This window comes from Microbispora sp. NPDC088329 (assembly GCF_040685655.1).
In the GTDB taxonomy this organism is placed as follows: domain Bacteria; phylum Actinomycetota; class Actinomycetes; order Streptosporangiales; family Streptosporangiaceae; genus Microbispora.
In genome coordinates, this window is the sequence record NZ_JBFBIP010000009.1 from 206158 (window position 1) to 261528 (window position 55371).

The following is a 55371-nucleotide window of genomic DNA, read 5'->3' on the forward strand; positions in this document are numbered from 1 at the left end:
GGTGGGAAGACACAGCGGGGAACGTCGGGCAGCGCACCCGGGCACGCTCATGACCGCTTGCGCCAGTCGAGGCGGGGCGGCGGGGGTCCGAGGTTGGGGGGAACGTCGGGCAGCGCGGTCTCCTCCGGCTCCGGCTCCGGCTCGGGCCTCCTGGGCGCCAGGGCGGCCCGGCGGATCTCCTCGAACTCCCCCAGCGTCGTCTTGGGGAAGGTGAGTATCGCGGGGTTCGCGTCCGCGAGGCGCACCTGGCGTCCCTCCGCCGTGGAGTAGGTGATGATCACGGAGGTCGTGGGAAGCTGCTGGAGCTGGTGCGGCTCGACCAGGAACTCCCGTGACCGCTGCAGGACCCCGTCGGCGACGGTGGGCGCGCGCCGCCCCCACTCGGTCGACTCGGTGATGTCCTCCCGCAGGTCGCCCTCGCCCTTCTCCTCCCCCTCCGTACGGCTCTCGCCGACGGTGGAGGTGTAGAAGCCGCTGGGTCCGTTGACCGCCGAGCTGAACGTCTCGGTGAGCTGGGCGAGCTCCAGACGGTGCTCGGTGCCGACATGCTCGCTGGCCACCCGGGCGTCCTCGGCGTTGCCCAGGCGCATGAACGCCACCGCCGCGTGCCCCCGGCCGAGCCGCTCCCGCACGGTCGGGGTGAGGCTGCGGTAGGTCAGCACGAGCCCGGTGCGCGAGGTCTCGCAGGCGTCCATGAGCCGGTCGAGCACGTCGCCGCGCAGCTTGTCCGCGCCCGCCACGATGATCGTGTGATACCAGGGCCGCTCGCTCGCCGGCGACTGGCGCAGGATGTGCGTGAGCGCGGTCGCGACGTACGTCCCGAGCACCCGGTTGCCGAAGACCCCGGCCTGCCGGTCCATGCTGACCACCCGCAGCCGCGCGGGCGGCAGCCGTACGGCCTCGGAGCCGAGCGTCTCCAGCTTGCGCAGCTGGGATTCCAGCGCCCATGCCCGCTCGATGACCACACGGTCGGCCACGCCCCGGCCGAACAGCGTGCCGATGCGTTCGAGCTGCGACGCCGTGAGCAGGCCGCACCTCATGTCGTCGCGCGGGTCGCCCACCTGCGCGAGCGCCCGCAGGGCGGCGGTGACCTGGCTGATCGTCGCGTTCTCGCCGAGGACCTCCAGCACGCGCTCCAGGATCGCGTTGTCGAAGCCGATGTCCCTGCTGGTCTCCTCGCTGACGCTCACCACGTGGGCGAGCACGTCGGCGAACGCCTCGGGCTTGAGCGTGGCGCCCAGGTCGAGCCGGGGCAGGTCCACCGGGAGCACCCAGACGAGCGGGTCGTCCCCGCCCCGGCGCGCCAGCTCGATCAGGTCCTTGGCGATCGCGCCCTCCGACAGGTCGAGCACGGTCAGGTGGCCGCCGCTGTAGAGGCGGGTCGCGCCGATCAGCGTCACCAGCGCCGACCAGCCGGTCAGCGTGCCCCCCGCCACGTCGACCCGGTCGATCTCGTCGGGCACCGCCACGGCGTACCAGGTGATCTGCTGGTCGAAGCGGCTCTTCTTCTCGGCCCAGTCGCGATATTTCGCGGCGTGCTCCTCCTGGGCCGTGACGATCTCCCGCTGGCGGCGCTCCTGCTCCCGCAGCGCCTTGCGGCGGCGCTCGTCGAGCCGCTCGTTGACCGTACGGTCGCCCTGCCGGATGGCGTAGGTGCAGATGGCGGCCACGCCGCCCGCCGCGACCAGGCCGAGCATCACGAACGACCAGGTGAGCAGGCCGGTCACACCCAGGACCAGGATCCCCGCGGCCACCACGGCCATGAACGTACGGAAGATCTTGACCGGGCGGTTGAGCAGGTCCTTCTGCAGCCGCTCCCGGTGGACCCACTCGGTGTCCACCGCGGGCTCTGTGACGTCCTCCCTGGCCGGTCGCTTCGGCGGCGGCCCGGGATCCGGGTACAGCAGCGCGTACTGCCAGCCCAGGTAGATCCGGTCCGCCTGCAACTGGGCATGCTCGGGGTGCGGGTCGCCCACGGGCCCTCCATGTCCGCCTCCGTCACAGCGTAGGAGCTGGAAGCCCTGTCAGCGCGGGCTTCTCGCCATTCGGACGCATTTCCGCACGGGCGACGAACCATTGCGACCAATGGGGCAAGTGAGGTCGTACTACCATCGCTTGCCATGACGTCATCCCCCAATGGCGCCCGCCGACGACGCCCGGTCCTCGTCCCGGTCGCCTCCGCGCTGGCTGTGGTGGGCATCGGCGTCACCGCCGCGTTCGGCGGTTTCACGGAAGCACCGGAGAAGCCCCCGCCCACGGCCTCGCCGGGGGAGACGATCGACCAGGGGCAGTTCCGCACTCAGTTCATCAAGGCGATCGACACCACCGAGCAGGGCGACTTCGGCACCACGAAGCGCTACCTGGAGCTCGTCCTCAAGGTCACCAACATGGGCAAGGAGACCGCCTCGGTCGGCATCGTGCCCGAGCCGGGCAAGGGCTTCCGCCAGAGCACGACCTTCGCCAGCTCCCTGCTGCGGACGCGCCCGGAGATCAAGACCAAGTACGGCCCCCAGGTCTCGGTGTTCAGTCTCGGCGTCGAGAGCCGGCAGCTGCATCCCGGGATCACCACCACGGTCGTGGTGAAGTACGAGCTCGAGCCCACCGCGGCCGCGCCGCCGGAGATCAGTCTCGATGTGGGCTCGTTCGAGTACCAGAAGATCGGCTTGCGCGACCAGACCCACTACTGGATGCTCGCGGGCGAGCGCGAGGACGACAAGGGCGCCTTCGAGCCTGAGGTGGCCGCGCGGATCACCCTTCCCGTACGGAAGGAGAGCGCCTGATGGCGGTCACTCAGGCGGAGAGCCGCACGGCGCGGCGCGCTGCGCGGGAGAAGCGGCCACGACGCGGCGTAGGGCGGCGTATCGCGGCCGGTGCGGCGGGGATCGTGCTCGCGGCGGCAGCGGTCTACGTACAGCAGAACTTCTCGATGTCCTTCGAGCAGCGCACCTCCTACCTGACCTACAAGGGCCGGCTCGGCGAGACGGTGGAGACCAAACGCTTCGCCGTGAAGGTTCTGTCGGTCGCGGCGGCCCATGCCGTGGACACCACGGACTACTCCAACAAGGTGACCAAGGTGGCCACGGGCAATCTGTTCCTGCTGGTCGACGTCTCGGCGACGAGCACGCGCGAGCCCATGCGGCTGAGCGAGTCGAGCCCTCCCCTGCTCCTGACGGCGGACGGCCGGCGCTACAGCCCGACGGACAAGGTCAACGCCGCGCTGACGCTGTTCAACAAGTACATCCAGCCGGGATTCTGGTCCAGCGGACTACTCGTCTTCGAGGTGCCGAAAGACGCGGTGCCGGGCGCCGGCCTCGTCTTCATCCCTCCCAACAACGCGTTCGTCAACGACGCCTACGCGCCCGAGGCGCAGATCGACCTGGGCCTGTCCGGCACCGCCGCCGACCGGCTGGTCTCGCAGGCGGAGGACTACCACTCACTCGTGAGCGTGAGCCGATGACCGAGACGCCCATGGACGGAACCCCGCCGAGGAACGACCCGGACGCCCGTGACTGGTTCGCTCCCCCGGCCGAGCAGCCCCCCGACTTCACCGACATCACCTACAGCGGGCCGGTTCCCCCGCCCATGCCGACGGCGCCGCCGTCGGTGCCCATCCCCGGCACGCTGGCGCCGCCGAGGGACCTGCGCGTGTGGCCTCCCCTGGAGCCGGAGGAGCAGGACAGGTCCACCCAGCCGTTCCCCGCCCTCCGGACGAACCGGCAACCCCCGCCCGCGGCGCCGGCGCTCCCTTCCCTGCCGCGGGAGGCGGCCCCGGAGCCGCCCGCCGACGTGCCCGCGGCGCCCACACGGCGGACGGGCCTGCTGGTGGGCGGAGCCGTGCTGTCCGTGGTGCTCGCCGTCGGCGCCCCCACGCTGTTCGGTTATCAGGCGTTCAGGTACGGCAGGCCGGACTACACGGTGCACATCGTGCCGCGTGGCCAGGCGGGCGTCTGGCAGCACGTGTCGTGGCGGGTCACCGTGGAGAAGACCGAAGACCCCAGCGGCAAGCCGGAGCGGTCCGACCGTCAATGGCTGAAGGTCGTGGCCACCAGAACCGCCCTCGACGCCGAAGGCGCCATGCGCCACGGGCAGCCGGCAGAGGTCAAGTTCACCGACCGGGACGGGCGCACGTGGCAGGTGGAGAGGGTGAGCGACGAAACGCCGCCCGACGCCAAGGACAACAAGATCGGCACGCCGTACCGGATCGAGATGATGGGGGTGGTCCCGCCTCCCGTGGCCGACGAGGTCGAGGTCACCCTCCGTCCGAGCGGCTACCGGGACGTGCCCGATCAGTCCGCCGAGGACTTCATGAAGGACGTCTTCACCTCGACGGAGAAAGACGATCACGTTCTCCGGTTCCGCCGGTGAGCCTGCGACGAGTCGCGGCGATGTCGAAGGTGGCGGCGATCAGGCACATCGTCACCAGGGTCACGACCAGGTCCACCACGTAGACGACCGGCTCACCGGTCGCGAACCACAGGTAGGGCTCCTCGCTCGCGGTGAGATAGCGGCCCGCCCTGAGCAGGTAGTCGCCGCCGATGTGCAGGCCGACGTAGCAGAGGGCGAACAGCCCGAACAGCGGGGCGCCCCCGTGCACCGTCAGGCGCAGGGAGTTGAGCAGCGGGATCCAGCGGGCGGTCCAGCCGGCGCTCAGCTTGGCGAGCGCGAGGCGCGTCCAGTTGTGGGTGCGCTCCAGGTGGACCGTCGCCTGCTCCAGGGGGGTTCCCCTGATCGTGGTGCGGGTGTCCTCCGCGTACGCGCCGTAGACGAGGATGCCGACGGTCAGCCAGACGAGCGGGACGGCGAGGGCGTCGATCACGTGCGGCCAGACCTCACCCAGCCACTCCGAGACCTGTTTCCATCCCGGGACGCTCTCCTCGGCACCGGCCGCGAAGTCGTGCCAGGCGGCGACGGCCGACCGGTGGCCGATCCAGTCGGAACGCGCTCCCACGGCGGCGGCGACCGCGTTGAGCCCGTAGAACGCGAACGCGAGCTCCCCGAATGTGGCCAGCATGCCGGTGAAACGGCCCTCTCTCTCCTCGTGGCGGCGGCCGAAGTACCACTTCACCACGTAGGCGACCACCATCGCCGCCAGGGAGACCTTCGGGTCGAGGTCGAGCAGCCCGCGCGCGACCCCGCTGTCGTCGCCGCTGCCGACGTCCAGCACGAACCGGTCCGGCTGCCGCATCATGTCGATGCCGGCGAACTCCCGGGCGTCGTCGGCGACGAAGCCCCAGGTCGTGTAGATGCCCGCGAAGACGAGCGCGGTCCGGTTGAGGGCGTTGGGCAGGCTCTCCTTGGCCTCGCCGCCCGCGCGTCTGGCCCGGGTCTCCAGCAGCGCCTCGCGGACGACGTACAGCATGCCCACGGTCGTGGCGAGGGACGTCATCACGACGAGTGTGAACAGGAACATCACCAGGACCAGCCGGGCCTGATACCACGAGCCGTGCGAGACGGTCGCGGCCAGCAGGAGCAGCGCCCAGCGCACCAGCCGTCCGGCCGAGAACCAGAGGATCAGCGGGAGGGCGCACTTCGCGAGGATCCGCAGGGCGTTCAGCGGCAGCGCGTACGGCGACAGCGTCCAGGAGGCCCGGCGCGGCGCGGCATCCTGGCGGGGGGCGGCAAGTGCGGGCGTTCCGGACACCTGCCGCATGTTATCGGCTCCCGCTCCGGCTCATGGAGCCGTGGGAAGAGTCCCGCCACCATCAAGCGTCTCGGCAGAGCTCTCCCGCTCATCGCGCGACATGCTCATGATCTCGTCTGTCGTCATGAATACCACCGCGCTTCCCAGCAGCCGGCGGACGGCGATCCGCCCTCGGCTGGTCGCCTCGCCGAAGTCGGTGGGTTCGCCCGTCACCGAGTGATCGTTCTCATGGCCGGCTCTGCCGTATCAGGCCACATGAAGCCACGCGCGCAGTGCTCGGCGAATGACTTCGCTGGCGCTGGTTTGATCGCGCTTGGCCCTTGTGATCAAAGCGGAGCGCAACTCGGGATCGAGCCTCACCGGAACCACATCGGCAGGCGCGGAACCGATGGGACGCCTGCCTCCCCGGCGGCGAAGAGTCTCCACGTCGTATCCCTCTTCGGCTTCTTCCGCCAGGGCGGTTATGAGCTCGTCCGTTACCGGCACGCCACTCGAGGTCGGAACGTCTTCGTCCATCCTAGACATGCTCCCTCCTCGATCCCCCTCGCAAGAGATCCCGGTACTTCCGCCTCATGGGCATCGCGTGTATGGCCAGTTCCCGGCCGTCATCGAGGTGAAGCACGATCGTTTCCAGTAGGTTCCCCGCACGATCCGGCCCGAGTCGCAGCTCCCGTCGCGGCCCCTCTTCATCCTCGTGAGCGAGGGGATAGGCAATGAGGAACCCCCTTGTCGCGTGAACGACGTCCTCGTAGGCGATGCCGTGCTTGAGCGCGGCTTTGTGCACCTCCACGGTAGCAAACGTAATACGAAACGTTCAGTCACGTAGAGTAAACGAAACATCACCTTTCACGCAGAAGGCCGGTGCGTTCGCGGAACGCGCCGGCCTTCTGGTGGAGCGACTGGATCAGACGGCGACCGAGATCTGGGCGACCTCGCCGAGCTTGGCCTCGACGGGGACGTCCTTGGTGACGCCGCCGCCGGCGATGATGCGGACGGTCCACTGACCGGGAGCGGCGAAGAAGCGGAAGATGCCCTCGTCTGAGACGACGACCTCACCGGTGAACTCGCCGCTGTGGTCCAGCAGACGGGCGTACGCCGTGCCGGCGCCGGAGACGACGCCCTGGATCACGGCCTGGTTGGACAGGTCGATGCCGGCCGGCAGCGCGACGGTCTGCTCAGGAGCAGCGCAACCCTGGATGGTCATCAGCGGGCCTCCCCCAGCTCGATCGGCACGCCCACGAGCGAGCCGTACTCGGTCCACGAACCGTCGTAGTTCTTGACGTTGGGCTGGTCGAGCAGCTCGTGCAGCACGAACCAGGTGTGCGCGGAGCGCTCGCCGATGCGGCAGTAGGCGATGGTGTCCTTGCCGAAGTCCACGCCGGCACCGGCGTAGAGCTCCTTCAGCTCGTCGTCCGAACGGAAGGTGCCGTCGTCGTTGGCCGCCTTCGACCACGGGATGTTGCGGGCGGTGGGCACGTGGCCGCCGCGCTGCGCCTGCTCCTGCGGCAGGTGGGCCGGGGCGAGCAGCTTGCCGGTGAACTCGTCGGGCGAGCGCACGTCGACCAGGTTCTGCTTGCCGATCGCGCTGACCACGTCGTCGCGGAAGGCGCGGATGTCGTTGTTCGGCTCCGAGGCCACGTACTGCGTGGCCGGGCGCTCGACGACGTCCTTGACCAGCTCGCGGGACTCCAGCTCCCACTTCTTGCGCCCGCCGTCGAGCAGCTTGACGTTGTCGTGGCCGTAGACCTTGAAGTACCAGTAGGCGTAGGAGGCGAACCAGTTGTTGTTGCCGCCGTAGAGGACCACGGTGTCGTCGTTGGCGATGCCCTTGGCCGACAGCAGGGCCTCGAAGCCGGCCTTGTCGACGAAGTCGCGGCGGACCGGGTCCTGCAGGTCGGTCCTCCAGTCGATCTTCACGGCACCGCGGATGTGACCCTTGTCGTAAGCGCTGGTGTCCTCGTCGACCTCGACGAGCACGACACCGGGCGTGTCGAGGTTGGCCTCGACCCAGTCGGCGTCCACCAGGACGGCGGAGCGGCTCATTGGATTCTCCCAGGTTGTAGACGGCGAATGAGCAGGTACGTTTCGCAGCCCAGGCAGAAGCCGAACGCTGCGTTGAGGAAGGCGGCCAGCAGTGCCGCTGCTGTCGCACCCAAGGCCAGTGGGGTGATCCCCGCCGCGAATCCGATCAGTCCCACCACCGCGAACCCCAGCCCGGCGGTCTGCGCGAACCGCGGCGCCGCCGCGTCCTCCGTCTCCGCCGGCGGGCCCAGCCTCGGCCGTACCAACCGGCGGAAGACCAGCCCGTACGGCGACGCGTCGGCGGCGCCGAGCGCGAAGACGATCGCCTGTGCGGCGAGCAACCAGGGGCTTTGCGTGACCAGCGCAACCGCGAGGACCACAGTGGTCACCGCCGCGCCGAAACGCGGGCCACGAGGGTCGATCTGCATCGTGGGGATGCTCCTGAAGGATTCTTGGAACGCGGCACGAAGCCGCAGGAATCACCCTCAGGCCATGCGACAGAGCGAGGTCGCGACGCGGCAGAAGTCCACCGCGCGCCGCTTCGTGAGCAGCTCTGTCGTGGGAGTCATGACCATGACAGTACCTTCCGTCTCGGCATCTGTCACACCTTGTCCGCTGGGTGAGACGGCCCGTGAGACGCGCCGTCCACGGCCGCGCCGAGGGCGGCGATGACGTCCACCTTGCGCGGCTGGCCGGACGCCCGCTTCACCACGTTGCCCGCCCCGTCGAGGACGAGCACGGTGGGCGTGCGCAGCACGTCGAAACGTCTGACCAGGTCCAGGCGCGACTCCGCGTCGATCTCCACGTGCCGCACACCGGGGACCAGGCCGGCCACCTCGTCCAGGATGCGGCGGGTCGCCCGGCACGGCTGGCAGAACGCGGTGGAGAACTGGACCAGCGTGGCGCGCTCGCCGAGGTCCGCGCCGAGATCCCCGCTCGTCACCGGGGCCTGTTCCACGGCCCGTATCCTTCCGTCGCGCCGTTTCAGGAGCAGCCCGAGGACCACGCCCGCAACGAGCGTGGCCACGAGGGTTGCGATCCCTGCCATCACCGACTGCAACCGTACGCCGGGCACGGCCGATTCCCGCGCCGGCTAACGACGACGTCACAGCCGGGTCACAGCGTGGCGGTCACCAGGATGCGGCCGCCCGAGTCGGCGAGCTCGAACCGGTCGATCTGGCCGAGGCGCAGCTTGGTGGAGCCTTCGAGGACCATCTTCTGCCCGCGATACTCCCCCCTCCCCACGGTCCAGCTGCCGATGGTCGAGGCCGTGCCGTTCTTGGCGACGGCGCGCAGCGTGCAGACCGTGCCGGCGGGGACTCCGGCGACCCTGGCGACGATCTGCGTCCGTCCGCCGTGCGGATCGAGCCGTACGGCCATGGTCACGTCGCCGTGGCGCCCGCGTGCCTCAGGCGCCGCCGTGACGGTCGTGTCGGCGGGCGGCGGCTGGACCTTCCTCGCCACCGCTCCCTTCGACGGCGCGGGCGAGGCCGGTGCGACGAGGGGCGCCACGGGTGCGTCCGTGCCCGCCGGCTCGGCCTGACCCGCCTGAACCTGGTCCGCCCGGTCTTCGGCCGTCCGGCCTTGACCGGCCTCGTCCCGCATGGCACGGCTCGCCTGGTCGGGGGCCGCGGCGGCGCCCGCCACCGTCGTCTCACCTCCCGGCGCGTTCTGCGCCGCCGACAGCCACGCCGTACCGCCCACCGCCGCGACGACCACGGACGCGGCGAGCGCCAGCAGCACGCGGGAGCGGCGTCCGCGCCCGGCGGGCGTCACGGCCGGACCCGCGGTCGATCCACCGGCTGAGCCACCGGCTGAGCCGCCGGTCGATCCACCGATTGATCCCCCGGCTGATCCGCCGATTGATCCCCCGGCGACATCCGCGACGACACCGTCGAGCACGGCCCGCGGCGGCGCGGCGGCGCGCTCGATGTCCTCGGCGGACACGAGGGCCAGCAGCGGCGGCAGACCGGACAGCTCGTCCAGCTCCTTCCGGCACGCCGCGCAGGTTTCCAGGTGGGCCTCGACCTCGGCGGTCTCCACGGCGTCGAGCGCCCCCAGCACGTGCGCGCCGAGCGAGATCCGCACCTCCTCGCAGGTCATGGTGCCAGCCCCCGTTCCTCCAGGGCGAGTTTCAGTGCCCGGAGGGCGTAGTAGGTCCGCGACTTCACCGTTCCCGGCGGAATGCCGAGGATCTCCGACGCCTCCTTCACCGATCTCCCCCGGTAGTACGTCTCCAGGAGCACCTCGCGGTGCTCCGCCCTGAGCGAGGCCAGCGCCTCCGCCACCCCCCATGACTCGACGGCCCGTTCCAGCTCGTCGTCGGCGGGCAGCACGGCGAGCGCCTCGTCCCCCATCTCCTGCGGCCTGGACTTGCGGGCCCGATGCTGGTCGACGACGAGATTGCGGGCGACGGTGAACAGCCACGCGCGAACCGGGCGTCCTTGCAGCCCGGAGGGGTGCCGCCAGGCCCGGAGCAGCGTCTCCTGCACCACGTCCTCCGCCCTGCCCGGATCACCGGTCAACCGCAGTACGTAGCCGTACAGCGGCCCTCCGTGATCCTCCCAAAGTGCGCGTATGAGCTCCTCGTCGGCGGTTCCGGCTGGACTCACACCCTCATCACGTACGCCGCGGCGCGACGGTTCATCGGAGGGGGACATCGGACGCGGTGCCCTGGACCGCGAGCCCTTCACTCGTCGACTTCACCCGGGTGATCCTGAGGTTGAGCGGCAGGTTCTTCACCGGCACCGTGAACGAGATGAGCCGTTCGGGGTTGGGCACCGGGATGGCGCCGGCGAGCTTCACGCTCTTGGGCGTGAGACGGATCCCGCCTTGCACCACCTGGATCTTCATGTCGGCGGTGACCGGCACCTGGTTGCCGAGCACGGTCACGTTGCCCGAGACGCGCAGCGCGTCGTCGCCCGCGCCCTCGACCTTGATGCCGCGCGGTGCACGGGCCGACAGGGTCTCCCGGGAGATGACCACGGTCCCCGTCACGCGCTCCGCCCTGATGTCGGTGGCCGCGGCGTTCTGGATCAGGTCGGAGAGCGGGGCGGTGACGCCGTACAACGTGGCGTCGATGCGTTCGAGCCGGATGCCCTCCCGCTCCACCTGCCCGATGCCGATGGCGATCTCCCCGTACCGGCCGGAGACGGCCTGGGTGAGGAACGGTATGCCCTTCACCTGCACCGACGGCGTCTGCGACAGGTCGTACTTCGCCTCGATCTGCCGGGCGATCTCACGCTGCACCCCGACCACGGCCACCCGGTCGAGCACGACGAGCAGGATGGCCAGCAAGGCCACGGCCACGACCAACTTGCGCATCCGACCCCTCCGAAGGCGCCTTTGCGATCAGGGTAGTGCCTTGACCGGCAAGATATGCCTGATTGACGGGAGAGGCACTTGGGCCTCATCCCCCGGCGAAGGGGGGTAAAACCTCGACAACGGCGCCCTCGGGAAGGTCGATCGTCGCCGGGTCGCGCGTGCCCACCGGGGCGCCGTCGACGAGGAAGGAGCACCGGCGGAGCACACGCTCGACGGCCGGGTTCCGCGAGACCCGCGCGAGCAGGTCTCCCAGCGTCTCGGCGTCGAACGCCTCCTCCGGCACACCGGCGGCCTCCTTGGCCGCCGCCCAGTAGCGGATCGTTCCCCTGGCCATGCGCGCCGCTCCCTCGATCTTCCGTCACCCTTGGACAGCTCTCCGTCACCGTCACGTTACGGTGCCAAACCACGTGACGTGTTGTTCACACGGGTGACGCACATTGGACGCAAATCTCGTGTGGGCTACCCTACGAATCAATGGACTCGGGCGATGTGGCCCCCGGGTCCTTACGTGTTTGTACGGCTGTCGCGGTTTCCAGTGCTGCAAACGGCGCCGAGCCGACATGGTGCGAGGAGGCTCACATGAGCAATCTGCTCCTGTTGACCAACGCTCTGGAACCGTCGGCTGAAGTGCTCCCGGCACTCGGACTCCTGCTGCACTCGGTGCGTGTCGCTCCCGCGGAGGCCTCCGCGCTGATCGACACGCCCCCCGCGGACGCCATCCTGGTGGACGCGCGCCGCGAGCTCGTGCAGGCCAAGAGCCTGTGCCGGCTGCTGCGCACGACCGGCGTCACCTGCCCCCTCATGGCGATCGTCACCGAGGGCGGTCTGGCGGCGATGACGGCCGAGTGGGGCGTGGACGACGTGCTCCTCGACAGCGCGGGCCCGGCCGAGGTCGAGGCCCGGCTGCGGATGGCGGTCGGGCGGCTGTCGCTTGCCGCCGTGGAGGAGGTTCCGGACGAGATCCGCAGCGGCGACCTGTCGATCGACGAGGCGACTTACACGGCCCGGCTGCGCGGGCGCACGCTGGACCTCACGTTCAAGGAGTTCGAGCTGCTGAAGTATCTCGCGCAGCACCCGGGCCGGGTCTTCACCCGGGCCCAGCTGCTGCAGGAGGTCTGGGGCTACGACTACTTCGGCGGCACGCGGACCGTGGACGTGCACGTACGGCGCCTGCGCGCCAAGCTGGGCGCCGAATACGAGGCGCTCATCGGAACGGTCCGCAACGTCGGCTACCGCTTCGTCCCCGACCGGGGCGGCGAGCAGCAGAACGAGGCCGAACCCGCCAGACACTAGTGGCCCGTCCCCGAGGGGGCGGGCCACTGCTTTTCGCATGATCACCTGATGAGGTTGATCCGGCCGGTGGCCGGCGGCTCGATCGGCGAGTGCGCGCCCATATAGGCGACGAACGCGTCGATGTCCAGCGGGCCGCTCCACAGGTCGGTGCCCTGGGTGAAGACGGTGAAGCCGTCGCCGCCGCCGACGAGGAAGTTGTTGGCGGCCACCCGGATCTGCTGGGTGTCGGTCACCGCGGCGCCCTTGATCTTGATGTCGGAGACGCGTGAGCCCTCCGGCTTCGTCGTGTCGAAGGTGTAGGTGAGCGACGAGGACGGCTGGAGGATCCGCTGGGTGATGCCGCCGGTCACCGGGTCGACCTTCCAGATCTGCTGCTCGAGCAGCGCCTTGAGCTGGGCCCCGGTGAGCGTGACGACCTGCATGAGGTTGTTGAACGGCTGCACCTGGAAGGCCTCGCCGTACGTCACGACGCCGTCGCCCTCCGAGCCGCTCTGCGGGTAGGTCAGGTCGGTGCGGACACCGCCCGGGTTCATCAGGGCGATCTCCGCGTCGCCGCTGTCCTCGGTCGCCTCGAGCTGCGCGTCGGCGATCAGGTCCCCGAGTGGGGTCTCCCCGACGTTGCCGCCACGTCCGATGCCGGCCGTGATCTTGCCGATCGGCCTGTTCGCGACGGTCGAGACCCGCTCCTGCCAGGTCTTGATGTACGCCTCGGTGTCGGCGTCCGGGGTGACGGTGCGGGTCACCACGTTGTTCCTGGCCGCGACGCTGGAGCGGATGACGTCCTTCGTCTTGAGGTCGACCCGGAAGTCGATCTGCGTGATCGCCCGGCCGAACGACGAGCCCTGGGTGTAGACGCGGTCCTGACCTGCCGGGTCCTTCACCTTGCAGACGTACGCCTGGTGGCTGTGGCCGCTGACGACCAGGTCGACCTGCGGGTCGAGGTTCGTGGCGATCCGCGAGCCGTTGCCGGGGACGACCGGGCACGAGCTGGGGTCCTGGTTCGGGGTGATGTTGTCGCCCTCGTGGACCAGCACGACCTGGGCCTTGACGCCCTGCCTGGCGAGTTGCTTGGACACCTTGTTGGCCGCCGCGACCTCCTCGGTGAACTGCAGGCCCTTGATGCCGGCGGCGGTGACGATGCTCGGGGTGGTCTGGGTGACCAGGCCGATGAAGCCGATCTTCACCCCGTGGATCTCTTTGACGAAGAAGGGCGGCAGAGCGTAGTCGCCGGTGCCCTCCTTGATCACGTTGGCCCCGAGGTAGTCGAACTTCGTGCCCTTCCACTTACCCGCCGGGGAGCAGCCGTCGACCGGGTGGCAGCCGCCGTTCATGATGCGGTTGAGCTCGTCGATGCCCTCGTCGAACTCGTGGTTGCCGGCCGAGGAGGCGACCAGGCCGAGCTTGTCCAGCAGGGCGGCGGTCGGCTCGTCGTGGTAGGCGGCGGACAGCAGCGGCGAGGCGCCGATGAGATCGCCCGCGGCCACCAGGAGGGTGTTGGGGTCGCGCAGCCGCTTGAGGTGGGCGGCCAGATAGGACGCGCCGCCCGCGATCGAGTATCTCGCTCCGGCGATGCCGGTCAGCGAGCCGTCGGTGTCGGTGTTCGCGCCGTTCGGGTCGAGGATTCGCGAGCTGGACCCGGTCGGGGGCTCGAGGTTGCCGTGGAGGTCGTTGATGGTCAGCAACCGGACGGGGACGGAGGGGCCGGGCTTCTTGTCGTGCTTGCCGGGCTGGGGCTTGCCGGGCTGGGGCTCGCCGGGACGGTGCTCGCCCGGCTGGGGCGTGCCGGATTGGGGAGCGGGAGATGCGGCGGCCGTGCCCATCGTGAGGGCCGCGGCGCCCACCACGGCGGCGCCGGCGACGGCCAGTCGCGTCAGAGATGCTCGGGTCATGACCTCCGACAGTAGAGCGGGGATCTGAGCGGGAAATGGCGCAAAGATAACGATTCAGGGAGCGCACCCCTGGCGTGTATTGCCGAAGCCCGGTGCGGGAGACCGCCGGATGCTCACCTATCGTGCCAGACATGGACGTACGCGCGGAGATCACGGAACGGCTCGATGACGAGCAGGTGGCGGCGGTGCTCGCCCTGGTGGAGGCGGCCGCCGAGGCCGACGGTGTCGGCCCGGTCAACGAGCACGTGATGCTCCAGGTGCGCCACGGCGCCGAGCCGGGCGCGAGAGCCGTACTGCTGTACGAGGACGGGCACGTCGCGGGCTTCGCGCATCTGGATCCGGCGGACCCGGAGGAGGGACCGAGCGGCGAACTCGTGGTGCATCCCGCCTTCCGCCGGCGCGGGCTGGGCCGGCGGCTGCTCGGCGACGCGCTGGAGGCGAGCGGAGGCGGGCTGCGCCTGTGGGCGCACGGCGACCTGCCCGGCGCCGCGCGTCTCGCCGCGAGCGCCGGCCTGACCCGGGTGCGGTCGCTGTGGCAGATGCACCGCCCGCTGTCCGAGCCCGTGCCCGCCGCCGTCCTCCCCGACGGCGTACGGCTGCGCACGTTCGAACCGGGACGTGACGAGAAGGCGTGGCTCGCGCTCAACGCCCTGGCCTTCGCCACCCACCCCGAGCAGGGATCCTGGACGATGGACGACCTCGAACTGCGGGAGCGCGAGTCGTGGTTCGACCCCGCCGGCTTCTTCCTCGCCGTACGGGGAGACGCGCTGGCGGGGTTCCACTGGACCAAGGTGCACGACGGCGACGAGCCGATCGGGGAGGTCTACGTGGTGGGGGTCGCGCCCGGCGAGCGCGGCACGGGCCTCGGCCGGGCACTGACGCTCGCCGGCCTGGAACACCTGCGCGCGCTCGGCCTCGCCCAGGTCATGCTTTACGTGGACGAAGAGAACGCCGCGGCGGTCCGGCTCTACGAGTCGCTCGGGTTCACCCGGTGGAACACCGACGTGATGTACCGGCACTGAAACGCCGACGGGCCGGTCCCCATGGGGGTCGGCCCGTTTTCGTATCAGGGCGTCCTCTATCCGAGGATGAGGTTGAGGATGTAGTAGCCGATCGCGGCGGCGATGGCCGCGGCCGGGATCGTCAGGACCCACGCGGTCACGATGTTGCCGGCGATGCCCCACCGCACCGCCGACAGGCGCCGCGTGGCGCCCACGCCCATGATCGCGGAGGTCATGGTGTGCGTGGTCGAGATCGGGGCGCCGAACCCGATGGCGGCGGTGTAGAGGACCGACGAGGCCGCCGTCTCGGCCGCGAATCCGCGCGGCGGGTCCAGGTGGATGATCCGCCTGCCCATCGTCCGCATGATGCGCCAGCCGCCGGAGTACGTGCCGAGGGAGATTGCCGTGGCCGAGGCCGTGATGACCCACTCGGGGATGTCGCCCTGCGGGGAGGCGTATCCGCCCACGACGAGCGCCAGGAAGATCACGCCCATCGTCTTCTGCGCGTCCTGCAGTCCGTGGCCGAGCGCGATGGCGGCCGCCGAGATGGGCTGCACGTAACGGAACCCGCGGCTGGTGCGGTGCGGGTTGGACTTACGGAAGATCCACAGGAGAATCGTCATGATGATGCCGCCCAGGACGAACCCGATGACAGGCGACAGGACCATGGGGATGACGACCTTCTCCACCACCCCGGACCAGTGCACGGTCGCGCTGGCGGCCAGGGCGGAGCCGACCAGCCCGCCGATCAGGGCGTGACTGCTCGACGACGGCAGACCGAAGTACCAGGTGATGAGATTCCAGACGATCGCCCCGATGAGAGCGCCGCCCACGATGATGAGCCCGTGGGCGCCGTCCGGAGCGTCGATGATCCCCTTGCCCACCGTGTGGGCCACCGCGGTGCCGAGATGGGCGCCGATGAAGTTCATGACCGCGGCGAGGAGCAGCGCGATCCGCGGCGTCAGCGCGCGGGTGGAGACGGAGGTGGCGATGGCGTTCGCCGCGTCATGGAAACCGTTCGTGTAGTCGAACACCAGCGCGATGACGATCACGCCGATGACAAGCGCGAGCTCCACTTAGCTTTCCTTGACCGCGATCGTCTCGATCGTGTTGGCCACGTGCTCGAAGGCATCGGCGGCGAGCTCGAGCTGCTCGATCACCTCTCGCATCTTCATGACGGTCAGCGCGTCGTACTCGCCGCTGAACAGCTTCGCCAGCAGCCTGCGGTAGACCTGGTCGGCCTGGTTCTCGAGCCGGTTGATCTCGATCCAGTACTCGTTGAGATGCTGCATCGAGCGCAGGCGCGGCATCGCGTCCGCGGTGAGCTCGGCGGCCCGTTCGAGGACCTCCACCTGGCGTACGACCTCCTTGGGCAGGTGGTCGATCTGGTAGAGGACGATCAGGTCGGCCGCGGCCTCCATGTAGTCCATCACGTCGTCGAGATTCGACGCGAGACGGTAGATGTCCTCGCGGTCGAAGGGCGTGATGAAGCTCTCATTGAGCCGGTTCATGATCGCGTGAGTGCGCTCGTCGCCCGCATGTTCGCAGGCACGCATCTTCTCGGCCAGACCCTCCCGGTCCGAACCGTCGCTGATGATCTCGACCAGCAGCCGCGATGCGGTGACGAGGTTGTTCGCCGAGTCGGCGAACAAGTCGTAGTAGCTGTCCTCACGGGGCGTGAGACGCAGGCGCACGTCGTTTCTCCAGATGTGCGGGGACGGTCCGCAGAGAAGAGTACGGGTTACCAGTGGAAATGCGAAGTTCAGGCCACGCAGGCCCGCTTGTAACCCACTCTTCCCCTTCCAGCTGCCCAGAACGTCTCCCGTGACACACTTGTTGCCTGAGCCGCTTCAGATCTTGGTGCGGTGGAAGTTCAGGAACGACCTACTCGGAGTCGGCCCCCGCTGGCCCTGATAGCGCGAGCCGTACCGGTCCGAACCGTACGGGAACTCGGCGGGCGAGCTGAGCCGGAACATACAGAGCTGGCCGATCTTCATCCCCGGCCACAGCTTGATCGGCAGCGTGGCGACGTTGGACAGTTCGAGCGTGACGTGCCCCTCGAAGCCGGGGTCGATGAAACCGGCCGTCGAGTGCGTCAGCAGGCCCAGCCGGCCTAGGCTCGACTTGCCCTCCAGCCGCGAGGCGATGTCATCGGGCAGGCTGATCACCTCGTACGTGCTGGCCAGCACGAACTCCCCCGGATGCAGGATGAACGGCTCGTCTCCGTCCGGTTCGACCTGCCGGGTGAGGTCGGGCTGCTCCGTCGCCGGGTCGATGTGCGGGTAGCGGTGGTTCTCGAATACCCGGAAATAGCGGTCCAGGCGCACGTCGACACTGGACGGCTGGATCATCGCCGGGTCATAGGGGTCGAGCTTCACCCTGCCCGACTCGATCTCGGCGCGGAGGTCACGATCGGAAAGCAGCACGGGTGCAAGGCTAGTAGGCCATTTCAGCGGCGGGTGTCCCGGATCTTCGCGTCGGGGCTGCAGGACCACCCCCCGGATCCGCTACAGTAGGGGCAGCGACGGGCACCACAGCCGGTCACGCGGGTGTAGTTCAATGGCAGAACATCAGCTTCCCAAGCTGACAGCGCGGGTTCGATTCCCGTCACCCGCTCCACCCACGAAGGCCCAGGTCAGGACATGAATCCAGACCCGGGCCCTGATTGTTTCCGGCACCTGGTCGATCTTCCGTGCAATCAACGTGCAATTAGGAGGATCCGCTCCGGCCAGCCAGCCAGCGCAGGAAGCGCGAGGCCAGCCATGCCTGGAACCAGCCCGCGCCCATGAGGAGCAGGGTGAGCACGATCGGATTCGTCAGCTCGCCCGGCAGAAGGTCCCATGCCTGCCAGATCAACCAGCCGAGGGGGAACGTGAGGAACATGAGCGCTACCCCGGACAGCAGGATCGGATCCCGGACCGTCAGCAGGACCACGATCGAGTAGACGCCCAGGGCTAGCACAAGGCCGGAGTAGGCGAGAGCAAGGCACCCAACAGGACCGACCTTACGAGGCTTCGTCATGACGGCTCCGTGGCTGACGGGAGCGCATTTCTCCGTATCGTACTCCGTGAGTGGGTCAAGACCGCACTCGTCCAGCTCTAGGGAGAAGCTGACCAGGAGCCAAGCGAAGAAAGCAGCAACCCACGACAGCACCGCGGCAATCAGAGACCACCCGACGAATGTCACTCGTAACGGGAACCGTGTAGGCGACGTTGCCGATCTGACCAGATCATCTGTCACGGCTCCGAACCTAGGGTTTCGCTATAGAGGGATCAATTCAAACCCAGCATCCGGCGGGGGCGCTCCGGTTCGGTCGGGTCGACGGCAAACGGGGTGATCAGGCAGGCGGAGTGTGCGCGCCGCGGAATTCGAAGGTGAAGCGCTCGCGCCAGTTGCATTCCGCGTCCTGTGCCTGAACGCACGTCAGAGTCCTGCAGATCTTGTCGAAGACCTCGGTCCCCAGGTTCGCCCTGCTTTCCTCCCAAAGGGTCCACACCAGCTCCACCGGCCGTTCTACGGCGGTGCTCAACCTGTCCCGAAGCGCGGCGAGGTTGTGCCCGTAGTAGAGACCGAAGTCCAACGGCCCCGCCAGTATCCGGTGGAAACCAGCTTCCGACCTGACCTGCCGGCCATCAACGACCACGCGCATCCTGCCGCCCTTCACATACGGGGTTCTGCTGGAGGAAGCTCCGGGCAGGGGTTCGGCATGGTGCCGCCGTGACGGCGAGCGATGTGGGCCTCAAGCAACCGGACCGCCAGTCCGTGACCATAGTGGAAGGCGAAGAGTCGCGGGATTGTTCCATCGGGACCCGGCCGTTCGGGATCGGCCCCATAGGCCAAGAGCACAGCGGTGCATGCAGCGTCCAGTGGTTCTCCGGTCTGGATTGCTCCGTCCGCCTCCACGTCGATCGCATGCACGAGCAGGGTCATGTCGGACCACACCTCATTCGGGTCGGCACCGGCGTCGAGCAATCGGGTCAGTTCCCTCAGGTCGCCGTGCTCCACCGCGAAATGTGCCGGAGTCATCGGCTCGTGGGCTGTCGCCTTATGTTCCATGACGGTGATCAAACCAGAAGGTCTCTGCATTGGGATCGACTAGCCCTTCGCTGCAGAACAAAGTGGGAGTGCGCATCTCATACACCGAGGTCCTGCGCCTGGCCGCCGAGCCATTAGCGGGCCATTGAGCAGGGTGATTAGGGAGCAACCGCGGTTACTCATGACCGGCCCGACGCCCAGGTTAGCCGCCCCACGGGCCGTGATCCAGGCAATTCCCAAGCTGACAGCGCGGGTTCAATTCCCGTCACCCGCTCCACACACGAAGGCCCAGGTCAGGGACAAATTCCCGACCGGGACCTTAATTGTTTGCGGGGTTATCTCGAACTTCTTTGCTCGTTACGTGCCCGATCCGTCTGGATCTTGCTTGCCCAGCGCCTCCTCGGCGAGCTTCCCGAGCGCGTCGGCGACGGCCCGGTCCCGCTCCATCGCGGTGTGCTGATAGATCAGCGCGGCCCGCGTGGTCGAGTGCCCCATGCGGTTCATCAGCTCCCGCAGAGTCGCGCCGGACCGCGAGGCGAACGTGTTCCCTGTGTGACGGAGATCGTGGAAGTGGAAGCTGTCGTCGCCGCTTCCAAGTGCGGTTCTTCGACGAGAGTGCCGCCGGCTCGCCCCACCGTAGGCTCGTTCACGCGGTGCCGCGCCCACTCACCGACCGGAGGCGCCGGCGCTCCTACGTTGAGCCATGACGTAGCCACCATGTCTCAGAGGTCCCCGAGGGAGCGTCTGGCGTTGTCGATGAGCTCCTTGTATGTGACGACCTCGACCCGGTTCACGTGCGTGTTGAACGTCCGAAGCGCTTCATTGATCTCCCGTTCCGGCACGCTCGGCTGGACGGCTGGATGGCCGATCAGAACGACAGCGCTTGCTCGGCGTGTCTCGATGCCGAAGTCCTCGAAGATCTGCTGACGGTTCTCATCCAGTCCGACAAGGTAGTTGACGGCTTGGCCGACCGCATCGTGCACCTCAGCAGTAGGCACCCAGGCTCCGCGATGTCGTTTCACCAGAGAGCCCTTCATGCTCATGGCCCGCTTCAACTCGACGATGTGAAGACTTCCATCGCCGCGGATCAGAGGAATGTCTACCTCGTCACCCGATACCAACCTGCGCTGAGCGGCTTCCCCCACGAAACGCCCACCGAAGATCCAGTGCTGCCCTTCAAGCGCCCGCTGTAAGTCCAGCTCCGTGGCGGTCCTGTCCTCCACCACTTCGCGCAGGCTCTCCAGGCGGGCCGAGCGCTGCTGAAGCTGGGATGCCCGAAGGATCATCTGACCATCCGAATCAGCGGCTAGGAGAGCCCATGCCTCTGGTGACGCAGCAATCCGCTGAGCGGCTTCCTCCGGGTCTTCGATATCAACCCGCTCCTGGAGCACACGCTCCAGCCATACCATCGTCTCCCTCCGGCCGCGGAAGAGCGAGTATCGCCCTGGCCGACCTTCCGGTGCTACGAGATACCGGGCGTCATGGCTGAGCGAGTTGATATAGGCCAGCAGATCGTCCACACCCGCACCGGGGTGTTCATTCAGGAACTCGCGCCCCGCCTCGGCGACGTACTTGAATTTGATCTCAAGCATTTTCGCCACAGATCGCCGCAAGCTTTGATTGCGTATGCCGTCTTGAAAAAGCCGGTATCTCTCGTTGAACTCCGGTTGCAGGATACGCTCCTCGGCGTAATCCAGAGAGTCCTGCAGCAGCCGCACAACCTCCCACTCGCCGACCGCGGCTGCGTGGCCGCGCGCCTGTGTCAGGAGTTGCACGAGCGCCTTCCCACCCCTGCGGTGGCCGCCGCGTCCAGTTCGCATGTGCTGGAGCACGGAGGTGACGGCTCGCTTCACCTCGTCGCTGGCCGCCTGCTTGTGAACGTACTCAAGCTGCAGGTCCAATGAGAAGTCTGATCTGACACCCATGGACTGAAGTGTGACCGGCAGGTGCGACAGTTCCTTCAAGGGTGCGGGAGCCTGATCATCCCGCCCGCCATCGTCCCGGGCAAAGTCGAGCAGATCAAGGCCATAGGGGCAAGGTTGTTCGTCCAGTAGGGCGCTCCACCTGGACCCGGCGGCCTTGGCCCGCAACCCCTTCGGGCGACTCGACGGCAGACGGGTGATCAGGAAGGCGGAGGTGTGCACGGGCGCGAGGGGAGACTCCCCGTGAGTATGCCTAGGTCGGAGTGACGCTCCAGGCCTGGGCACTAGCCATGCCAGGACATGATCTTTCTGCCTTAGTTCGCGTTAGCGGGTTGGGACCGCTCGGACGGTGTGCTGTCTGGTAGCTGTGGTCCGAAGTTCGTCAGATTCAGCACCCCGACCGTCTGCCCCCCGCTCTCCTCACCTGTGAGCTGGAACCCAAGCTTCCGGTAGAAGCCCTCTGGCCCACCCTCTCCCGGCTCCCACGTGACATACATCTGCGTGCCGCCACGGCGCCTTACTTCGGCGGCCACCGATTCGACGGCAAAGCGACCGACTCCGCGCCCCTGTGCGTCAGGCACCACGTTCAGCCGCCACAAGCCGGATCGGAAGTCAACTCCCTTGCCGTCCCAGTCGATGTCCAGGAAGGCCATGAGGAAGCCCACCGGACGGTCACCGTCGAAGATGAGGCGTGGCCAAGCCACCTCCCGATGCACATAGGCCTCGGCCAGCGACTTCACCACAGGCGAGACGAAGCGCTCTTGGTCGGAGCGGACCTTTACAGCAATGGCCGTCTCGACGTTGGCAGGAGTAATAGGTGCAAGGCGGAATTTTTTAGTCACAAAAGAACCTTAAGCGTTATTCAGGTATGGCCCCGCGCAGACAGCGCCCCCGGCGCGATCAACATCGCTCCTGATGATCCTGACGAGGAACGACAGCGGCCTGGCCCGCGCGCCCGTAGCGTGCCCGTGCGGTCGGCTACCCGTAGGGAATCACGGGGGCTCACGGTGACTCGCCCGCCATAGATCCAGGTCAGCGTTCACCCGCTCAGATTGCGTGATCTTGAAAGACTTGCCAAGCTGACAGCGCGGGTTCGATTCCCGTCACCCGTTCCACGTACGAACGCCCACGTCAGGGACACATTCCTGACCTGGGTCTTGATTGTTTCCGAGGCTCTTTGACCTTCTCGGGCCATTGGGCTCCGTCCCCAGAGGTCCTCTCTGACGGGTCCTCTCGGAGGACCAGTAAACGATCGGTAGACAGCAGACTGTGAAGAGGGGTCTCGCCCCCAATCAGCCTCACTGGCATCAGCGCGCCGGCCATGCCGCCCCCTCGTCGTCATCACGGCGTTCAAGGCGGCGGCGCGGGCGCCGCCGGAAGACGCCGCAATCCAACGCACCCGCCGACCAGCAGCGCCACGCTGCCGTACCCGGCTCTACGTGGGATTCCTCGTACTGCGCATGGTCCGTCCGCCGAATCAGATCCATCGCGCCAGGACAGACGCCTGTCGCGATCGCGCGATAGCGTCTCGTCCATGGTTGAGGACAGCAGGATCAAAGAAGCCGAGCAAACAGCAGGACCAGCGAAAGACCTGGGGCGCTCCTCACGCGTGACTTTGCGCCGGATCACCAGTTTCGATCAGGATGAGTTTCTTGAACGGGTCCATGCCAGCGTCGACCTGCACCAGCCGATGATGTCCCTGCCCGCGACGCCGGAGGCGTTCCAAACGTTCCTTGGCCGATTCGATGAGGGAGAATCCGCCGAAGGCTTACTGCTCTGTCTGCGCGACACGGGTGCCATCGCGGGCAACGTCAACATCAACAGCATCATTCGCGGACGTTTCCAAGGCGGCTCGCTGGGCTATGCGGCCTTCGCGCCCTACGCTGGTCAGGGCTACATGTCAGAAGGCCTTGGCCTGGTACTGCGTCATGCGTTTGAGGAGCTACGGTTGCACCGGCTGGAAGCGCAGATCCGGCCCGATAACCAGGCGTCCATCAAACTGGTCCAACGCCACGGCTTCCGCTACGAGGGTTACTCACCGAACCTGCTGTTCATTGACGGCGCCTGGCGAGGTCACGAACGATGGGCCATCAGCAACGACATGATCGGAATCGTTCCCAGCACCCCGCATCCAACACTGCCCAACCGTTGAGACCTTCCGCTGGCCGGTTCAGAGGCTGCAACGAGTGGGCTCCCAAGCCGACAGCGCGGGTTCGATTCCCGTCACCTGCTCCACGAACGAAGGCCCAAGTCAACGAATGTTCTTGCCATGGTCGAGCCTCATACGTCTCAGTTCGACCGGTGAGAATGCCTTTGGCGAGAACTCGGGCCTAGGTCACCGATGGCAGCCGCAGTGTGCAGGCCGGTGCCCGCACATTGCCATACAGCAGTTCCCTCCACCATGGCGGCATGTAAGCCGAGCCGGTGCTCGGGACAGGTAGGCCACACTCCCCAGATGTGTTCCATGACGACGTCCTGAACCGCGTCTGCGATCTCCACAAGCGCGACGCCGGCGTCTCTACCGCTGCTCGGCCAGACGGGAGGGCCGCCACAACCGCCGCAGCACCCCACCCTCGCGCAGCCGCTGTCATCCCAGTCCGGGATCGTTATCTCCAGCACTGCATCGATACCCGAGGCACGGACATCGCCTTCCACGACCTTCACTGCTGTCTCCAATGTGGCCCACAGTCGATCGAAGCCTGTCAGCGTAAGCAGGTCCCGTCCGAGCTGGGCCACTTCCTCAGATGTCAGCTCCGCTGCCGGGCGTTCCAGGATCTCCCTTACCGGAGAGCAGCCTGAATCGAGTTCCCCTATCAGACATGCGAGCTCGACCACCGGCTCGGTGCCGAGGTCGCCCTCGCGCAGTCCCCGGTAGATCTGGGCGGCGAACCGCCCGGCGTCGCTTCCGTCCCGGAAGATGGAGTACACATCAGGAATTGTCTCCCTGCCCGGCTCGAACGACCAACGCGAGCCCAGATAGGGCAGCGGCCAGGACACGACCTTGATCACGTGCCAGTGGTGTCATCGCGGGCAGGCGGTACGAGGAGGCGCGCCTGGCTTGAGAACCAGGCCCCAGGCCATGTACAGGCGAGCGGGCACGGGAGGCACTCACAGCCGTCAAAGTGGGCACCCGGACCCCAATCGGCGACGGCCACCATGAAATGCACCACCCCCTGAGCGGCGATATTCAGGCAGGCGAGGCCTTTACCCTCCGCTCCGATAAGCCCAATGGAGTGAGTCAGGCAGTCACCGAACCCAACACGGCCCCGTAGTCCCACCCGTCCAGGAGACAGACCGAACCGCAGTCCTCCACCTCCATCCGCTTGATGTGCACGACAGGGGTCTCATCGCTGCTCATAGACGCGACGCATAGAGTTCGTCCGCGACAATTTCGGCTACTCGGCAGGTCGGTCGTTACCGGGCACGGGACGCGCTTGATCCCCGAGAAGACCCACTTGTCGTCACGGATCACTTATCCGCGGCTTACGGGGACGATGTCCTTGCCCAGCGGCATCAGTGAGATCGGGATCATTTTGAGGTTCGCGATCCCCAGCGGGATGCCGATGATCGAGATGAACAGCGGGATCGCGGTGACAATGTGCCCGATCGCTAACCAGATCCCGGCGACGAGCAGCCAGATGACGTTGCCGAGCACCGACCACGCGCCGGCGGACGGCTTGTCGGCGACGGTCCGGCCGAACGGCCACAGCGCGTAGCCCGCGATCCGGAACGACGCGATGCCGAACGGGATGGTGACGATGAGGACGCAGCAGATGATCCCCGCCACGACGTAACCTAATGCGAGCCACAGGCCAGCGAAGATCAGCCAGATGACATTAAGGACGGTGTTCATAGTGCTCACTGTCCCATCCGGCCGGCTCAGCAGGTAGTGGACCGTCCTTGAACCTCGATAGCGACCGCCTGGCGGTCAAGGGGCACGCGACGCGCGATTAGCGAACTCAGCCTCCGGTGGGGGCGCTCCGGCTCCGGGGTGATCACTGGGGCGTGCTCACCGTGGCCCGGCCGTCGATGGCTGAGGTAGGGGTCTGATCACCCGCCCGTCATCGGGTCGGGACAAGCCGGGCAGACCAAGGCCGCTACCCTTCGGGCGGGCCGACGGCACACGGGGTGATCAGCCAGGCGTAAGCGCGCGCGACGCGCACACTGGCGGGCTACGAGCACTGGCCGCCTGGAACGAGCTCGCCTCGCATGAGCTCGTTGTACGCCTCAATCGCGGACCAGGGCGTTGAAAGTCGGAACCCCCGATGCCCTGTAAACAACCGTCAACAGTCGACACAGCACTTACGATCGCCTGTCGGTGACTGGCCGCAGCAACTCCGCCGTGAGTCTCCGCTCAGATGATCAAATCACGGCATGGGCGAGCCGACGCGATGCAGCGTGCCGTCAGGGTCGACGTAGCCGAACTCTCGGAGCCCATATGGGGTGTCGTGGGGCGCGCCGAGGCGGCCGGTGACGCCCGCTGCGACCCATTCGGCGTACAAGGCATCGGCGTCTGAGACATAGATATAGACGGCCGCAGCAGTGCGGGCAGGATCGTGCTCGTGCCACTCGGTGAGATGGAGCGAAACCGACGCCCGGGCGACGAACCCATATCCAGGGTCCTCTTCGGATCGCCGTACCGAAAACCCCAGCTGACGGTAACGATCGAGTGCGGCGGCCAGATTTCGGACGGGGATCACGGGCGCCGCCGTCTCGAAAACAACCTCGCTGTCCATGGGCTCTCCTACGGCTGCCGGCATGGGGAGGACGATGCGAGGCTATGCGGTGGCCCTGACAGTTTCACGGATGACCGCGACATTTCTCACCGCCTCCAGCGCGGCCCCGGCTCCGGGACGATCGCCGCAAGTCAGCCGAGGCCGTAGCAGTTGGCTGAGACGAAAGCCTGGTCGTCCCGTCGCCATCGAGCCGGGACAGGCCGAGCGACCCAGGCCGCAGGGTCCACGGCGAACGCAGCGATCAGGCAGGGCGAGATGTGCGCGTCCGCGCCGGGCCATGTATGGGTCTGTGGAAAACGCCCACCGGCCGGTAGGGTCGGCCGCGTGGATCTTGACGACATCGCCGCCCGGCTCGGGGTACCCGTCGAGGACGTCGATCGCGTGCACCGGCTCGCCGGCGACCTGCCGTCGGCTCCGCTGCCGGCCAAGGCCGACGCGCCCGCGATCCTCGACCGGCTCGCGGTGCGGCCGGACGACGCCGCCGAGATCATGGAGGGCTGGCCCGACCCCGACTCTCACCTGTGGACTGCGGAGCTGCGCTGGCTGCTCGACCGCTCGATCGCCATGGTCCGCGCCGATCTTGGGGGCTATGACTGGCTGCCGCCCGGGCCGGAACTGCCGCGCGAACGGGGCCCCGCCTGGCGGCATCTCTACGTGTACGCGTATCTCGCCTTGGTCGACGTCGTCACGACGTACCACCGCGACCATGGAATCGCCGATGCCGTGTCGTGGGCGACCCTCGCGGACCTGGGCCGCAACCTCGCGATCGACCGGCGGATGCACCGCGAGGGCTGGCCGGTCATGCAGAGCTGGCTGACGCTGCACGCGCGCGGCGGCCTTTACGAGCTGGGCCGGCTGCAGCACCAGCGCGGCGACGACGCCATCGGCCTGCACATCCCCGATACGGGGCCGTTGACCCCTGAGGCGGTCGCGGCGTCGCTCGACGAGGCCCGCGCGTTCTTCCCGCGCCACTTTCCCGACGAGCGTTACACGGCGTTCTCCTGCGGCTCGTGGCTGCTCGACCCGCAGTTGCTGGAGTACCTGCCCGAGGACTCCAACATCGTCCGGTTCCAGCAGAGGTTCGAGCTGGAGCCCTACGAAGAGCCTGAAGGGATCGACGCCGACGTCGAGGTGCTGCGGTTCGTGTTCCGCACCCTGACCACGCCGCTCGACCGGTTACCGCGCCGCACCGTACTCCAACGCGCGATCGTCGACCATCTGAAGGCCGGCCGCCACTGGCACTGGCGCCGCGGCCGCTTCCCGATCTAGCCACACCGCTGGGTTCTGTCCCGCGGCATCCTCCTGGACGTATCGGGCCGGGGAGTACGCCCGCGCTATCAACACCGTGAGGTCGGCGGCGTCGATTGGCGCCTTCGCTGCCACCATGGCCACTCAGGGGAGGCATGCGGGTCCGGCGACGTCCGGGAGAGAAACCGTCTGTCCAACGGCAGAACCAAGGAGTACAAATCATCACGTGATCGCCGGGCATTTCAAGGGCCGCCGGGGATGACCGCGGCCCGGCCCGCGGTTTCGCGGTGCCGGGCTGCGGGTGAGACTGGTTCAGACGGTTCTGAGCGCCTCTGTCGGCTGCATGCGGGCCGCGCGCAGCGCCGGCAGCAATCCGGCGATCGCGCCGATGAGAACAGCCGAGCCGAGGCCGCCTCCCCAAGCGATCGGCGGCACGACCGTGGCCCATCCCTTGATGAGGGCGTAGGCAGCGGTGACGGCGACGCCGAGCACGACTCCGGCGATGCCGCCCATGGCGGCCAGCAGGACCGCCTCGGACAGGAACTGCAGGCGGATGTTGCCCCGCGTGGCGCCGAGCGAGCGCCGCAGCCCGATCTCCGAGCGGCGTTCGAGCACGGAGATGACCATGGTGTTGGCCACGCCGATGCCACCGACGAGCAGGGCCACCGCCCCGAGCCCGAGGAACAGTCCGTTCAGCGCGGACTGGGCCACGGCGCGGGCCTCAAGCGCGGCCGAGGGCTGACTGACGACGACCTCGTCCGCGTGCTCCGGGTAGGCGGTGGCGGCCAGCACCTGCTGCACCGCTTTGACCTGATCGGTCTGGGCGCGGATGTATATCTTGGTGGGATGGCCGTCGAAGTGCAGGTATTTTTCGGCGGCCCCGTACCCGACGAGAACCGACTCGTTGATCTCCTGCACGAGGCTCGCCTTGTCGAGTATCCCGGCGATGTAGAACCACTGTCCGCCGATCCACAACCGGGCACCCGGGTGGACCTTCGAGATGCCCAGCCTGCCGGCGGCGGTCCAGCCGAGCACCGCGACCGGCTGGGCGGCGGTCGCGGCGTTCAGGTACCTGCCCTGGGCCACCTTCATCCGCAGCGCGGCGGGCAGGCCGAGGCTCGCGGCGCTGACCGTGAGCGCGTTGGTGTTGATGCTGGGGATGTAGGGCGAGCGGTAGACGCCGGCCGAGGTCTTGCCCGTGCTCTCGACCGAGTCGACCGGTCCGATCCTGGCGATCATCCCGGGCGCCTCGCGGGGGAGCTTCGAGTCCTTGCCGGTCAGAGTCTGGCCGGGGGTGACGGTGAGCAGGTTGGTGCCCAGCTTGTCGATCTCGGCCAGCAGTCCGGCCTGCGACGAGGCGGACAGCCCCAGCACCGCCACCATGGCGGCGACGCCGATGGAGATGCCCAGCGCGGACAGAAGGGCCCGCATCCGCCGGGTACGCAGGCCGACGGCGGCGGTCCTCGCGATGTCGGCCGGGTGCATCCGGGTGGAAGCCGTCATGGTGGTCACAGCAGGGCCTCCTCGTCGGCGGTGACCTGGGCCACGATGTGACCGTCGAGCACCTCGATGCGGCGGTGCAGCCGCGCGGCCAGCGAACGGTCATGGGTGATCATGACGATGGTGGCGCCCTCGCGGTTGAGCTCCCGGAGCAGCTCGAAGATCCCGCCTCCGGAGACGCTGTCGAGGTTGCCTGTGGGCTCGTCCGCCAGCACGATCGCGGGATTACCGGCCAGGGCCCTGGCGATGGCGACCCGTTGCCGCTCTCCTCCGGAGAGCTGGGACGGGCGGTGGTGAAGGCGGTGGCCCAGGCCGACCCGTTGGAGCGCGGTCTGGGCGGCGGCGAGCCTGGCGCGGTGACGCGCACCGCTGTACAGCAGCCCGTCGGCGACGTTCTCCAGCGCGGTGGCGTGCTCGGCGAGGAAGAACTGCTGGAACACGAAGCCGATCCGGGTCGCCCTGACCTGAGCCAGCGCGCGGTCGGACATGTCGGCCACGTCCTGTCCCACGATCCTGACCCGTCCCGAGGTCGGGCGGTCGAGCGTGCCCATCACCTGCAGCAGCGTGGACTTGCCCGAGCCCGACGGGCCGACGATGGCCACCAGTTCGCCCCGCCTGATGGTGAAGGTGGCCCTGTCCAGGGCCACGACCGGCGACGCGCCCGGGTAGACCTTGGTCACGTTCTCGAGCTGGATGACCGGCTCGCCCACGTGGTGCCGGTCGCCCGCGGCCGTCGTCCGCGCCTCCTGGCTGGTCATGACGCCGGCACCACCACGTTCTGGCCGACCCGCAGCCCATCGCCGCGCACCTCGACCGTTCCCGCCGCGTCGTCGAACAGGCCCACCTTCACCGGGATCAGACGGCGGGCGCCGTTCGCCTCGACGACCTCCAGCGCGTACCCGCCGCCGGCCAGCGCGAGCAGCGCGTTCACCGGCACCGACAGCACGTCGGCGGCGGTGTCCGTCACGATCGACACCTGGACCGGCGCCTGATCGAGCCGGCCGGTGTCCTCCGGCTTGGCGGGTTTGATCCGCACCGTGATGGTGGCGCTGCTGTCGCTCTTCTCCACCGCCACCTTTCCGACCGACGACACCACGCCCGGCGTGGTCTTGCCGGTGGGCAGCGTGATGAGCACCCTGTCGCCGGTCGCGACGTCCGACTGCTGGTAGGCGTTCAGCGCGACCGTGACCTCCCGGCGGGTGGAGGAGCCCTCAAGGACCACCGAGCCGGGCATCGCGGGCGTGCCGCGCACCCCGGCGACCTTGGTGACCCTGATCTCTCCTGCCGGCAGGAACAACGCCTGCCCGAGCGGCAGCGTGCCGGTCTGCTTCAGGCCCGTCTTCTTCTGCAGTCTGAGCAGGGCGTAGTAGGTCCGCGCGCCGAAATAGTCGGACCTGGGGCTGAGCTTCTTCTTGTTCGCGTACTTCAGCGCCACAAGCGCGGCGTTGAGCTGCCGCACGTCGGCGCCCTCCATCCCCCACTTCAGCTCCCGGTACGCGGGGGTGACCGTGCCCTTCAGAAAGATCACCGGCTTGTTGTCCAGCCGGTAGAGCGGCTTGCCCTGGCGGATGATGTCGCCCACCTCGGGCAGCCGGGTGATCGTGCCGCTCGCCTTACCGACGACCCGGTATGTGCCGGCGTAGCCGAGCGTGCCGTTCTCCATGGTCCTGGCCGACAACGTGCCCCTGGTCACCTGGGCGAGCCCGGTCGGCGGGGTGTTCCGGATCGTGCCGCCGGCCGCCCGGCGGTCGAACGGCTTGACCACGGCGACCGTCACGCCGGCCGCCACGACGACGGTGACGACGATGATCGCCGTACGCCACCCCCTTCTCCCGCGAGCCGCGGGCGGAAGAGCGGCGGGGGGACCGGCTTCCAGGGCCTGCCTCGGCATCTCGGTCGTGCTCATGAAACAGCGCCTCCCTGCGCCGCGGGTCCGCCGGGGCCGGCGGGACCGGGCTGCCTGAGGTTCTGGGGCTGATATTTCGCGCAGGCGCTCGATGCCTGCCGGAACTGCGGCGACTGCGGGTCGATGCCGCTGTCCCGCATGAAGGCGAAGCCGCCGTTCTTGTCGGGGTCGGGGAACTTCGGGATGCCGTTCTCACGCATGCACTGGGCGTACTTGAGCTTGTCGGTTGTGGACCAGCCGGCGTTCGGGTCGGCGTCGTTCTTGGCGTCGATCCGCGGGCCGGCGGGAACGTACTGCTTGCACTTCTCCTCGGCCTTCTTGAAATCCGGAGACTGCGGGTCGATGTCACCGCCCTCGGGGAAGGCGATTCCCCCGCCGGGCTTCGGGTCGGGGAAGTTCGGGAGGCCGTTGTGGCGCATGCAGTCGGCGTACGCCACGATGTCTCCCGCCCCCGGGGGCTGGGGAGTGCCGTTGCCGCCGCCGCTGTCGCTGACGGAACTGCGGCCGGCCACGGCGCGGGCCTCCGGTTCGCCCGAGCAGGCGGTGGAGAGCAGGGCGACGGCCGCCGTCGCCAGGACGACCGGGACAGTCCGGTAGAGACGCCCATTCAGGTCGTTTCGCCGACCGGCACGGCTGATTATAAGGGACATTGAATACTCCATAACTCGCGGGATTTCCCAGTAACCCAATTCCTAACGGGTGAGCGGTTTCGACGGGGTTTCGTCAATACGAGTCGAAACCTCGGAGGCCCGTTTGGATGAAACGTTGCGGAAACCGCGACTGGACGATGATGGAGGGACTTGTCAAGGTTGAGTCGCCTGACAGGAAACGGGGATGGACCAGTGCGAGTGCTGGTGGTGGAGGACGACGAGGAGATGGCGCAGACCGTGGCCGTCGGCCTCCGGCGCGCGTACATGGCGGTGGACGTCGCGCTCGACGGCCCGTCCGGCCTGGAGCGCGCCTTGTGGCACGACTACGACGTGATCGTGCTGGACCGGGACCTACCGGGGATGCACGGAGACCAGGTGTGCGCCAAGCTGGTCGAAGCGGGCTGCCGGAGCCGGGTGCTCATGCTGACGGCCGCGGCGACGACGGAGGACCTGGTCGACGGCCTCAATCTCGGAGCCGACGACTACCTGCCCAAGCCGTTCGACTTCCCCGCGCTGCTGGCCAGGATCGGGGCGCTGGCACGGCGGTCGCACCCGGCGGTGCCTCCGGTGATCCGCCATGGTGATCTCGTGCTGGACACCGCCAGGCGCACCGTGACCAGGAGCGGCCGGATGCTGGAGCTGGCGCCCAAGGAGTTCGGCGTGCTGGAGCTGCTCCTGGTCTCCAGAGGTCGGGTCGTGTCCGCGGAGGAACTGCTCGAACGCGTCTGGGACGAGGCCGCCGACCCGTTCACCAGCGCCGTCAAGATCACCATCAGCCGGTTGCGCACGAAGCTGGGAGACCCGCCGATCATCCGAACCGCGGCCAAACACGGCTATCACATATCGGAAAGTCCATGAGTGGAGTTTTCGGATTCGCCCGGCGAGTGGCCCTCAGGCACCTGCCGCGCCGCACCGTCCGGCTGCGGCTGACCTTCCTGTACGGCGGCCTGTACCTGGTCTCGGGGGCGGCGCTGCTGGCCGTCACCTACATCCTGGTGCACCACGCCGTGTCCGGCCAGGTCGTCTCGGGTCAGACGCTGCTCGCCCCCCACGACGGCGGTGGTCTCCACCCGAGGGACGCGCCTGGGCCGGGGCCGGGCAGCTCCGGGGGAATGGTCATGGAGATGCTTCCGCCTGAGGCGGCGGAGGCGATGGAGCGTCAGCGTTCCAACCTGCTCTACCAGTTGCTCGTCCAGTCGGGGATCGCGCTGGGGATCATGTCGTTGATCTCGCTCGCGCTCGGGTGGATCGTCGCAGGCCGCATCCTGCGCCCACTCCGTACGATCACCGCGGCCGCTCGCGACATCTCGGCGACGAGCCTGAACCGGCGCCTGGCACTCCCTGGCCCGAGCGACGAGCTCAAGGAACTCGGTGACACCATCGACGACCTGCTGAGCCGGCTTGAGGCGAGCTTCCAGGCGCAGCGGCACTTCGTCGCGAACGCCTCGCACGAGCTGCGGACGCCACTGGCCCGGCAGCGAACACTGGGCCAGGTCGCGCTGTCGGATCCCGAGGCGAGCGTGGAGTCCCTGCGCGCGGCGCACGAGCGGATCCTCGTGGCGGGTGCCCAACAGGAGCGGCTGATCGAGGCGCTGCTCACGCTGACCCGCGGCCAGGCGGGCATCGAGGTGCGCCAGCCGTTCGACCTGCGGCAGCTCACACAGGAGGTGGTCGGCTCGCGCACGCAGGAGGCGGCGCTGCGGTCGGTGACGCTGCGGGCGAGGACCGAGCCGGCGACAGCGGCCGGCCACCGGAACCTGGCCGAGCGTCTCATCGTCAATCTCGTCGACAACGCGATCAAGCACAACGTCGAGAACGGCTGGGTGGACGTATCGCTCCGCATGGTGGCCGATCAGGCGGTGCTCACGGTCGCCAACAGCGGGGCGATCGTGCCGCCCGAGGCCGTCGAGCGCCTCTTCCAGCCGTTTCAGCGGTTCGGCACGGCGCGTACGGGCGGGCGACGTGACGGGCTCGGCCTCGGGCTGTCGATCGTGCAGGCCATCGCGGCGGCCCACAAGGCCCGCCTCACCGTGGTGGCGCCACCCGAGGGCGGCCTGGTCACCACGGTCTACTTCGCCGCGGCGTCGGTGCGACAATACGAATCATGAATTCCGAGGGGGAAGGAAATCGGGGTGTCCCAGGCCTGATCCTGATTACGGTCATCTGGCTGGTCGGCACACCGATCCTGGTCTGCCTGGCCTTTGTCTTACTCATGGGCAGATCGGTTTGGGACAGCACACCAAGCAACCCGTCACTCGCACTGCCGCTGTTCATAGCCATCGCGGCTCTCGGCTTGGGCATGCCTCTGATCGGGTCGTTGGTGGCCTTCGCATGCGGAAGAAGGATTGTCGCCGGTCTTTTCGCAGCGGCCCTGATAACGCTCCTGATCGCCGCGGGAAGTGCCGGACTGCTTCCGGTTGGGCAGATCTTTTCGTTTCACATGTCTCACGAACCGGAGGTCTGCACGGCACCGCCTGAAGCCTCGCAGGGCGTGCCCGGGTGTTAGGTCGTGTCCCGTTCCGCTCGTCCAGAGCGCGGGGCCACTTCGCGGCATTCAGGGCACACAGATCAAGGCGGCGCCACGGCTCCCTAGAATCCACGCATGACACGCACCACACCCGCTCCACCCGTCGACGTCACGGAGAAATTCCCGGAGCTGGTCGAATACGCGCGGACCACCGTACGGTTACACCCCCGGCCCGGAACACCGGCCGTCAGGGACAGTCACATCGGCGGCCCGCTCCTATGGCCGGCCGGCGAGGCGTGGCCCACGTGCGACGCGCCGATTCTCGACGTCGCCGGGGATTTCAATCAGTGGCGTCCGGATTCCCCCCGGCCCTGCGTTCTGCACTCCGAACGGGTCACCGAATATCCCTACTCGGAGGAACTTCCCGAGGATATCGAGGCGGCTGTCGACGAATGGGATGAGGAGACCCGGGGCGACTATCAGTCCCTGCTCTCCATAGCTCCCGGATGCAAGATCGGGGGATGGGAGTCCTGGCACCTCACCGACATGTACGAGCTGCCGTGCACCGTCTGCGGGACCGAAACCGAACCGCTGCTGAAACTTGCCAGCTCCGAATGGGACGGCGGCAGCGGCCCGCGGTGGCAGCCCTGCGAAGAACGCCACCTCGTCTCCAACGAACCCCAATACCGGGACGCCCACGAGCCCACCGCACTGAATCTCGGTCGATGGGGCGACCTGACCATCTTTGTCTGCCCGATGTCCTCCGAACACGGCTTCCGCGTGACCATCCAGTGAAAGAGCGCTGCGGCCGAGCCGTAGAGCCAGGACCTGGCGGCAGACGTGGCGATCAGGTCGCGGCCAGCGGTGCGCCGATCTGAATGTCGAGATACGCCACCAGATCATCGCCGTCGACGGCACCCCGGCGCGCGTCGATGATCACGACCGTCCCGGCCACGATGCCGGCGAAGCCGGTGCCGGATCGCCGGGACTGTTCGATGCGCTCCGTGACCGGGCCGCGGACCGCCTCGGTGAGAAAGGTGAGGCCGTGCGGGAACTCCTCGCTGAGCAGGTGGCGTTGCCGCCCCGACTCGATCAGGCTGCCGATGCCGAACTGGGCCGAGACGATCTGATCACCACGGAGTGAGACGCGGAAGTAGCCGTTCGACCGGGTGCGGTTGCAGCTCTGCTGAGGTGGATAGAAACAGTCGTACCCACCGGCCAGAAGATCGTCGACAGCCGAGCTCATCGTGGTCGCGTAGTGCTCGGAGCCGAACGGCCAGCGCCGCACGGAAGTGCCTCGGCCGGTGACGACAAGTCCGTTGTGCGCGTCGTAGCTGTAGTCCGCGTGCGTGTCCCGCCACCTTGTCCGGGGGATGTCGTCGGTCCGCCGCGTCGTACGCGCCTGGAAGTCGTCGATCTCCCGCCGCACACGATCACCGGCGTCGGGCCAGATCGCGGTCAGCGCCGGCGCCGCGGCCTCGGCGACCTGATCGTCCTCGTGATTCGCCTGGGTGGACGGGAACCACGCCCAGGCGAGCCGGTCGTCGCGGTCGAGCAGGAACTGCGCCACCTGAGACTGGACCGCGTCCGCCTCGTCGCGGCGACCGATCCGGCACCACACGGCGCGGCCGTCCGCGTTGGCCCGGACCCGCGCAGAACCAACCTGCCTGCCGCAACGGCCGGGTGAGATCCCCTGCCTCGCCGTCGGCCGGGGCCGGCTCGGCCTGCGAGTCCTCACCCGCCGCGTCATGCTCGTACACGCCGGCGGGCGGCAGCGACGGCGGTTCGTCCGATCCGGTGCAGCCCGTCAGCGCGAACGAACCGAGGCACATGACCATCACGACGATGACACGCGCTCGACGAATCGGCCGATGTCGGTATGCGGGCGCACCAGAAGACACGGAGGCCATAGAAGCCGCTACCTCCTGGGTCGGCAACTTCGGGTCGGCTCAAAGATCCCCGGTCTTCACAGGTGCTCTTCGTCCCAGCCGGCGCGATCTCGCCGCGGTCCGCCGCGCGTACGAGACCAGATCGCCCAGGCTGTCGACCGCTAGCTCGGCGCCGGCGTCAGACCAGGCAGAACTCGTTTCCCTCCGGGTCGGCCATCACCACGTGATCGGGCCTTCCCCGCAGGTCGTCCTGACGAATCACTGTCGCGCCCGCGGCGGTCAGCCGCTCGACCGCCGCGAGCACGCGCGGCCCCCGCACCTCCCAGGGCGTGCCGCGGCCTCCGCCGGCCTGTACGTCGAGGTGCAGCCGGTTCTTCACCACCTTCGACTCCGGCACCTTGATTAAGGACAGGTCAGGACCCACCCCGTCGGGATCGGACAGGTAGGCGCCCTCATCCCACTCCTCCTCCGGGACATCGTGATGCGCGAACCAGTCCTCCCAGCTACCGAAGCCCGCCGGGGGTGGCTTTTCCGAATATCCCAAAGCGAGTGCCCAGAACCTCGCCAGCTTCGCCGGCTGCCCGCAGTCGATCGTCAGACTCCATCTGGTCGCCACGGACTCTCCTCTATTTCTCAGGTCCAAAATTGAATCTTGTACAGCTCGACCTGGGCGGCCGCATCGGGAAAGCCGGCTTCCCGCTCCGTCTGAAGAATCTTGGTGACCACCCGTACGGACCAGGTCGTATCGGCTTGCCCCAGATCGAACTCGAAATCGTGCGAATAGTAGTCCGCCCAGGCTTCGACGCCGACCAGTCCGGATTCGAGTCTGAGCCGGCCGGTCCACAGTTCTTCCCAGGTGTCCATGGGTGGAGGCCCGTCCCACCGCTCCAACCGGCCATGAACCCTACAGGACTCGTAGAGGTGTGCCGCCTGGATGATGAGCCCGTCGTGACCTGCGGCGACCCTGCCGCCTGGCGGTTCCATCCGCCCATCGACCGCCGAACCTGTCATTATGCCGTCAACGACGCCGGCCACAACGAAGAGTCCGTGTTCGGGCCGCACCTCGTCCGTGACCGCACGAAGGATAGTGCTCATCGTTCTGCCTTTCCCGACGAACTCCGTGGGTCCCATACGGTAGAGCAGCGCACCGACAGAACGGGATGCCCGCTCTACCGGTGCTGATCCTCCTTGCGCTGATTCAGGTGTTCAGCCGGAACCTGTGGAGCATCCGTGTCTCATCCCCCCTTCGACCCGCCGGGGCACCCACCCATCGACAACCCGGCCCGTCCGCCGTACGCGCAGTCAGACGGCCCGTTCTATCCCGGCTACCTTCCACCGGCGCAATCGCCGGCGAAAAAGCGCGACACCCGCAAGACCGCCTTTGTCATCCTTGCCGGACTGGCTGCCGCTGCCGGTATCGCCGCCGTCGCTTACGCGTTCAATGACCATGCGGAGAAGACGGCCGACCACCAGAGCACCATGCACACTCACGTTGTCGAGCCGAAGACACTCGGCGGACGCCCCAAGAACGTGAACGCCGCCATGCGCAGGCTGACCGATCGGGGGGTCGCCGATTTGAAGAAGCTGGTGCCGCATGCGACTGGCACAGTGGTCGCCTTTTACGGCAACTTGAGGAACAAGGATATGGTCATGATTCTCGGCGTGTCGGCTCCCGTCTCCGACCCGGGCGCCACAAGCAAGGGATTCGCCGCCGGTATGGGCACGAAAGTCGGCCGCATGAAGCGGATTCAGCCGGGACCGCTCGGTGGCGTCGCGCAATGTGGCGACGCCGCGTTCGTCGCGAACGTCACGAGCGGCGTGTGCACCTGGGCCGACGGCGACACCAGGGGCATGATCGTCACGTACTTCGAGTCCGGCGACCGGGCCGCGAGGGATTTCGTGAAGATGCGGAATGAGATCGAGCGGCGCGGCTGACCCACCGGGAGTCGCCGGTGGAGTGACCGGAGAAGCGGCCGGGTCGCGGCATGCGCACGCCGCTAACCGTCTAGTGCGGTGACCGTTCACCCGACTGCCGTACGTGGCGAGCGATGATCTGCGCACACGCCAGGGACTCGGTGCGCGTGGTATCCACTTCCAGGTCGTAAATCACACCTTCGTGAACCACCTTCGCCTGTGTCACGGCCATTCCCGGGGTTCGGTCTCCCCGAGCCCTCTCGCGCTCGGCGGCGATCGCGCCGTCACATCTGACGCCGACCCACAGGACGTTCACTCCGCCGAGGAAACGCTGCCAGCGTTGCTGGGACGCCGATCCACCAAGGAAGACGTCATCGACGATGACCCCGGCTCCGGCGCGCGCCATCGCGGCCATTCCCTGCATCCACGCCGCCTGCAGCGCGTCGAACTCCGGCCCGACAGTCACACCGCCGTCGGGGGCGAACTCGACTCCCGCGTCCGACCCCTGCATCGACCGGGGCATCGCCTCGATGAGTGAGTCGACCCCGAAGGCGAGCCACGGCTGTGGCAGGACAGCCTGCAGGTGCCGCACGATCGTGGACTTGCCCGCACTGGATCCGCCGTTGAGCACGATCATCTGAGTCGTCACGGCGTACACGGTAGAGGGTCGGGTTCCACGACGAGAACCCATTTCCGGCCGACGCTTCCCTATGCGGACGCCGAAGGTGAGAACGGGGCAGGTGACTCGGCGAAGCCTAGACTTGCGCCATGCCGATTCACCTGAGCCTGCTCGACGGCGTGCGGTGGCGGGGGCGGCCGGTGGTCGGCGAGAGGGCTCAGGCGCTGCTCGCGGCCCTCGCGCTCGCCCGCCGGACCGTGAACGCGGACCGGCTCGTCGCGGAGGTGTGGGGGGACGGCATACCGGCCAACCCGGCCAAGGCGCTGCAGGTCCTGGTCTCCAGGACCAGGTCGGCCGTCGGCCCGGAGGCGCTGGTCACTGAAGGGGGCGGCTACCGGCTCGAGGTCGCACCCGACCGGGTCGACGCCGACCGGCTGCACGCTCTGGCGGACCGGGCACGGGCGCTGCTCGACGAGAACCCCGCCGCGGCGGCCGCGGCGGCGGAGGAGGCCCTCGCGCTGGGCGTCGGGGCCCTGCCGCCCGAGGGCGGCGGCCCGCTGGCAGAGGTGCGCCGGCGCGCGGGACGCGACCTGGCGTCCGCGCGGGTCGTGCTCGCCCGGGCCCGGAGCCGCAGCGGTGACCACGGCCCCGCCCTGCCCGAGCTCGAGGAGGCCGTGCGCGTCCGTCCCGAGGACGAGGGGCTGCTCGCCGACCTCCTGCACAGCGAGGCGGCGGTGCGCGGAACGGGCGCCGCGCTGGACCGCTTCGAGCGCTACCGGTCGGACCTGCGCGACCGGGTCGGCGCCGACGTCGGCCCGGAGCTGCGGCGGGTGCATCGTGAGCTGCTGGCGCTCGACAACCCCGTGCGCGCGGGTGTCCGGTTCGACGCGACGCCGCTGCTCGGCCGCGACGACGATCTGCGGCGGGTTCGGGCCCTGCTCGCCACCTCCCGGGTGGTCTCGATCGTCGGTCCCGGCGGGCTCGGCAAGACCCGGCTCGCCCATGCCGTGGCCCGCGAGGCCCCGCAGCCGGTGGTGCACTTCGTCGAGCTGGTCGGCGTGACCGCGTCCGAGGACCTGGTCGGCGAGGTCGGGTCGGCGCTCGGCGTCCGCGACTCGGTGACCGGACGCCGCACGCTCACCCCGCGGCAGCGCGCCGACGTCCGGGCCCGGATCGCTCAGCAGCTCGATCTGGCCCCGGCGCTGCTGGTGCTCGACAACTGCGAGCATCTGGTGGAGGCGGTCGCCGACCTGGTCGCCTATCTGGCCGCGACCACACGGGAGCTGCGCGTCCTCACCACGACCCGCTCGCCGCTGGCGATCGCCGCCGAACGCGTCTATCCGCTGCCCCAGCTGGGGACCGGCGACGCCGTCGAGCTGTTCCGCGACCGCGCGACCGCGGCCCGGCCCGGTGTGCACCTCCACGAGGACGACGTACGCGCCCTCGTGGCCCGCTTGGACGGCCTGCCGCTTGCCATCGAACTGGCCGCCGCGAAGGTGCGGGTGATGTCACCGGCGGAGATCGCCCGGCGGCTGGAGGACAGGTTCGCGCTGCTGCGCGGCGGCGACCGGAGCGCCCCCTCCCGGCACCAGACGCTGCTGGGCGTGATCGACTGGTCCTGGAACCTTCTGGGCGAGCGGGAGCGCCGGGCCCTGCGGCGCCTGTCGGCCTTCCCGGACGGTTTCGCCCTCGACGCCGCGGAGGAGGTGCTCGGCGACGACGCTCTCGGCGACGTCGAGGAGCTCGTGGAGCAGTCCCTGCTCACCGTCGTGGAGACGGGGGGCGGCGTCCGGTACCGCATGCTCGAGACGGTGCGCGAGTTCGGCCGGGTGCGGCTGGACGCGGCCGGCGAGACCGACGAGGCGCGGGCCGCCGTACGCGCGTGGGCCGTCGGGTACGCCGGCCGGCACGGCGCCCGGCTGTACTCGCCGGAGCAGGTCGACGCGATGGACCGGTTTCGTGCCGAGGAGACGAACCTCGCCGACATCCTGCGCGAGGCCATCGCCGACCCCGACCCCGAAGCGGTCGTGGTGCTGTTCTCCGCTCTGGGCGGCTACTGGACGATCTGCGGAGACCACCCGCGCAGCATCGTTCTCACCCCCGCCGTCGCCGCCGCTCTGGACGGCTGGACGCCGCCGCCCCGGCTCCACGACCGGACCCGGACGGCCCTGAGCATCGCGCTGTTCAACACCATGATCGTCCCGTTGGACGAGTCAGGGACGTTGGCGCGGATGCTGTCCGGGCTGGGCGCCGACTCGGCGAACCCCGACGTCCGGGCGACGGTGACCGCCCTGCTCGCCTCGGTGTCGGATCCCGAGCACGGCCTGGACAAGCTGACCGCCGATCCCGACCCGAAGATACGCCGGATCGCGCTGCACTGGCTCAGTCACGGCCGGGAGAACGCCGGCGACCCGGTCGGCGCGGTCGAGGCGGCCCGAGCCGCCCTCGAACTCGTCGACGACGACGGCGGCCCCTGGCACCAGGCGGTGCTGCGCACTCAACTGGCCGGCCTGTACGCGCAGCTCGGCGACTCCGCGTCGGCCTCCCGGTATGCCGACGAGGCGCTCCCGGTGCTCGAACGCCTCGGGGCGGTGGACGACGCCGTCCAGATCCGAGCCACCCGGGCCATGACGGCGCTCGCTCAGGGGCGCCGCGACGAGGCCGCACGGATGCTCGAGGACCTGGAGGCGGTCGCCCCCGAGGGCACCTACGGCGAGGTCATGTCGGTCGCGGCCGGCAGAGCCCAGCTGGCCCTCGTCGACGGCGACATCGCCGAGGGACTGCGGCGGCACCGCGAGACCGCGGAGGCGCTCCGGACCCTGCGCGTGCCGGGCGCGCCGGACGGTTTCACACCGTGGGCCATCCTGGGCGAGGTCATCGCGCTCTCGGCGTTCGCGCAGTACGGCGAGGGCGACGACGGCGCGGACCTCTACGAGTCGGTGCGGACCAAGGTCCGGATCGCGTTCACGCCGGACCGCACGTTCCCTGACTTTCCGGTGATGGGGATGGTGCTCGCCGGGCTGGGCATCTGGGGCCTGCGGAAGGGGGCGCTGCCCGCCGAGGAGGCGGTGCGGCTGCTCGTGCTCGCCGACCGGTTCGCCTACAACCGCTTCGTCCCGACGTTGCAGTGGTCGGTGCTGTCCGCGGACGCCGAGCGGATCGCCCCCGGCGTCATGTCCCGGATCGAGGCCGAGTACGGCGAACGACGCGGCCCCGACCTGCTGGCCGAGGCCCGTACCGTCCTGAGACGGCTGTCCTGAAACGGCTGTCCTGACACCGCTGACCTGGCACCCGCTACATCTTGCGCGAGTACGAGCGGACCGCCAGCGGAGCGAAGACCGCGACGACGGCCGCGCAGCCGATCACCGCCCAGCCCACCTCGGCCGTCACGGCCCCGTCGTTGAGCAGGTCGCGCACCGCGGAGACGACGTGTGACACCGGGTTGACCTTCACGAACGCCTCCAGCCAGCCGGGCAGCGTCTCGGCGGGGACGAAGGCGTTGGACAGGAAGGTGAGCGGGAACATGATCATCATCGAGATGCCCTGGACGCTCTGCGCCGAACGCGCCATCGTGCCCAGCCAGGTGAAGATCCACGCCAGCGACCAGCCCGCGATCACGGTGAGCGCGACACCGCCGGCGACGCCGAGCACGCCGCCGCCGGGACGGTAACCGATGAGCAGGCCGGTGACGACCGTCAGCACCGACGCGATGCCGTAACGGATCAGGTCGGCGATCATCGGGCCGGCCAGAGGGGCGATCCTCGCGATCGGCAGGGACTTGAAGCGGTCGAAGACCCCCTTGTCCATGTCCTCACGCAGCTGCACGCCCGTCGCCATGCAGACGGTCAGGGCCGTCTGGGCGAGGATGCCGGGAATCAGCACCGGAAGGTAGTCCGACACGCTGCCGGAGATCGCGCCGCCGAAGATGAACGCGAACATCGCCGTGAACAGCAGGGGCTGGATGAGGACGTCGAAGAACTGCTCGGGCTTGCGGCGCATCTTCTTCAGCGCTCGCCATGCCATCGACAGGATCTGGACCCACGTCTCCTGGAGCGAGCTGCGGGACGTGGTGCGGGCGACCACGGCGGACGGGTCGACGCGCCGGGGTCCGCGGGTGGCCGGGGTCAGGGTGCCTGTGGTCATCGGGCCGCCTCCATCTGGGGCTTCATCTGGGATTCGTCGTCGGCGCCGTGGCCGGTCAGCGCCAGGAAGACCTCGTCCAGCGTCGGCTTGGCGACGCTCATCGAGGAGATGCCGAGGCCTGCTTGTCTCAGGCCGATCAGGACGTCCGCGGCCCGGTCGGGGTCGGGAAGGGGGATGTTCATGCGTCCCGACTCCGGAGTCAGGACCGGCTCCTCCCCCAGCAGCCGGCGTACGACGTCCGCGGCCAGGGCGGTGTCGGAGCCCTCCGCGAGGTTGAGCTGCAGCGTCGAGTCGCCGACCTGGGTCTTCAGGGCGTCGGGGGTGTCCTCCGCGACCTTCCGGCCCCGGTCGATCACCGCGATCCGGTCGGCCAGCTGATCGGCCTCGTCCAGGTACTGGGTGGTGAGGAGGATCGTGGAGCCGTCCATGACCAGCTCGCGGATGGTGTCCCACATCTGGCCCCGGGTCCTCGGGTCGAGACCGGTCGTGGGCTCGTCCAGGAAGATCAGGGGTGGGCGGGTGATCAGGCTTGACGCCAGGTCGAGGCGGCGGCGCATGCCACCGCTGAACTGGGACAGGGGACGGTCGGCCGCCTCCTGAAGGTCGAAGCGTTCGAGCAGGTCACCGGCGATCGTCTTGGCCCGGCTGCTCGCGAGGCCCTGCAGGCGGGCGAACAACCAGAGGTTCTCCCGGGCGGTCAGGTCCTCGTCCACGGAGGCGTACTGGCCGGTGACGCCCACCAGTTGCCGGATTCTGTGGGGTTCCCGCCGCACGTCGACGCCGAAGATCTCCGCGTGGCCGCCGTCGATCGGGAGCAGGGTGGCGAGCATCCGGAGCGTGGTGGTCTTCCCCGCTCCGTTGGGGCCGAGGACTCCGAAGATCTCGCCTTGCCGCACGTGAAGGTCGATGCCGTCCACGGCCCGGAAGTCTCCGAAGCTCTTGACCAGACTGTCGGCCCGGACGGCACTGAGGTCCGCCATGACGCGTCTCCTCTCTCCGCCGGGTACCTCCCGGCGTACGAGAAGAGCGTCCGCGATGGCGGCTTCATCGCGGCTTCACGCCGGTTTCACCCCCGATCTGGCGGTTTCACCGGCGGCTCGCGCGAGGATCCCGGCGACGCGGCGACCGGCTTCCAGCGCGTGCCCGCCTGTGGCCGGAACACATCGCCCCAGGCCGGGGTCGTATTGCGCCATCACGATGCCCGCGTGATTCGTCTCCATCTCGTGAAAACGCACGGGCCAGGCATGGTCGCGCAGCACCCCGGCGAACTCACGTGAGTGCTTCACGTCCACCAGTTCGTCATCGGTTCCGTGCAGGAGCCAGAAAGGAACGGGGTCCAGGTCACCTCGCGTCACCGCTTCGAGCGGCACGCGCGCGGACATGGGAGTCGGCCGGCCGAAGCCCGTCGCCAGGCACGCCACCGCAGAAGGCCGCCAGCCCTCGGCGGCGGAGACATCCACGGCGAGTCCCGATGCCGCCCGGGCCCCCCGTGACCACCCCGCGAGAAGCACGCGGTCTGGATCTCCGCGGAACGCCTCGGCGTGGGCCCGCACGAAGGCGATCGACGCCAGCAGATGAGCGCGTCCCCCGTCCGGGGCGTCCGAGCGCCAGTCGGGCACGAACACCACCACGCCGAGCTCCGCCGTGGCCCGCGCCAGCGGCTCCAGGACGGTCCGCTGATCGGGACCGCTACCGTGCCACAGCAGCATGACCGGATCCGACTCCGCGTCCGCACGGCGGTAGACATCCACCAACTTGCCCGCCGCCTCGTAAGCGATTCCGCGATCGACATGAAGAGTCACGTCGCCAATCATGGCGCGGTTGTCCCCCGTGAGAGCTACCCGCGATTGTCCACCGCGCGGTGACGATTCAAAGCCGCGCAATCCCTAACGTTTCTCCGCGTAGCCGCGGCGCTCCGGTCGCGGAATCTCCCAGCGGTATTTTCCAAGGAGTCGCCATGCGGCTGTTGAAGCAGCTCGTGCCTGTCGCGCTGGTCGCCTTCGCCGGCGGCGCGATCGTGGGCGCGGTGCAGGGAAACGCGATCCTCACCCTGATCCTCGGTGTCGCGACAGCCGTCCTCGCGGTGGTCGTGTTCCGCTGGGTGGTGCGGTGGTCCGAGCACCGCGCGCCGGTGGAGGTGGCCGGGAAGGGCGCCGTCCCCGCCGTCGGCCGGGGACTGCTGATCGGCGTCGGGATGTTCGCGGCCGTCATCGTGAACCTCGCTTTCCTGGGCTACTACCGGGTCGACGGCCTCGGCTCGGTGACGGGCGCGATCGGGCTGCTCGGCTTCATGGCCGCCGCCGCCGTGACGGAGGAGCTGATGTTCCGCGGCGTGCTGTTCCGGTTCGTCGAGCGGTGGGCCGGCACGTGGATCGCGCTGGTGCTGACCGGCCTGGTGTTCGGCCTGATGCACCTGGCCAACGAGCACGCCACTGCGTGGGGCGCGATCGCCATCGCGATCGAGGCCGGTGGCATGCTCGCCGCCGCCTACGCCGCCACCCGCACCCTGTGGCTGCCGATCGGCCTGCACTTCGGCTGGAACTTCGCCGCGGCCGGCATCTTCAGCACCGAGGTCTCCGGCAACGGCGCGACGCAGGGGCTGCTGCACAGTGTGACGTCGGGCCCGGCCCTGCTCACCGGTGGCGACTTCGGGCCGGAGGCGAGCCCGTACGCGGTGGTGTTCGGCCTGGCGCTGACGGTCGTGTTCCTGTGGCTGGCCCGCCGGCGCGGCAACCTGGTCCCCATGCGGCGCGGCGCCCGGGCGGACGTGACCGCTACGCTCGCCCAGTGATCGACTTCAGGCGGGTCGCCGACCTGTGGCAGCGGTGCGACGTCGTGGTCCGGGACGCGCCGTTCGGGCTGCTGCTGGCCGCCGTGTCGCTGATGCCGGCGCTCTACGGCAAGGGGACGCAGGTCGGGGACATGCCGGCCCGCCCCGTCGACGCCCTGGCGCTCGTGGTGATCGCTCTGGAGTGCCTTCCGCTCGCCGTGCGCCGCCGGTGGCCGGCCGTGTGCCTGGCTCTGGTGACGCTCGGCTTCGTCCTCGACCAGATCCGCGCCTACCACGTCTTCGCCAGCAACGCGATGTCCATCGCGCTGATCAGCACGGGCGCCCATCTGGAGCGCCACCGCCGTGCCACCGTGATCCTCCTCTCCATGGCGTACGTGCCGCTGGCGGTCGCGCTCGACCGGCTCGGCGCGACGGAGAAGGTGGAAGGGTATGTGGTGTTCTACCTGACGCTGGTCCTCGCGTGGGGCATCGGGGCCTGGCTGCGCTCCACCCGGGCCGCCGAGACCGAACGCCGCCGCCACATCGCCGAGGCCACCCGCGCCGCCGAACGCACCCGCATCGCCCGCGAACTCCACGACGTCGTGACCCACCACGTGACGGCCATGGTCGTACAGGCCGAGGCGGCGCGCTACCTGACCGCCGCGCCCGATCGCCTCGACGCGGCCCTGAGCGCCGTCACCGACACCGGCAGGCGGGCCATCGCCGACCTGCGGCACCTGCTCGACCTGCTCAACCCCGACCACTTCGACGTGAAGATGCCGTCCGTCGGTGAACTGCAGACACTGGTGGAGCAGACCCGCCAGGCCGGGCAGCCGGTGGAGTTCGCCGAAGAGGGAACGCCGGCGGAATCGGGCGGCAGCGCCGAATTCGTGGCCTATAGGGTCGTGCAGGAGTCCCTGACGAACGCTCTCAAGTACGCCCACGGCAGCCACACCGTGGTCCGCGTGCGCTATGGCAAGGAGATCATCGTGGAGGTCAGCACCGACGGTTCCGGCTCGCGGGCCGGTTCGCCCGGCGGGAGCGGCCGTGGCCTCGCGGGGCTCCGCGAACGGGTGAACGCCCTGGGCGGCGAGTTCACCGCCGACCGGCGGCCGGGCGGCGGCTTCCTCGTGCGGGCGCACATCCCCGCGGGGAGCCCGTCGTGAACGCGCCGATCCGGGTCCTGGTCTGCGACGACCAGGCGCTGATCCGCACCGGCTTCGCCACGATCATCGACGCGCAGCCCGACCTGGAGGTGGTGGGCGAGTGCGGGGACGGTCGCGCCGCGGTCGACCTCGCCCGCCGGCTGAACCCGGACATCGTGGTGATGGACGTGCGCATGCCGGTGCTCGACGGCATCGAGGCGACCCGCCTGCTGGCCGGCGCCGGGGTGGAGCAGCCCGTCAAGGTGCTCGTGGTGACGACGTTCAACCTCGACGAGTACGTGTACGAGGCGCTGCGCGCGGGGGCGAGCGGGTTCCTGCTCAAGGACGCCCCACCGGCGCAGCTGCTGCACGGCATCCGCACCGTCGCGTCGGGCGCCGCGCTGCTGGCGCCCGAGGTGACGCGGCAGCTCGTCGGCAGGTACGCGGCCCGCATTCGTCCCGCCGAGGACACACCGGACGACCTCGCGCTGACCCCGCGCGAGCTGGAGGTGCTGCGCCTCATCGCCGACGGCCAGTCCAACAGCGAGATCGCCGCGACGTTGGTGATCAGTCAGGAGACCGTCAAGACGTACGTGTCGCGCATCCTCACCAAGCTCGGCCTGCGCGACCGCGTCCAGGCGGTGGTCTACGCCTACCGCAGGGGCCTGGTGACCTGAGGCCCACCGGCCCGCTCGGAGCGCGCGGGCCGGCCGGGCGACGCCATGAGGTCAGTGCGAGTGGCGCGGCGGGGCGCTGCCGCTGCCACCGGTGAGGAAGTCCAGGTCCGCGCCCCTGTCGGCCTGCAGGACGTGCTCGCTGTACAGACGTACCCAACCCCGGTCGGCGGCCGGTCGCGGGGGCTGCCACGCGGCGCGACGGCGCTCGAGTTCCGCCTCGTCGACCAGCAGGTCCAGACGCCGCGCCGGCACGTCGAGCCGAATCACATCACCGGTACGCACGAGTGCGAGGGGACCGCCCACCGACGCCTCGGGGGCCACGTGCAGGACGCAGGTGCCGTAGCCGGTGCCGCTCATGCGGGCATCGGAGATGCGCACCATGTCGGTGACCCCTTCGGTGAGCAGCCGCCGCGGCATGGGCACGTTGCCCACCTCGGGGAAGCCGGGGTAACCGCGTGGCCCGGCGTTCCGCACCACGATGACGGTGTCGGCGGTGACCTCCAGATCGGGGTCGTCCGCCACGGCGACATAGTCCTCGATCCGGTCGAACACGAGCGCCGTTCCGGTGTGCCGGAGCAGGTCGGGCGAGGCGGCGGAGACCTTCAGCACGGCCCCGGACGGCGCGAGCGACCCGCGCAGCACGACGGTCCCCGACCCGGCGGGCTGGAACGGCGCCTCCATGGTGCCGATGACCTCCCGGTTCCAGCACTGGGCACCGCTGACGTTGTCGGCCACGCTCTTCCCGCTGACGGTGACATGGTCCAGGTGCAGCAGGGGGGCGATCTCCTTCATCACCGCCGGGAGTCCGCCCGCGTACGCGAAGTCCTCCATCAGGTACGTGCCGGAGGGCATCAGGTTCACCAGCATGGGCACGTCGGCGGTGAGCGTGTCGAAGTCCTCCAGCGACAGGGGGACGCCGAGGCGCCCGGCGATCGCGAGCAGGTGCACCACGGCGTTGGTGGAGCCGCCGATCGCGGCGTTCACCCGGATGGCGTTCTCGAAGGCCTCTCTGGTGAGCACGGTGGACAGCCGCTGGTCCTCTTCGACCATGGCCACGATCCGGCGCCCGGCGGCGTGCGCGAGCGCGTACCGGCGGGAGTCGACCGCGGGTACGGCGGCGGCCCCCGGCAGCTGAACGCCGAGCGCCTCGGTCACGCAGGCCATCGTGGAGGCGGTCCCCATGGTCATGCAGTGCCCGCGGCTGCGGGACATGCAGACCTCCGCCTCGGCGCAGTCGGCCGCGGTCATCCGGCCGGCGCGCTGCTCCTCGGTGAAACGCCACACGTCGGTGCCCGAGCCGATGTCCCGGCCGCGGAACTTGCCGTTCAGCATCGGGCCGCCGGTGACCATCAACGTGGGCAGGTCGACACTGGCCGCGCCCATGAGCAGCCCGGGCGTGGTCTTGTCGCAGCCGGACAGCAAGACCACCCCGTCGAGCGGGTTGGCCCGGATCAGTTCCTCCGCCTCCATCGCCAGCAGATTGCGGTAGAGCATGGTCGTCGGCCGCATCAGCGGCTCCCCCAGGCTCATCGCCGGGAACTCCAGCGGCAGGCCGCCGCTCTCCCACACGCCGCGCTTCACCGACTCGGCGAGGTCACGCAGATGGGCGTTGCACGGCGTCAGCTCCGACCACGTCGTTGCGATGCCGATCACCGGCCGGCCGTCGAAGACGTCGTCCGCGAACCCCTGGTTGCGCATCCACGATCGATGGATGAATCCGTTGCGGCCCTCCGCGCCGAACCACTCCTGACTGCGCAGCGGGCGATTCGTCATCGACATCGGCACACCTCTCATTTCGATTGACTGCTGGACGACCGGCCGCGGCTACCTCAGGCCTCCGACGGACAGTCCGCCGCGCCAGTGCCGCTGGAGGGTGAAGAAGGCGATGATGAGCGGGATCACCGAGATGAGCGCGCCCAGGATGATGAGGCTCCAAAGAGAGGTACTACCCGCGTTGTTCGCCGAGGCGATTCCCTGCCAGAGGCCGAGCCCGACCGTGACGGGGAAAAGCCGGTTGTCGGAGAGCATGGCGAGGGGCAGGAAGTAGTTGTTCCAGGACGCCACGGCCGACAGGAGCAGCACCGTGACCACCGCGGGCCGCATCAGCGGGAACGCGACCTGGAGGAACGTCCGCAGTTCGCCCGCGCCGTCGACCCGCGCCGCGTCCAGGATCTCATCGGGAACCGCGTCGCGCGCGTACACGTGCATCAGGTAGACCCCGAACGGGTTGAGCAGCGACGGGAGGATCACCGCCCAGATCGTGTTCGTCAGGCCGAGCCCGGAGAACATCATGAAGGTGGGGATCACCAGGGCGGTCGCGGGCACCATCAGAGCGCCCAGCAGGACCGAGAAGCTGAAGCGCCGGCCGGCGAACCGGTATTTGGCGAATCCGTAACCGGCCATGACGGCCAGGATCGTGGCGCCGATCCCGCCCGCGAACGCGTACAGCGTGGAGTTGAGGATCCACCTGCCGTAGATGCCGCCGTCGTAGGTGAACAGTCGCTGAAGGTTGCCGAAGTAGTCGACCTGGTCGGCGAACCACAGGGTGTTGCTCCCGCCGAACAGGCCGGGAGCGTCCTTGGAACTGTTGACGATGACCCACCAGAAGGGCACCAGGAAATACACGACCAGGAAGCCGAGGAAGATCTGCAGGGGGAGGTGGCGCTGGGGACGGCGGCGTGCGCCGGCGCTGCCGGTCATCAGAAGAAGCTCCTCCGCTTGCGGGTGAAGAACAGGAAGGCGTAGACGCAGACGAACACGACCCCGCCGAGGGCGAAGGAGATCGCCGATCCGTAGTTGAAGTTCGCGAGCCCGAACGCCTGCTGGTAGGCGTACATGTTGGGAGTGAATCCCGGTGCGATCGTGCCGGCCGCCAGGTATCGCAGGATCTGTGGCTCGTTGAAGAACTGCAGGGTGCCGATGAGCGAGAAGACCAGGATCAGGAGCAGCGCGGGGGCGATCAGCGGAATTTTGATCCGAAGCGCGATCTGCCATTTACCGGCGCCGTCCATGCGGGCGGCCTCGTAGAGCGACGGGTCGATGCCCTGGAGCGCCGCATACAAAATGATCATGTAGTAACCGGCCCACTGCCATGTGACGACGTTGATCAGGCCGTAGAAGATCAGGTTCTTGCTGAAGAAGTCGGGCGCGGGAGCGCCGAACAGCCCGAAGATGTCGGTGAGCGGCCCGAAGCTCTTGCTGTACAGGAATCCCCACATGACCGCCCCGATGACCGTGGGAATGGCGTAGGGGAGGAAGATCATGAGGCGGGAGAAGCGGGTGAACAGCGAGGTCACGGCGTCCACAATGAGGGCCATCGCGAGCGCGATGAGGATCTGCAGCGGGATGGCGACCAGGGAGAAGCGGACGACGAACCACACCCCGGAGAGGAACGTCGGATCGGTGAACGCCTTCACATAGTTGCCGAGGAAGACGAAGCTGGTGCCGCCGATCAGCTTCTTCTGCCAGAGGCTGAGGTAGAGCGCGTACGCGAGCGGCGCGATGAGAAACGCCAGGAAGACGAGCCCGAACGGCCCGACGAAGAGCCACCCCATCAGGTGCTCACGGAGGCGCACCTTGCCGCGAGCCTTGTGCGCTTTGTCTTGAGTGCTCGATGCACTCTCCTCGATCAGGAGGGTCATTGTGGGCTCCGCAGAGTCGATGCCGGGGGTCACGGGTGGGCCGGCCGGAGACGCCCGGCCCACCCGTTGTTTGTCACTGAACGGTGAACCCTTGCTCCTTGGCGTAGCCCACCACGTCCTCCTGAAGCCGGTCGGCGGCCTGAGCACCGGTGACGGAGCCCTCGATGACCGCGCTGACCTGCTTCGTCATGGCGTCGAAGTAGTACTGGCCGAACGGCGCGTAGGTCATGCCCGTGTAGGCGTTCGCCGCGGGGACGTAGACCTCCTTGTTCGCCTGCTGGCCGTCGAAGAATTTCACCTTCAGATCCACGAACTCGGGACTGTTGAGCGCCTTGAGGTTCAGCGGGAAGATGATCTGGTTGGTCCAGCCGTCGGTGAGCGACTCGTCATCGGCGTAGAGGCCGTACGCCACCTTCGCCGCGAGTTCGGGGTTCTTCGCCTGGCTCGTCACCGAGAAGGCCGACCCGCCCCAGTTCACCTGCACCGGATTGCCGGGGTCCCACTGCGGGAGCGGCGCCACCGCCCACTTGCCGGTGTCCTTACCCTTGCCGACGCCGGCGCCGGTGAGGTAACCGGGCGCCCAGGCCGCCGAGATGTACGTCGCGTACTTACCGTTGACCACACCGGCGATGTATTCCGGTGTGAACTGGTCCTGCGTCCCGACGAGGCCCTTCTTGGCGAGGCCCCCCCAGTAGTCGAGCACGTCCTTGGACGCCTGGTCGTTCAGCTTGATGCCGATCGACTCCGGCTTCGCCGGGTCGTAGGCGAACGGACTCGCGCCCTTCTGGATCTGCAACGCCATCAGGACGGCCGGCACGTTGGCGCCCAGGTCGCCGAACAGCGGGCCCCCCGCGTCCTTCACCTTCTGCGCCGCCTGCTCGTACTCGGCCCACGTCTTCGGCGGTGTGATCTTGTACTTGTCGAAGATGTCCTTGCGGTAGATCATCGCCATCGGGCCGCCGTCGACCGGCACGCCGTAGACCGCGCCACCGATCGAGACGTCCTTCCACGCGCCGTCGCTGTAGTTCGCCTTCACAGCGTCGAAGCCGTACTGCTTGATGTCGACGAGCGCCTTCTGGATCTGGAAGGTCGGGATCCGGTCCGCCTCGATCATGATCACGTCGGGCGCACCGGTGCCCGCCGAGATGGCGGTCTGGAACTTGTCGTACTCGTCACCGCCCTGGCCGACGTTGGTCCAGCAGACCTGCACCTCGTTGTTCTGCTTGTTGAAGTTGTCGACGACGAGCTGCATGTTGGGGTACCAGCCCCAGAAGGTCACGACCGGCAGGTCCTTCTTGCTGATCGTGTTCGTGCAGTTGCTCGCGTTGTTTCCGCCTGCGTTGTTTCCGCCCGCGTTGTCCGCGGGCGCGGCGCTTCCGCCCGCTGCGCTTTCGCCCCTTCCCGCGTCGGGGGCGCAGGCGGCCAGCGCACTCGCGGCGGCGAGCATGGCTGCCGTGACAAGTAGTCTTTTCGTCTTCATTGACATGTTCTCCCTTTCGGGGTCACAGCGCACAAGGGTCGATGCGCCGCCGCTGAGGCCGGGCGATCGGCCGGGACGGGGCGCGGATGACACGATCCGCACCCTGTCCCTCCTGCCGATCCTCATGTGAGCGCTCACACGCTCACGTGCTCGGCGACCGTCACCGGGGGCCGGTGGTGTCGCCTCCAACGGGCCTGATCAGCGCTTGAACAAGCGCGGTGCCAGGTCGATGAGGTTCTTCTGCCACACGTCCCAGCCGTGCGGCCCGGGGGTGACCCCGTCGAACTCGTAGTGGACGCCGAGGTTGTCCATCGTGGTCAGTCCCGCCATGAACGACGGGTACACGAAGTCGGTCACGTCTCCGACGTACACGCGCAGCAGCTTGGTCCCGCTGTTGATCGCCGCCACGTCGACGCCGGCGCTGCCGCCGAACCCGGCGGAGAACGCCCCGATGTAGGCGAACCGGCCCGGGTGAGCCTTCAGCATCCCGATCGTCTGCCCGCCACCCATCGAGAGGCCGGCGAGGGCCTGCTGCGATGGATCGCTGGAGACGTTGTAACGGGCGTGGACCGCGGGGTCGATGTTCTCCAGCAACTCCTTGTTGAAGTCGGACACGTTGCCGTTGCTCATCACGACCACCATCGGCACCAGGTTTCCGTCACGGAAGTGGTTGTCGAGGATCTGCTTGGCGCGTCCCATCTCGGTCCAGTCGGTGTAGTTCTGGCCACCACCGTGCTGGAGGTAGAAGACGGGGTAGGGCTCCGCGCGGTTCGGGTCGTAGCCGGGCGGGGTCCAGACCAGCGCGGTCCGGTCCGCGTTCGCCACGTTGCTCCGGTACGTCAGGCTCTCGACCTTCCCGCCCTGACCGGCGGGAACGTCCGTGAGCATGCGTGCCCTCTCACCGGGGACGAGGAAGGTGCTCCAGGCCGGCTCGGAGGTCACCTTCGTCGGGTTCGACGCGTCCTTGACCGCGACCCGGTCCACGATGAGCCGGTAGTAGTAGAACCACGGCGCGAACGGGCCCACGGTCGCCCGCCACCGGTCGCCCTCACGGGACAGCGGGACGCGCAGCCAGCTCCCGCCGGGAGCGATGTTCGCCCACACCGTGACGTGCTTGGCGTCCTTGAAGTCCGTCGTGGTCTCGAAGGTGACGAAGCCGTCCTGCACGAACGGCGTCGGCGTGGTGCCGGGCGCGGGCGGGGTGAACTCGCCCTTCAGCTGCCCGTGACCGGCGCTCGGACCGTGGTCCCTCACCGTACGGAACAGCCGCGGCAGGAAATCGATCAGGTTCTCCTGCCAGGCGTTCCAGTTCGCCCCGCCGTCGGGGTTGACCCCGTCGAACTCGTACCTGACACGGGCGCGGTCCAGCGCCTTCGTCAGGCGGACGGTCGCGTTGTACGCGGGATCGGTCACGTTCCCGGTGTACAGACGCACCAGCTTGACACCGGGGCCCGGTGCGGGACCGGGCTTCCCGCCGGAGATCTCCGTGAGCAGACCCGAGAAGGAGCCGGCGTAGGCGAACTGGCCCGGGCCGCTCAGGGCCGCGCGCAGCGCCTGCGACCCGCCCTCGGACACACCGGCGATCGCCTGGTGCTCCCGGTCGTGATGGACGCGGTAGGCGTCACCGACCGCCTTGCGGAGGTCCTTCAGATCCTTGTCGTCGTCCGGTCCGCGACCGTCGGTGATCACGACCACCATCGGCTCGATGGCACGGTCGGCCGACAGGTTGTCGAGGATCTGCTTGGCCCGGCCCAGGTCGAGCCAGTCGGTGGCGCTCCTGTCCGTGCCGGACTGCAGGTACAACACCGGATACGGCTTGCCGCCCTTGGCCGCGTACCCCGGCGGGGTCCAGACCAGAGCCGACCGCTCCTCCTTCTTGACCCGGTAGGTCAGGGTCTCGATCTTGCCGCCCTGTCCCTGCGGCGCGTCCGCCAGCAGGCGCGCGGAGTCGCCAGGAACGAGGAAGGTGCTCCACAGGGGCTTGGACGCCACGGTGGTGCTGTTCGTCGGGTCCTTGAGGCCCTTGGTGTCGTCGCCCGTGACCTGGTAGTAGTACAGCCCCGGCTTGAGCGGGCCGAGGGTTCCCGTCCAGGCGTTGCCCCCGCGGCTCAGGCCGAACTCCACCCAGGTGGAGGAGGGGCCGAAGTTCCCCTCGATGACGACCTGGGACACCTGGCCCATGTTGGCCTGGACGTCCGCCGTCGGAACGCTGAACGACGCGTAACCGTCGTCCGAGACGCTCAGCCACGGCGTGGCCGCCGCAGCCGGCCGCGGCGCGAGTAACACCGCCGCGAGCGCCATGACTCCGGCGACGATCAGCGCCGAGAGCCGTCGTGCGTCCATGGGACGCGACCTGCCGTGATACAGTAAGGTCATACTGAAAACTCCTTGTGATGGTCGGCAGCGGGTAGGGCCGCTCAGCCGACCTGACTTGGTGCATGTGACGCGGTCTTTTAGCTTTACCTCCGTTCGTCACTGGTTCGATGTGTTTTCCTGAGCGCCAGGTGCACCTGGGTGGTGCACCTGTGCGTCGTGTCAGGCTCTCGTTGTGATCTGCGGTGTCGTGATCCGCGGTGGCGCCGTGGAACCGCGGGCCAGCAACCGGGTCGGAAGCAGTATCTGACGGGGGCCCTCCCACTCGCCGGTCACCAGCGACTTCAGCATGCGGGCGGCCTCGTATCCGAGGCGGTACATCGACTGGTCCACCGTGGTCAGCCCCGGCTCGGCCAGCGCCGACTCCGGAATGTTGTCGAATCCGACCACCGACAGATCGCCGGGAACGCCGAGCCCCAGTTCCTTCGCGACCTCCAGAACCTTCAGCGCCATTCCGTCACTCGCCGCGAAGATCGCCGTCGGCCGGTCCGGCCTTTCCAGCAACGCGCGCGCCAGCGGGATCGCGGACTCGGGATTGAAGTCCCCTCTGCCGATCAGCGTCGGATCGACGGGAACTCCCGCTTCAGCCAGCGCCGTACGGTACCCCTCCTCACGCGACCACGCCGCCGCGAGGCTGGAACGGCCGGCGATGAATCCGATGCGCCGATGGCCCAGGCCGAGCAGATGCTCGACCACCCGGGTGGCGCCTCCGAGGTTGTCCGCCGTCACGGACGGCGCGGTCGAGTCCCGCACCGGATCGATGACCACGACCGGAGTACTGCTCCGCACCTCGCCCCAGGGCGTGACCACGATGCATCCGTCCGTGAGCGTGCCCGACAGGCGGGTCAGATGCCGCTGCTCCCAGCCCTCCGAATACGTGCCGTAGACGTCGCTGTTGGCATAGATGATCAAGTCGAAGCCCGACTGGGTCAGGGCCTCCATCACGCCCTTGAGCACCTCGGCCGTGTAGGACTGGAAGCTGTGGGTGACCAGGCCCAGGACGTTGGTGCGGCTGCGCCGCAGGCTCGTCGCCACGAGACTCGTCTCGTAGCCCAGTCGCTCGATGGCCGAACGGACCTGCGCGAT

Annotated in this window: 59 protein-coding genes and 1 tRNA gene (1 of these 60 only partly in view); 17 read left to right on the forward strand and 43 right to left on the reverse strand. The window is 68.6% G+C overall.

Annotation, left to right across the window (positions count from 1 at the left end):
* Window positions 1-47 precede the first annotated feature (47 nt).
* Window positions 48-1976 (reverse strand): hypothetical protein, encoded by a 1929-nt coding sequence (locus AB0O28_RS19480; RefSeq protein ID WP_363641967.1) that lies wholly within the window; start codon window positions 1974-1976, stop codon window positions 48-50.
* A gap of 144 nt (window positions 1977-2120) precedes the next feature.
* On the opposite strand from AB0O28_RS19480, the gene AB0O28_RS19485 reads away from it, so the two are divergent.
* The 3 genes from AB0O28_RS19485 to AB0O28_RS19495 are packed head-to-tail and all read left to right on the forward strand — an operon-like array spanning window position 2121 to window position 4365.
* Complete coding sequence (locus AB0O28_RS19485; RefSeq protein WP_363641969.1) at window positions 2121-2780, forward strand: hypothetical protein; 660 nt, start codon at window positions 2121-2123, stop codon at window positions 2778-2780.
* Window positions 2780-3457, forward strand: a complete 678-nt coding sequence (locus AB0O28_RS19490) for a DUF4352 domain-containing protein (RefSeq protein ID WP_363641971.1) — start codon at window positions 2780-2782, stop codon at window positions 3455-3457. Before AB0O28_RS19485 ends, AB0O28_RS19490 begins: the two co-directional genes overlap by 1 nt.
* Entirely contained in the window at window positions 3454-4365 is a 912-nt protein-coding gene (locus AB0O28_RS19495) for a hypothetical protein (protein WP_363641973.1), read from the forward strand. The genes AB0O28_RS19490 and AB0O28_RS19495 overlap by 4 nt, the downstream gene beginning before the upstream one ends.
* Here AB0O28_RS19495 and AB0O28_RS19500 read toward each other — a convergent pair.
* The 12 genes from AB0O28_RS19500 to AB0O28_RS19555 form a co-directional block, all read right to left on the reverse strand.
* Window positions 4319-5641: a hypothetical protein gene (locus AB0O28_RS19500; protein ID WP_363641975.1), complete on the reverse strand. Its 1323-nt coding sequence runs from the start codon at window positions 5639-5641 to the stop codon at window positions 4319-4321. The two genes, AB0O28_RS19495 and AB0O28_RS19500, sit on opposite strands and share 47 nt — an antisense overlap.
* Window positions 5642-5671: 30 nt before the next feature.
* A complete protein-coding gene (locus AB0O28_RS19505) occupies window positions 5672-5854 on the reverse strand; it encodes a hypothetical protein (protein ID WP_363641977.1) in 183 nt (60 codons plus the stop codon).
* 33 nt (window positions 5855-5887) lie between these two features.
* Entirely contained in the window at window positions 5888-6157 is a 270-nt protein-coding gene (locus tag AB0O28_RS19510) for a CopG family transcriptional regulator (RefSeq protein WP_363641979.1), read from the reverse strand.
* Window position 6158: 1 nt separating this feature from the next.
* Entirely contained in the window at window positions 6159-6431 is a 273-nt protein-coding gene (locus AB0O28_RS19515) for a hypothetical protein (RefSeq protein ID WP_363641981.1), read from the reverse strand.
* A gap of 114 nt (window positions 6432-6545) precedes the next feature.
* Window positions 6546-6845 carry a DUF1416 domain-containing protein gene (locus tag AB0O28_RS19520; RefSeq protein ID WP_363641983.1) on the reverse strand — a complete coding sequence of 100 codons (300 nt, stop codon included), beginning with the start codon at window positions 6843-6845 and terminating at the stop codon, window positions 6546-6548.
* On the reverse strand, window positions 6845-7684 hold the full coding sequence (locus tag AB0O28_RS19525; RefSeq protein WP_363641985.1) for a sulfurtransferase: 840 nt from the start codon (window positions 7682-7684) through the stop codon (window positions 6845-6847). Before AB0O28_RS19525 ends, AB0O28_RS19520 begins: the two co-directional genes overlap by 1 nt.
* A complete protein-coding gene (locus AB0O28_RS19530; RefSeq protein ID WP_363641987.1) occupies window positions 7681-8091 on the reverse strand; it encodes a DUF4395 domain-containing protein in 411 nt (136 codons plus the stop codon). Before AB0O28_RS19530 ends, AB0O28_RS19525 begins: the two co-directional genes overlap by 4 nt.
* A 173-nt stretch (window positions 8092-8264) precedes the next feature.
* The gene (locus tag AB0O28_RS19535) at window positions 8265-8711 is read right to left on the reverse strand and encodes a thioredoxin family protein (protein ID WP_363641989.1); all 447 of its coding nucleotides are present in this window, start codon (window positions 8709-8711) and stop codon (window positions 8265-8267) included.
* A 68-nt stretch (window positions 8712-8779) separates the two neighbouring features.
* Window positions 8780-9766, reverse strand: coding sequence for a zf-HC2 domain-containing protein (locus AB0O28_RS19540; protein WP_363641991.1), 987 nt, complete (start codon window positions 9764-9766; stop codon window positions 8780-8782).
* On the reverse strand, window positions 9763-10323 hold the full coding sequence (locus AB0O28_RS19545; RefSeq protein ID WP_363641993.1) for a sigma-70 family RNA polymerase sigma factor: 561 nt from the start codon (window positions 10321-10323) through the stop codon (window positions 9763-9765). Before AB0O28_RS19545 ends, AB0O28_RS19540 begins: the two co-directional genes overlap by 4 nt.
* Window positions 10307-10987, reverse strand: a complete 681-nt coding sequence (locus AB0O28_RS19550) for a DUF2993 domain-containing protein (protein WP_363641995.1) — start codon at window positions 10985-10987, stop codon at window positions 10307-10309. Before AB0O28_RS19550 ends, AB0O28_RS19545 begins: the two co-directional genes overlap by 17 nt.
* 85 nt (window positions 10988-11072) lie before the next feature.
* Complete coding sequence (locus tag AB0O28_RS19555) at window positions 11073-11321, reverse strand: MoaD/ThiS family protein (RefSeq protein ID WP_363641997.1); 249 nt, start codon at window positions 11319-11321, stop codon at window positions 11073-11075.
* A 245-nt stretch (window positions 11322-11566) separates the two neighbouring features.
* Between AB0O28_RS19555 and AB0O28_RS19560 the strand changes: the two genes are divergently transcribed.
* Entirely contained in the window at window positions 11567-12280 is a 714-nt protein-coding gene (locus AB0O28_RS19560; protein WP_363641999.1) for a response regulator transcription factor, read from the forward strand.
* A 41-nt stretch (window positions 12281-12321) separates the two neighbouring features.
* Here AB0O28_RS19560 and AB0O28_RS19565 read toward each other — a convergent pair whose 3' ends face one another.
* Entirely contained in the window at window positions 12322-14169 is a 1848-nt protein-coding gene (locus AB0O28_RS19565) for a bifunctional metallophosphatase/5'-nucleotidase (RefSeq protein WP_363642001.1), read from the reverse strand.
* Between the two features lie 131 nt (window positions 14170-14300).
* Here AB0O28_RS19565 and mshD point away from each other — a divergent pair, with 131 nt between their 5' ends.
* Window positions 14301-15191: a mycothiol synthase gene (gene mshD / locus AB0O28_RS19570; RefSeq protein WP_363642003.1), complete on the forward strand. Its 891-nt coding sequence runs from the start codon at window positions 14301-14303 to the stop codon at window positions 15189-15191.
* Between the two features lie 56 nt (window positions 15192-15247).
* Here mshD and AB0O28_RS19575 read toward each other — a convergent pair whose 3' ends face one another.
* From AB0O28_RS19575 to dcd, 3 genes are all read right to left on the reverse strand, one after another.
* Complete coding sequence (locus AB0O28_RS19575; protein ID WP_363642005.1) at window positions 15248-16246, reverse strand: inorganic phosphate transporter; 999 nt, start codon at window positions 16244-16246, stop codon at window positions 15248-15250.
* On the reverse strand, window positions 16247-16864 hold the full coding sequence (locus tag AB0O28_RS19580; protein ID WP_030510423.1) for a DUF47 family protein: 618 nt from the start codon (window positions 16862-16864) through the stop codon (window positions 16247-16249).
* A 156-nt stretch (window positions 16865-17020) separates the two neighbouring features.
* On the reverse strand, window positions 17021-17596 hold the full coding sequence (gene dcd / locus AB0O28_RS19585) for a dCTP deaminase (protein ID WP_363642007.1): 576 nt from the start codon (window positions 17594-17596) through the stop codon (window positions 17021-17023).
* A 119-nt stretch (window positions 17597-17715) separates the two neighbouring features.
* Here dcd and AB0O28_RS19590 point away from each other — a divergent pair.
* Window positions 17716-17789 (forward strand) — tRNA-Gly (locus AB0O28_RS19590).
* Window positions 17790-17879: 90 nt separating this feature from the next.
* On the opposite strand, the gene AB0O28_RS19595 is transcribed toward AB0O28_RS19590, so the two are convergent.
* The 6 genes from AB0O28_RS19595 to AB0O28_RS19620 form a co-directional block, all read right to left on the reverse strand.
* The gene (locus tag AB0O28_RS19595) at window positions 17880-18191 is read right to left on the reverse strand and encodes a hypothetical protein (RefSeq protein WP_182879543.1); all 312 of its coding nucleotides are present in this window, start codon (window positions 18189-18191) and stop codon (window positions 17880-17882) included.
* Between the two features lie 316 nt (window positions 18192-18507).
* Window positions 18508-18819: a barstar family protein gene (locus AB0O28_RS19600; RefSeq protein WP_363642009.1), complete on the reverse strand. Its 312-nt coding sequence runs from the start codon at window positions 18817-18819 to the stop codon at window positions 18508-18510.
* Between the two features lie 11 nt (window positions 18820-18830).
* The gene (locus AB0O28_RS19605; protein WP_363642011.1) at window positions 18831-19226 is read right to left on the reverse strand and encodes an ankyrin repeat domain-containing protein; all 396 of its coding nucleotides are present in this window, start codon (window positions 19224-19226) and stop codon (window positions 18831-18833) included.
* Between the two features lie 336 nt (window positions 19227-19562).
* Window positions 19563-19871 (reverse strand): tyrosine-type recombinase/integrase, encoded by a 309-nt coding sequence (locus AB0O28_RS19610; protein ID WP_363642013.1) that lies wholly within the window; start codon window positions 19869-19871, stop codon window positions 19563-19565.
* Window positions 19872-19927: 56 nt separating this feature from the next.
* Window positions 19928-21349, reverse strand: a complete 1422-nt coding sequence (locus AB0O28_RS19615) for a Shedu anti-phage system protein SduA domain-containing protein (RefSeq protein WP_363642015.1) — start codon at window positions 21347-21349, stop codon at window positions 19928-19930.
* A gap of 92 nt (window positions 21350-21441) precedes the next feature.
* Window positions 21442-21969 carry a GNAT family N-acetyltransferase gene (locus AB0O28_RS19620; RefSeq protein WP_363642017.1) on the reverse strand — a complete coding sequence of 176 codons (528 nt, stop codon included), beginning with the start codon at window positions 21967-21969 and terminating at the stop codon, window positions 21442-21444.
* Window positions 21970-22661: 692 nt separating this feature from the next.
* On the opposite strand from AB0O28_RS19620, the gene AB0O28_RS19625 reads away from it, so the two are divergent.
* Entirely contained in the window at window positions 22662-23279 is a 618-nt protein-coding gene (locus AB0O28_RS19625; protein WP_363642019.1) for a GNAT family N-acetyltransferase, read from the forward strand.
* A gap of 137 nt (window positions 23280-23416) precedes the next feature.
* On the opposite strand, the gene AB0O28_RS19630 is transcribed toward AB0O28_RS19625, so the two are convergent.
* From AB0O28_RS19630 to AB0O28_RS19640, 3 genes are all read right to left on the reverse strand, one after another.
* Window positions 23417-24136 carry a hypothetical protein gene (locus AB0O28_RS19630; protein ID WP_363642021.1) on the reverse strand — a complete coding sequence of 240 codons (720 nt, stop codon included), beginning with the start codon at window positions 24134-24136 and terminating at the stop codon, window positions 23417-23419.
* 463 nt (window positions 24137-24599) lie between these two features.
* A complete protein-coding gene (locus AB0O28_RS19635) occupies window positions 24600-24980 on the reverse strand; it encodes a YccF domain-containing protein (protein WP_079315392.1) in 381 nt (126 codons plus the stop codon).
* A 514-nt stretch (window positions 24981-25494) separates the two neighbouring features.
* A complete protein-coding gene (locus AB0O28_RS19640) occupies window positions 25495-25863 on the reverse strand; it encodes a VOC family protein (protein WP_363642023.1) in 369 nt (122 codons plus the stop codon).
* Between the two features lie 324 nt (window positions 25864-26187).
* Here AB0O28_RS19640 and AB0O28_RS19645 point away from each other — a divergent pair, with 324 nt between their 5' ends.
* Window positions 26188-27132 carry an acyltransferase domain-containing protein gene (locus AB0O28_RS19645; RefSeq protein WP_363642025.1) on the forward strand — a complete coding sequence of 315 codons (945 nt, stop codon included), beginning with the start codon at window positions 26188-26190 and terminating at the stop codon, window positions 27130-27132.
* A gap of 291 nt (window positions 27133-27423) precedes the next feature.
* Here the strand turns inward: AB0O28_RS19645 and AB0O28_RS19650 are convergent, their stop codons facing one another.
* Genes AB0O28_RS19650 through AB0O28_RS19665 form a run of 4 tightly spaced genes read right to left on the reverse strand, consistent with a single transcriptional unit; the run spans window position 27424 to window position 31167 of the window.
* Entirely contained in the window at window positions 27424-28614 is a 1191-nt protein-coding gene (locus tag AB0O28_RS19650) for an ABC transporter permease (RefSeq protein ID WP_363642103.1), read from the reverse strand.
* A gap of 5 nt (window positions 28615-28619) precedes the next feature.
* Window positions 28620-29369: an ABC transporter ATP-binding protein gene (locus AB0O28_RS19655; protein WP_363642027.1), complete on the reverse strand. Its 750-nt coding sequence runs from the start codon at window positions 29367-29369 to the stop codon at window positions 28620-28622.
* Window positions 29366-30517, reverse strand: coding sequence for a peptidoglycan-binding protein (locus tag AB0O28_RS19660; protein WP_363642029.1), 1152 nt, complete (start codon window positions 30515-30517; stop codon window positions 29366-29368). Before AB0O28_RS19660 ends, AB0O28_RS19655 begins: the two co-directional genes overlap by 4 nt.
* Window positions 30514-31167 carry a hypothetical protein gene (locus AB0O28_RS19665; RefSeq protein ID WP_363642031.1) on the reverse strand — a complete coding sequence of 218 codons (654 nt, stop codon included), beginning with the start codon at window positions 31165-31167 and terminating at the stop codon, window positions 30514-30516. Before AB0O28_RS19665 ends, AB0O28_RS19660 begins: the two co-directional genes overlap by 4 nt.
* Before the next feature lie 192 nt (window positions 31168-31359).
* Here AB0O28_RS19665 and AB0O28_RS19670 point away from each other — a divergent pair, with 192 nt between their 5' ends.
* From AB0O28_RS19670 to AB0O28_RS19685, 4 genes are all read left to right on the forward strand, one after another.
* Complete coding sequence (locus AB0O28_RS19670) at window positions 31360-32025, forward strand: response regulator transcription factor (protein WP_363642033.1); 666 nt, start codon at window positions 31360-31362, stop codon at window positions 32023-32025.
* On the forward strand, window positions 32022-33275 hold the full coding sequence (locus AB0O28_RS19675; protein ID WP_363642035.1) for an ATP-binding protein: 1254 nt from the start codon (window positions 32022-32024) through the stop codon (window positions 33273-33275). Before AB0O28_RS19670 ends, AB0O28_RS19675 begins: the two co-directional genes overlap by 4 nt.
* Window positions 33272-33673 carry a hypothetical protein gene (locus AB0O28_RS19680; protein ID WP_363642037.1) on the forward strand — a complete coding sequence of 134 codons (402 nt, stop codon included), beginning with the start codon at window positions 33272-33274 and terminating at the stop codon, window positions 33671-33673. Before AB0O28_RS19675 ends, AB0O28_RS19680 begins: the two co-directional genes overlap by 4 nt.
* 96 nt (window positions 33674-33769) lie before the next feature.
* Window positions 33770-34429 carry a hypothetical protein gene (locus tag AB0O28_RS19685; RefSeq protein ID WP_363642039.1) on the forward strand — a complete coding sequence of 220 codons (660 nt, stop codon included), beginning with the start codon at window positions 33770-33772 and terminating at the stop codon, window positions 34427-34429.
* Between the two features lie 52 nt (window positions 34430-34481).
* Here AB0O28_RS19685 and AB0O28_RS19690 read toward each other — a convergent pair whose 3' ends face one another.
* The 3 genes from AB0O28_RS19690 to AB0O28_RS19700 all read right to left on the reverse strand — a co-directional run bounded on the left by AB0O28_RS19690 (window position 34482) and on the right by AB0O28_RS19700 (window position 36618).
* The gene (locus tag AB0O28_RS19690) at window positions 34482-35255 is read right to left on the reverse strand and encodes a hypothetical protein (RefSeq protein ID WP_363642041.1); all 774 of its coding nucleotides are present in this window, start codon (window positions 35253-35255) and stop codon (window positions 34482-34484) included.
* 446 nt (window positions 35256-35701) lie between these two features.
* On the reverse strand, window positions 35702-36139 hold the full coding sequence (locus AB0O28_RS19695; protein WP_363642043.1) for a VOC family protein: 438 nt from the start codon (window positions 36137-36139) through the stop codon (window positions 35702-35704).
* 17 nt (window positions 36140-36156) lie between these two features.
* A complete protein-coding gene (locus AB0O28_RS19700) occupies window positions 36157-36618 on the reverse strand; it encodes a hypothetical protein (RefSeq protein WP_363642045.1) in 462 nt (153 codons plus the stop codon).
* Window positions 36619-36753: 135 nt separating this feature from the next.
* On the opposite strand from AB0O28_RS19700, the gene AB0O28_RS19705 reads away from it, so the two are divergent.
* Window positions 36754-37458: a hypothetical protein gene (locus AB0O28_RS19705; protein ID WP_363642047.1), complete on the forward strand. Its 705-nt coding sequence runs from the start codon at window positions 36754-36756 to the stop codon at window positions 37456-37458.
* 70 nt (window positions 37459-37528) lie between these two features.
* On the opposite strand, the gene cpt is transcribed toward AB0O28_RS19705, so the two are convergent.
* Window positions 37529-38086: a chloramphenicol phosphotransferase CPT gene (gene cpt / locus AB0O28_RS19710; RefSeq protein WP_363642049.1), complete on the reverse strand. Its 558-nt coding sequence runs from the start codon at window positions 38084-38086 to the stop codon at window positions 37529-37531.
* Between the two features lie 119 nt (window positions 38087-38205).
* On the opposite strand from cpt, the gene AB0O28_RS19715 reads away from it, so the two are divergent.
* A complete protein-coding gene (locus AB0O28_RS19715; RefSeq protein WP_363642051.1) occupies window positions 38206-41316 on the forward strand; it encodes a BTAD domain-containing putative transcriptional regulator in 3111 nt (1036 codons plus the stop codon).
* Between the two features lie 34 nt (window positions 41317-41350).
* Here AB0O28_RS19715 and AB0O28_RS19720 read toward each other — a convergent pair whose 3' ends face one another.
* The 3 genes from AB0O28_RS19720 to AB0O28_RS19730 form a co-directional block, all read right to left on the reverse strand.
* A complete protein-coding gene (locus AB0O28_RS19720; protein WP_363642053.1) occupies window positions 41351-42199 on the reverse strand; it encodes an ABC transporter permease in 849 nt (282 codons plus the stop codon).
* Complete coding sequence (locus AB0O28_RS19725) at window positions 42196-43179, reverse strand: ATP-binding cassette domain-containing protein (protein WP_363642055.1); 984 nt, start codon at window positions 43177-43179, stop codon at window positions 42196-42198. The genes AB0O28_RS19720 and AB0O28_RS19725 overlap by 4 nt, the downstream gene beginning before the upstream one ends.
* A gap of 75 nt (window positions 43180-43254) precedes the next feature.
* The gene (locus tag AB0O28_RS19730; protein ID WP_363642057.1) at window positions 43255-44013 is read right to left on the reverse strand and encodes a hypothetical protein; all 759 of its coding nucleotides are present in this window, start codon (window positions 44011-44013) and stop codon (window positions 43255-43257) included.
* 143 nt (window positions 44014-44156) lie between these two features.
* On the opposite strand from AB0O28_RS19730, the gene AB0O28_RS19735 reads away from it, so the two are divergent.
* Genes AB0O28_RS19735 through AB0O28_RS19745 form a run of 3 tightly spaced genes read left to right on the forward strand, consistent with a single transcriptional unit; the run spans window position 44157 to window position 46791 of the window.
* On the forward strand, window positions 44157-44990 hold the full coding sequence (locus tag AB0O28_RS19735; RefSeq protein ID WP_363642059.1) for a CPBP family intramembrane glutamic endopeptidase: 834 nt from the start codon (window positions 44157-44159) through the stop codon (window positions 44988-44990).
* Window positions 44987-46135 carry a histidine kinase gene (locus AB0O28_RS19740; RefSeq protein WP_363642061.1) on the forward strand — a complete coding sequence of 383 codons (1149 nt, stop codon included), beginning with the start codon at window positions 44987-44989 and terminating at the stop codon, window positions 46133-46135. The genes AB0O28_RS19735 and AB0O28_RS19740 overlap by 4 nt, the downstream gene beginning before the upstream one ends.
* The gene (locus tag AB0O28_RS19745; RefSeq protein ID WP_363642063.1) at window positions 46132-46791 is read left to right on the forward strand and encodes a response regulator transcription factor; all 660 of its coding nucleotides are present in this window, start codon (window positions 46132-46134) and stop codon (window positions 46789-46791) included. The genes AB0O28_RS19740 and AB0O28_RS19745 overlap by 4 nt, the downstream gene beginning before the upstream one ends.
* Before the next feature lie 51 nt (window positions 46792-46842).
* On the opposite strand, the gene AB0O28_RS19750 is transcribed toward AB0O28_RS19745, so the two are convergent.
* From AB0O28_RS19750 to AB0O28_RS19775, 6 genes are all read right to left on the reverse strand, one after another.
* Window positions 46843-48570 carry an IlvD/Edd family dehydratase gene (locus AB0O28_RS19750; protein WP_363642065.1) on the reverse strand — a complete coding sequence of 576 codons (1728 nt, stop codon included), beginning with the start codon at window positions 48568-48570 and terminating at the stop codon, window positions 46843-46845.
* A gap of 45 nt (window positions 48571-48615) precedes the next feature.
* Window positions 48616-49491: a carbohydrate ABC transporter permease gene (locus AB0O28_RS19755; RefSeq protein WP_363642067.1), complete on the reverse strand. Its 876-nt coding sequence runs from the start codon at window positions 49489-49491 to the stop codon at window positions 48616-48618.
* The gene (locus tag AB0O28_RS19760; RefSeq protein ID WP_363642069.1) at window positions 49491-50432 is read right to left on the reverse strand and encodes a sugar ABC transporter permease; all 942 of its coding nucleotides are present in this window, start codon (window positions 50430-50432) and stop codon (window positions 49491-49493) included. Before AB0O28_RS19760 ends, AB0O28_RS19755 begins: the two co-directional genes overlap by 1 nt.
* Before the next feature lie 73 nt (window positions 50433-50505).
* On the reverse strand, window positions 50506-51912 hold the full coding sequence (locus AB0O28_RS19765) for an extracellular solute-binding protein (protein WP_363642071.1): 1407 nt from the start codon (window positions 51910-51912) through the stop codon (window positions 50506-50508).
* 198 nt (window positions 51913-52110) lie between these two features.
* Window positions 52111-54288, reverse strand: coding sequence for an alpha/beta hydrolase-fold protein (locus AB0O28_RS19770; RefSeq protein ID WP_363642073.1), 2178 nt, complete (start codon window positions 54286-54288; stop codon window positions 52111-52113).
* Window positions 54289-54447: 159 nt separating this feature from the next.
* Window positions 54448-55371 carry the 3' portion of a LacI family DNA-binding transcriptional regulator gene (locus AB0O28_RS19775; protein ID WP_363642075.1) on the reverse strand. The gene runs 114 nt beyond the window's last position, so the window shows 924 of its 1038 coding nt (coding positions 115-1038); the start codon falls outside the window, past its right edge — the gene reads right to left on this strand; the stop codon is at window positions 54448-54450.

What these genes read in the sequence shown, in the direction of transcription:
- AB0O28_RS19485 (WP_363641969.1), top strand. Translation starts at nt 2,121, where the DNA reads ATGACGTCATCCCCCAATGGCGCCCGCCGACGACGCCCGGTCCTCGTC.
- AB0O28_RS19490 (WP_363641971.1), top strand. Translation starts at nt 2,780, where the DNA reads ATGGCGGTCACTCAGGCGGAGAGCCGCACGGCGCGGCGCGCTGCGCGG.
- AB0O28_RS19495 (WP_363641973.1), top strand. Translation starts at nt 3,454, where the DNA reads ATGACCGAGACGCCCATGGACGGAACCCCGCCGAGGAACGACCCGGAC.
- AB0O28_RS19510 (WP_363641979.1), bottom strand. Translation starts at nt 6,157, where the DNA reads ATGGACGAAGACGTTCCGACCTCGAGTGGCGTGCCGGTAACGGACGAG.
- AB0O28_RS19520 (WP_363641983.1), bottom strand. Translation starts at nt 6,845, where the DNA reads ATGACCATCCAGGGTTGCGCTGCTCCTGAGCAGACCGTCGCGCTGCCG.
- AB0O28_RS19525 (WP_363641985.1), bottom strand. Translation starts at nt 7,684, where the DNA reads ATGAGCCGCTCCGCCGTCCTGGTGGACGCCGACTGGGTCGAGGCCAAC.
- AB0O28_RS19530 (WP_363641987.1), bottom strand. Translation starts at nt 8,091, where the DNA reads ATGCAGATCGACCCTCGTGGCCCGCGTTTCGGCGCGGCGGTGACCACT.
- AB0O28_RS19535 (WP_363641989.1), bottom strand. Translation starts at nt 8,711, where the DNA reads ATGGCAGGGATCGCAACCCTCGTGGCCACGCTCGTTGCGGGCGTGGTC.
- AB0O28_RS19540 (WP_363641991.1), bottom strand. Translation starts at nt 9,766, where the DNA reads ATGACCTGCGAGGAGGTGCGGATCTCGCTCGGCGCGCACGTGCTGGGG.
- AB0O28_RS19545 (WP_363641993.1), bottom strand. Translation starts at nt 10,323, where the DNA reads ATGTCCCCCTCCGATGAACCGTCGCGCCGCGGCGTACGTGATGAGGGT.
- AB0O28_RS19550 (WP_363641995.1), bottom strand. Translation starts at nt 10,987, where the DNA reads ATGCGCAAGTTGGTCGTGGCCGTGGCCTTGCTGGCCATCCTGCTCGTC.
- AB0O28_RS19555 (WP_363641997.1), bottom strand. Translation starts at nt 11,321, where the DNA reads ATGGCCAGGGGAACGATCCGCTACTGGGCGGCGGCCAAGGAGGCCGCC.
- AB0O28_RS19560 (WP_363641999.1), top strand. Translation starts at nt 11,567, where the DNA reads ATGAGCAATCTGCTCCTGTTGACCAACGCTCTGGAACCGTCGGCTGAA.
- AB0O28_RS19565 (WP_363642001.1), bottom strand. Translation starts at nt 14,169, where the DNA reads ATGACCCGAGCATCTCTGACGCGACTGGCCGTCGCCGGCGCCGCCGTG.
- mshD (WP_363642003.1), top strand. Translation starts at nt 14,301, where the DNA reads ATGGACGTACGCGCGGAGATCACGGAACGGCTCGATGACGAGCAGGTG.
- AB0O28_RS19595 (WP_182879543.1), bottom strand. Translation starts at nt 18,191, where the DNA reads ATGACGAAGCCTCGTAAGGTCGGTCCTGTTGGGTGCCTTGCTCTCGCC.
- AB0O28_RS19600 (WP_363642009.1), bottom strand. Translation starts at nt 18,819, where the DNA reads ATGCGCGTGGTCGTTGATGGCCGGCAGGTCAGGTCGGAAGCTGGTTTC.
- AB0O28_RS19605 (WP_363642011.1), bottom strand. Translation starts at nt 19,226, where the DNA reads ATGGAACATAAGGCGACAGCCCACGAGCCGATGACTCCGGCACATTTC.
- AB0O28_RS19625 (WP_363642019.1), top strand. Translation starts at nt 22,662, where the DNA reads ATGGTTGAGGACAGCAGGATCAAAGAAGCCGAGCAAACAGCAGGACCA.
- AB0O28_RS19635 (WP_079315392.1), bottom strand. Translation starts at nt 24,980, where the DNA reads ATGAACACCGTCCTTAATGTCATCTGGCTGATCTTCGCTGGCCTGTGG.
- AB0O28_RS19640 (WP_363642023.1), bottom strand. Translation starts at nt 25,863, where the DNA reads ATGGACAGCGAGGTTGTTTTCGAGACGGCGGCGCCCGTGATCCCCGTC.
- AB0O28_RS19650 (WP_363642103.1), bottom strand. Translation starts at nt 28,614, where the DNA reads ATGACGGCTTCCACCCGGATGCACCCGGCCGACATCGCGAGGACCGCC.
- AB0O28_RS19655 (WP_363642027.1), bottom strand. Translation starts at nt 29,369, where the DNA reads ATGACCAGCCAGGAGGCGCGGACGACGGCCGCGGGCGACCGGCACCAC.
- AB0O28_RS19660 (WP_363642029.1), bottom strand. Translation starts at nt 30,517, where the DNA reads ATGAGCACGACCGAGATGCCGAGGCAGGCCCTGGAAGCCGGTCCCCCC.
- AB0O28_RS19665 (WP_363642031.1), bottom strand. Translation starts at nt 31,167, where the DNA reads ATGTCCCTTATAATCAGCCGTGCCGGTCGGCGAAACGACCTGAATGGG.
- AB0O28_RS19675 (WP_363642035.1), top strand. Translation starts at nt 32,022, where the DNA reads ATGAGTGGAGTTTTCGGATTCGCCCGGCGAGTGGCCCTCAGGCACCTG.
- AB0O28_RS19680 (WP_363642037.1), top strand. Translation starts at nt 33,272, where the DNA reads ATGAATTCCGAGGGGGAAGGAAATCGGGGTGTCCCAGGCCTGATCCTG.
- AB0O28_RS19685 (WP_363642039.1), top strand. Translation starts at nt 33,770, where the DNA reads ATGACACGCACCACACCCGCTCCACCCGTCGACGTCACGGAGAAATTC.
- AB0O28_RS19700 (WP_363642045.1), bottom strand. Translation starts at nt 36,618, where the DNA reads ATGAGCACTATCCTTCGTGCGGTCACGGACGAGGTGCGGCCCGAACAC.
- AB0O28_RS19715 (WP_363642051.1), top strand. Translation starts at nt 38,206, where the DNA reads ATGCCGATTCACCTGAGCCTGCTCGACGGCGTGCGGTGGCGGGGGCGG.
- AB0O28_RS19720 (WP_363642053.1), bottom strand. Translation starts at nt 42,199, where the DNA reads ATGACCACAGGCACCCTGACCCCGGCCACCCGCGGACCCCGGCGCGTC.
- AB0O28_RS19725 (WP_363642055.1), bottom strand. Translation starts at nt 43,179, where the DNA reads ATGGCGGACCTCAGTGCCGTCCGGGCCGACAGTCTGGTCAAGAGCTTC.
- AB0O28_RS19730 (WP_363642057.1), bottom strand. Translation starts at nt 44,013, where the DNA reads ATGATTGGCGACGTGACTCTTCATGTCGATCGCGGAATCGCTTACGAG.
- AB0O28_RS19735 (WP_363642059.1), top strand. Translation starts at nt 44,157, where the DNA reads ATGCGGCTGTTGAAGCAGCTCGTGCCTGTCGCGCTGGTCGCCTTCGCC.
- AB0O28_RS19750 (WP_363642065.1), bottom strand. Translation starts at nt 48,570, where the DNA reads ATGTCGATGACGAATCGCCCGCTGCGCAGTCAGGAGTGGTTCGGCGCG.
- AB0O28_RS19755 (WP_363642067.1), bottom strand. Translation starts at nt 49,491, where the DNA reads ATGACCGGCAGCGCCGGCGCACGCCGCCGTCCCCAGCGCCACCTCCCC.
- AB0O28_RS19760 (WP_363642069.1), bottom strand. Translation starts at nt 50,432, where the DNA reads ATGACCCTCCTGATCGAGGAGAGTGCATCGAGCACTCAAGACAAAGCG.
- AB0O28_RS19765 (WP_363642071.1), bottom strand. Translation starts at nt 51,912, where the DNA reads ATGAAGACGAAAAGACTACTTGTCACGGCAGCCATGCTCGCCGCCGCG.
- AB0O28_RS19770 (WP_363642073.1), bottom strand. Translation starts at nt 54,288, where the DNA reads ATGACCTTACTGTATCACGGCAGGTCGCGTCCCATGGACGCACGACGG.